This window comes from Nitrosopumilus sp. S6 (assembly GCF_054515815.1).
Window position 1 is genome coordinate 1 of sequence record NZ_JBTNRI010000002.1, and the last position, 56,551, is coordinate 56,551.

Here is a 56,551-nt window from a genome sequence, read left to right on the forward strand (position 1 = left end):
GTTCGGGAGCTAAATCAAGTTCATCTAATTCAATATTTGATACAGTAGGTAAATCTCCCAGAAAATCTAATTCCACTTTATTTCCATCAATTCGTAAAAATGGTTCACCCCCAATTGAAAAAGTCTGAATTGGTTTCCCCTTTTTCCAAGAGTTTTTGCCACTGTAAATTGTGATGTAAGAAATCCCATTTTTGATGTCAGAAGAGATAGTTAATCGATCAACTGGGATTCCTTTTGTTATTCCCTTGTCTGTATCCTGATGTCTTATGGCAACAGAAATCAGATGTTTAGTATCATAACTGACTTCGGAGATAAGATAGTCAGCCCATTTATCCATTATAAAAAATAATGATTAATTTCTAGTAAATAAGCGAGTCTAAATCTAAAGATTCAAGGATTATGCTGGAGAAATAAGATTATAATTGGTTTTAGAGAACCATGTTCAAATGGAAATTTCTATAGAACCATGGAAGAAACTGATAATTCACGAAGTAATTGAGTACAAATTTGATGATTGGGTAAAGCAAATAGCATTTAGTACTAGATCTTCAGGAGGTGCAATTCCCACAATGCAATGGACAAATGGTATTGTTTTCTCACCAGCAAATTTTCCAACAACAAATGCTACAGTTGAAGAACAATTGAAAGGAATTTTACATTGGTCATCAGTATCATTTGCAATAAAAGAAAAATTTGAAAAACAAATAGTCAAAGAAAATGCTACAATAAATCTAGTAGATGTAAGTGTGAACGAGATTTTCAAAGAACTATCATTTAGTTTGAAAGCACAATCAAAATTTACAAATTCAGAATCTGGCAATGGTCAATGAGTATTGAAAAAACTATTGATGATTGTAAAATTTATCTAAAACAGATAAAACAATACGAACCTGATCCTTTTTACGTAAATCATTATTTTTCTAAATTCATAGATTCTGTAAACAGAACAATAGATGGTATTTTTATTGAGGCAAATAGAGATTTTGGATTATTCATAAAAGAAAAAATTTCATATGCTAAATTTCTTGAAAAAGCAAAATCAAAAAATGATTTGCAAGCAATAAAATTTTCAGAATGGTATATAGACAAATTCAATCAAGAACACAAAAGTAGAATTCCAAAAGCAATAAAAAAAATATGTGAATTAAAAAACAAACAGAACACGTTACCTGAAATAAAAATCATGATAAGAGCACAGGAGAGATATGAAAATGACATTAACCAACAAATCATGGTTGGTTTAAGTAATGAAAAATTACGCTCAAAAGAGGAATTACAAATTGAAATTAATCGACAATTACCAGTGTTTTTAGAAGTAATCAATCACAAAAGAACCACAAATAATGAGCCTAGGGTGAATGAAGATCAAATAACTGCATCAGCATTTATCGACATTGAAGATATTTTTGCAATTGAAATTGCCTATGCATCAGAGATTTACATTCCAGTATTGATAAGATTGGTTGAAGAATCAAGGGGAAAAATTAAAGAATTAACTTCTTGGAATTAGATTAATCTGAAAATCCAAATACAGCATGTTCATTTTTTATTTTAATTATTGGAAAATATGAAAAACCATGATCAATGGTATCAGAGAATTCAGGGTTTTTTCCTTGATTACCATGATATTTTAAGAAATTTTTTGTTGGTTCAGAATCCAATTCTACATAATTGAAATTATAATACACTTCATCCATTTCTAGGGAGGTAATGTAACCAAGTACCCAAGATTTTTTTCTAGGCAAAGCAAACAATGTTAAATTTTGTTCATCTGGAAATTCAGGATCATACGTTAATCTGGCTAAACTACCAAGATCTTTTACTTGTATTGGATGAAACTGATCTGAGATAATTTTTTCATTTTCAGGCAATGGAGAGATTTCTGATTCCATATGAATGACAGGTGCATAATGGGAAATATTTTGTGTGGATTCTACAATATCACAAATTTCTTTTCCACCATTTACTTGATATGAAATGTATCGGCCGGATTTTTTCAAAGGAATATAGAAAATCAATAAGGTATTAGCAAGAATCAAACTGCTAGATACAACTCGTTCTCCATTAAATTCCTGAGAATAGACTCGTTGTGGATATTCTCTAAATGCACAAGCATATCTAGCTAAATCATCAAAACTAGATAATTCTACAAAACACTCATTCTGATATTGAGACATAAAAAATTTAGAATAAAGGATGTTTTTATTCTTTCAAAATTTATTTTGATTTTGGCCACATTGAGCCCCAGGTTTCAGTGAATTTTTTCATCATTTCACCATATGCATTCATCTGTTCTAATCCAGATGAACTAAGACTCTTTTGCCAATTTTCAACAAATTGTTTGAAAGTAGACATGTTACTATCATTGAGAGCTTTTTGCCAGTTCTCACTGAATTCTTTAAAAGAATTCATTCCAGCATCAGTCATTGCTTTTTGCCAATTTTCTCCAAATAATTTCATGGTTTCATTACTAGATTCAACAGTAGCTTTTTCCCAAACTTCATTGAATTTAGATTGCATGTCATTACTGGCATTTTGAATCTGCTCAAAAAGTGATTTCCAATTTTCAAGAGATTTGGTATATTCTTGCCACAATGAATCCCATTCATTATTTTTTTCTTGGTCAGACATTAACTAAAGATAGAGTTCGTTATTCTTAAAGGGATCCCTAAAAATCACAAAATTATTTTTGCCGATTTTTTAATCTTTTTTCCATTCTGATTTTTCCTTCTTCAAATTTGGTTCTGTCTTCATCAGTTTTTAAAGAAAGTTTTGGAACATGCATAGGTTTGCCATTTTTATCCAGTGCAACAAATGTTACAAAAGCAGTTCCAGTTACAGTTCTAATTCCAGTAACAATATCTTCAGCTTCTGCCCTAACTTCGATTTCCATAGAAGAGTTATGAACATAATTGATACGAGCATTTAATGATAGGACATTTCCAACAAAAACAGGTTTTAGGAAATTAACACTATCCATAGATACAGTAACAGCATTTGATTGAGAATGTCTTTGAGCAACGATTCCAGCAACCATATCAATATGTTTTAAAATTTCACCACCAAACACATTTCCAGCCGGATTTGCATCAGATGGAAACATTCTAACTATTACTTCAGCATGGGATTCAGCAGGACTCTTTTCTTTAACATTCGATTCAGATGACATTTTATCTAAAATAATTCTAATTTATCCAAATTTAATTTAATCAGTTGATTATGATTATTTGAAATATTTTTCGAGTTTAATTTTATCAATTTTTGGGATTTTTGCCAATTCAAATCCTTCAGGACGTTTTGAAAGTGATCTAGTCGCATCAATACCCATTTTTGCGGTTTGCAATTTCTTTTGATTACTTGATGGATCAAGGCTGGAACCGCGCACATTTTTTAAAATTACAAGATCTTTATCTGCCTGAAATCTTGTTGCCATAGCATATTCTACTGCCTCAGCATCATTAGGATCAATATCCTCATCTACCACTGTAACTTGTTTTAGTGAACGGTGTGATTCGAATGTTTTTTTGATTATTTTTTTTGCATCAGAATCACTTTTCTTCTTTATTTGGACTACTGCATGCAACCAATTACATCCACCATTTGTCATTGATACTTGTTGTGTTTGTTTGAATGCTTTTTTCAAATCACCATTTAATTTTGATTCAATTGGCATTCCCATCAATAATCTATGTTCTGAATAACCAGACAAAACATCATGGAAAATGGGGGTATTTCTAAAATACATATTTTCAAGTTCAAAAACAGGTTGGGATCTTTTATGATCATATGTCTGAAGCATTTCTACCATCCACTCAGGATGAGTTTTATCTTGAAGAATTTTTCCTTCCATAACTATTTCTGAACCAGAAGGAACATTCAATCCAGTAAATGGAAGTTTTGTTAAAGTTAATTTTCCACCCAACAATGAATTTGCAATATCAATCTCATCTTTGCCCCATTGTGCTTGATATGCTCCTGCAATAGAAATGGCAGGATGAACGCCTACAGTTATTGCAATTTTTAGATCTTCACCATGGTCTTTTGCATTAACAAAACATCGATGTAAATGACGTCCTTCAACCATTCGTATTGAAAAATGAGTTTCATCAATTGGCATCATTCTATGAAAAGATGAATTTTGTTTTCCAGTTTCAGGATTCTTAACGTATGCAATTGAAGAGGTGATAAAAGGACCGGATTCTTTTTCAAAATGAGTAACAATAGGCATAGAAAAGAGGTTTTTTGACTTGTTTTCTTGAAATTTTCCTGAGGAGATGATTTTAGGGGCTTTTGCCTTTTTTATGGCAGAAATGATCTTTTCATGAATATTATTTTCAGTTCCACCAACTGCAAGAGCAAATCTTTTTCGAGTTCCAACCAAATTGGAAACTAAATGAAAATTACTTTCTTTGATGTTTTCAAATAATACGGCATGTGAACCGTCAACTTTTGCAGTGATTCCTGCTATCTCATATTTTGTAGAAACTTTTGTTTTTATAATTTTGAGTTCTTTATTTTTCTTAATTTTTGAAATATAATTTCTTAAATCACTCATTCTCAATCATCTCCATAATCTCAGACATTAAGTGTTTTGCAGTATTGGGATCTAATTCTTTTTGAATAAATGCAGAAACTAATGCAATGCCCCTCATTCTGGTACTGATTCGTTCAGCAACAAGTTTGAGAAAAAGAGATTCAGATCTAGATGGAATAATAGTGGTGGTGACAGGAGTAGGTCCAGTTGCCATTGAAGCTACCATGGAGCCAATTTTATTGGATCCTTCAGCTACAGAAATAAAATAACCATTATCAAATTTTTGAATAGATAAAGAAAAGTTACGGCCCTCCAAATTTACCAATTTTTGGAAAAATCCATTTGGAGAGTTCAATAAGCTATGAACAAGTCTTATGCTTTTATTGCTATTGATTCATTTTCTTGGGAAGCATCAACTAGGTTAGGATTCTTCTTGCAATTTTTTTCGTGTTTGTCTGGATAGACAAATAATTTCTCACAATGTTTGCATGGAGTTTTTTCCTTAGACTTTGTTTTTGCTTTTGCAGTTTTTGCTTTAGATTTTGCTTTTACTGCAATTTCCTCAACTTCTGGTTGAACCTCTGCAATTGATTTTGCTTCAATAGAATCAGCCTCAACTCTTGCTCGCAATTTGGCTTTGTATTTCAAATTACGTGGTTTAGTTCTTAATCTATAGCCACAGCAGGGACACCATAGTCCTTCCCATTTGATGAATATTTCACAAATTTGACATCGACGTTGTCCAGAAGCATATCTTCCGGTTCCAACAGGCTTTTGAGCCTTGTATCTTACACAAATTCCTTTACAAGTCATCTTGGTAGTATTTTATAGAATTCATAAGTATATAAGGATGGATCGGTGAAATATTGGAAAAAAGTCATAAAAAGTTGTAATAATTATAAGTAATTTTACGATCACAATAATTTGTTTCAACGAAAAACAAGAAATCTTCAATAAATATGTATAGCTTGTTTGAAATTCGTTTTTCTTGAAAAAATAATATCTATCAATATAGTTGTTTGACAAAAAATTTCATTTTTTCTTTAAAAAAATACAGAAAATAGAAGAAATTCATACAGTATGAACTGAAGAAACAGAAGATTTATTCCTAAAATATGAAAAATTAACCCGTCAGAGATAGTGGTAATATAGAATGTCTATGTCCATCTCTTTGAGAGATATATTTTGCAGACAGCATATCTCGTTTTCCTCTCTGATTAAAATTCTTAATTTTCATACTGGTCTTTCTTTCATCAACAAATTCCAATTCAAAAGATGAACAAAATTTGAGGTTTAACATAGTAACAATCTGTTTTGCAATCCCCATATTCCCATTTCCAATTTTTACAATTTTTCTTTTCGCTCTAAGACCTCCAAGAACTCGGATAATATGAACAACTAATTTTTCAACAGACGAATGGAATGAACTCTCAATCTCTTTTCCATAATAAAATACAGACAAGCCAGTTCTTTCACCAGGATCAATTCCTAAAATTAGATCATTTTCTTCAAAATTGAGATTTAGTTTTTGCATCATGATTCCACGGATGACAGTTGGAGGATGTTCAAAAATGTCTTCGTGAAGTATTGGCATTTCACATGTTTTTGGAGATTCTTGACGAGTGGTTAGAATAAGATGGCCTGGATAGTTTTGAATTTCCTCAGGTAAAATTGAATCAAATGATAGTTTCAGGGCTTTTAGATATGTGGAAAATCTATAGTATGGTTTACCATAGGAAGTAGCAATTCCGATACGAGAGTTAAGTAAGGGATCGATATTTGACAAAACAGAATATAGAATTTAGGATTTTGCCTTCAAAACAGTTGACACGACATGTTTCACTGCTTCATCAAAATTAGCATCAATTTTTGATTGAATTTCAGATAATTTAGCCTCACCTTCTTGAGCAATTTTTGCAGATTCAGCAGTTGCCTTTTCTTTTGAAGCATTTATGATAACTTCTGCTTCTTTTGTGGCCATTTCTCTAGTTTTTTCCATAAGAGAATCTATTTCATTTTGGGCCTTTACTGAAAGTTGTTTTTTCATATCTCCGACTTTACTGTTTAAGGAGTCAATATCATCTTCTAAGACATTTAGAGATTTGATGATTCCAGTGACTTTAGATTCAGCCATACTCATTACACTCGAATTTCGATAAATCCATTACTTAAATCATTCATTTTTAGAGGTTTTTTAGGCGTAAAAGAAGGATCATCCAGTGGTTAGCAATAAAATGGCTCGAGCAAGATCGCCTTTTGCTTCTTCCAATGCACTTTTGGCTTTTTCCTCATCAACACCTGCTTGTTGGCTAACAAGTTGAATATCCTCTTCAGAGAAAATTGGAACCTCTAGTTCTCTTTCCTCGTAACTGTCAGCTGTAACAGTGAAAATAGAATTATCTTTAGCTTTCATTTCGGTAACAGATGGTTTTGAAATAATGATCTCTTTTTTATCGGTCTTTATGGTAACTTCTTGAACATTGGATAATTCATTCATGTCCAATCCCATCTTATCCATCATTCTTCGCATTTCGCGATTGCCTCCTCGCATCATAGTTCTTTTTCCTCTTTACGACTTTTTAAACTATCTCTAACTTTTATGGCTACTCCCCTATCAAAATCAGAAATCATCTCATAGGACAAAACAGCCCTACCTACTGCAATGACTTTATTTTTGAACAGAATTGGAGTGTCAGCTGAGATTCTAACATTTTTTCCACATTTTACAACATGTTTACAAAACACTGATCTTCCCTCTTGAACAAAAGGGGCAGCATCTTTGTTTATCTCTACACAATTTTCTTTGAATGTTTTACTCTTCAATAGTATTTGAGCAAAATAAGGACTAATTGCCAAACCACCATCGATTCTTAATGTACACAGTAGTTTTCCTTTATGCATAACTGTTCTAATTCTGCCAGTTTTCCTTGAGAAGGTCATTTCAATATCTTTTGGAAGATGTTTTGAGGTACCATTCCCAAATAGAGAGTCAATAGAAGACTGGAGTTTTAGAATATGATCCATATCCAGACTTGATATCTTCTAAATATTAGTTCAATGATAACATATGGTAAAATCAAAAAACTATATAGAATGAGATTTTTCATGTAGTTTATGGAAGAAAGAGAAGAAACAAGAAAAATCCAGTTTACAGGCAAATCATCGTATATAGTTTCATTACCAAAACAATGGATTATAGATTTAGGATTAAAACAAGGTGATCAAATTAGAATGGTTAGAAAAGGCTCATCAACCTTAGAGCTTTTTCCTCCAAAATTTGAATCACGTAATCAGAAAAAAGAAGAAGCAATAATTGAAATTAATTCTGAAGAAAAAGCATCTTCTATTGTAAGGAAATTAATTTCACTTTATTTCTTGGGTTTCAAAACAATTAATGTAAAACCAAAAGATGGGAGATTAAGTCCCATTCAAAGAAACACCGTAAAAGAAGCAGTTAAGCGAATGTTGATGGGCTCTGAAATAATTTCAGACTCTAGTAGTGGAATCACAGTACAAGTTCTAGTAAATTTGTTGGAGTTATCAGTTGATGGGGCATTCAAGAGAATGATTCACTTGGCAAAATCAATGTCCAGTGATGCCTTACTTGCTGTCAAAGAAAATAATTTAGATTTGGCACAAGAGGTAATCAACACAGATGACGAAGTAGATAGATTTGGATTTTATATTATTCGTCAGTTAAAGATAGCAATCCAAAATGAACACATGCTAAAAGAGATGGGCTTTAGAAATCCAAGAAATTGCCTGGGGTACAGATTGGTAGTAAAAAACATAGAAAGAACAGGTGATCATGCAGCATTCATTGCCAAAGATCTTTTGGAATTTAAGAAAACAGTGAAAAAGGAAATTTTGCAAAAATTACAAGACATGAATGAATTCTGTTTATCTGCATTAGATGACGCATGTCTATCTTTATTCAAGGAAGATTACGCACAGGCTGAAGAAACTATTGAGAAAACCAACGATATTGCAAAATTTGAGAAAAAGGTTAGAGAAGCCTCAAAATCACTAAAAGATGATGAAGAGATCTACAGAGTAAGAAGGATGACAGAAAACATTAGAAGAATTTCTGAATATGCCAGCGATATTGCAGAAATAGTCCTAAATATGAACATAGAAAAAACAATCAAAAAAACGGCATAGATTTCAAAACAGTTAGAATCTTTAACTCGCATTATAGTAAAAACATGGAATCAAAATGAAATCAGCAATTTTAATCACGTATGATAAGGAAGATGTGATTAGTGAGGCAAAGGGACTTTGTGATGCAGCAGGTCTTCAAGTAGTTCATACAATGAAACAGAAATTCTTGAAAAAACCAAAGTATGGCATAAGTGGTGGAATTTTAGAAAATCTTGAAGAGATTGCAGAAAAGATTAGACCAGATGTCATAGTTTTTGATGAGGTTTTAAAACCAAGTCAGAATTATAATTTGGCATCAGTATTACATAGAGAAATTTTAGATAGAGAAGCATTAATTCTTGAAATTTTTGAAAGTCGAGCATCAAGTGCAGAATCAAAATTACAAGTGAAACTAGCTCAACTAAGATATGAAATGGCTAGAGCAAAAGAAAAAGTTCGACTATCAAGTATGGGAGAACAACCAGGATTTATGGGAATAGGAAAATTCGAGGTTGATGTTTACTATAATGACATCAAACACAGAATGAGTACAGTTAGATCAAAATTAGAAAAAGCTGGAAAACAAAGAGAACTTCACAGACAGGGAAGAAAAAGAATGGGATTCAAAACAATCTCACTTGCAGGATACACTTCAGCTGGAAAAACTACCTTGTTTAACAAGATGACAGGAGAAACAAAAGATCAGAGCAGTGAGTTATTCACTACACTTTCTACTACTACAAGGAGAGTTACGATTAATCAAGAGCCATTTTTGATTTCAGATACAGTAGGTTTTATCAGTAAATTACCTGCATACATGATTGACGCATTCAAATCAACTTTAGAAGAATTAGGTCACACGGATATCATTATTGTGGTAATAGATATCAGTGATTCTATTTTTGAATTAAAAAAGAAATTTTCGAGTTGCATGAGAACACTTAGCGAGTTAGGAGTTGAAAAAGATAGAATGGTATATGCACTAAATAAATCAGATTTGTTAGAAAATAGTGAAATTGAAGAAAAAATAGAGACATTAAATTTAGTAGACAATAAAAAATGGATTCCAGTTTCTGCAAAAACAGGAAAAAATGTAAAACAACTCAAAGAATTGATAAAAGATATTTTGGAAAGCTACAATTCAAACAAATTTGAAAAAAATTTAGGAGTTGAAAAGGCATTTGATAATTGAAGTAGTACGTATTGGACAAAGACTAGTTAGAGATGACCGAGTTACGACTCATGTAGCGTTAGTTTCAAGAGCATTTGGTGCAGAAACAATTTTCATGACAGAAATCAATCCAGAGATAAAAGATACGTTAGGAAAAATTAATCAAACATGGGGAGGCAATTTTACAGTTGAATTTATAGAAAATTGGAAACCAATTGTTAAAAAAAAGAAAGAGGATGGTTTCAAAATAGTACATCTTTCAATGTATGGTGAAAAAATTAATGATGTTCAAGAGACGATTCGAAAAGAAGAAAAATTGCTAATCGTTGTTGGTGCTGAAAAAGTTCCTAGAGAAATTTATGAATTGGCAGATTACAATGTAGGAATAGGCAGTCAACCTCATTCTGAGATAAGTGCTCTTGCCATACTCTTAGATCGTATTCAAGAAGGTCAGCAATTTGAAAAAGAATTTGTAGATGCAAAGAGGAAGATCATACCCACAAAAACAGGCAAAAATGTGCAGGTAAAAGAAACAAGGGATTAATAATAGAAAATCAGGAGAAATTAGAGTTGGTAGACAAGTACGAAGATCCTTTTGTTAGAATTGCTTCAATGATTGGGGGAGACGAATATCTCAAAGTAGCTCGTTCATTGTTAAAAGCAGAAGATGCAACTGATGAAGAAATTGCCAGTTCTACAGGACTTAGAATCAATATGGTAAGAAAAGTACTGTATGATCTTTTTGGAAAATCTCTCATTACAGGAATCAGAGTAAAAGATGAAAGAAAAGGATGGTTTGTCTACAGATGGAGAACTAGAAGAGAAGAAGTAGAGCATTTCATTGAAAATCAAAAAAAGAAAATTGAAGAACGACTGCAACAAAGACTAGACTATGAAAATGCATCAGACTTTTACCATTGTGGAAATGAAGACTGTCCAAGAGTAACATTTGAGGATGCTCTTGAAGGAATGTTCAAGTGTCCTTCATGTGGAAATGTCCTTAATCTAAAAAAGAATGATAAATCAAAAAAGGCATATCAAAAGAAAATTGATGAAATCAAAAAAGATATGCAACAAATTTTCTAATTAAATTATCAACAATACTGGATTTTAGGTTACTAGAATAAATAAGAGAGACAGTTTTGAAATATCCTGAGTCAGATTACTACAGTAAATCCTGCAACAGGTGAAGATATCACTACATTTTCAACGATGGATAGAGATCAGGTATTTGAATTAGTTAGAAAAGCAAAAAGAGCATTTCCTGAATGGAAAAAAGATTATGAAAAACGCAGAAGTTACATTTACAATTTAGTTGAACATTTAAAGAAAAACAAAACAGAGTTAGCAAAAATTGCAACTAGTGAAATGGGGAAGGCATTAAAAGAATCAATTAGTGAAATTGAAAAATGTGCTTGGGCTTTAGAATTTTATGCAGACCACGGAGATAGTTTCCTTAGTGATGAAGTTCTAAATACAGATGCAAGAAAGAGTTTTCTTACATTTGAACCACTAGGAGTAATTGGTTCTATCATGCCATGGAACTTTCCATATTGGCAAGCTCTAAGATTTGCAGCTCCTTGTTTGATGGCAGGAAATGTGATTGTTATGAAACCGTCTAGAATCACTATGCAATCAGGAATTGAAATTGAAAAAGCATTTGCAGATGCAGGAATACCTGAAGGAGTATTCTCAACAGTAGTTGGAAGTGTAGATTCTGCAAATCATCTCATTGATTCAGAAGTTAATGCTGTTACATTTACTGGAAGTACAAATGCAGGAGCAAAAGTTGGTGAGAGAGCTGCTATGAATCTAAAAAAATGTGTTTTAGAATTAGGAGGAAGTGATCCTTTCATTGTTTTAGATGATGCCATTATAGAGAAAGCAGCTGAAGGTGCAGTAAAGGGTAGATTTATCAACTGTGGACAAAGTTGTGTAGCCTCAAAAAGATTCTTTGTAGGCAAGAATATTGCTAAAGACTTTATTGAATTATTCATCAAAAAAGCATCTCAACTCAAAGTTGGAGATCCAATGTCAATTGATACAGATGTTGGTCCATTATCAAGCAAGGGTGGATTAGAAACAATTTCAGGAATTGTTGAGGATGCAAAGGCAAAAGGTGCCGAAGTATTGCTAGGAGGAGAAGAGATAGATGGAAAAGGGTATTTCTACAAACCAACAATTCTAACAAATATCACACCAGACATGAGAATTGCAAAAGAAGAAACATTTGGACCAGTAGCACCAATAACAATTGTTGAAAATGAAAGTGAAGCTATCAAGATGGCAAATGATAGTGAATTTGGATTAGGAGCAAGTATTTGGACACAAGATCTTGCTAAAGCAGACAAAATGTCAAGAAGAATCGAATCAGGAATTGTTAGTGTAAACAATGTGGTAATTTCAGATCCAAGAATTCCTTTTGGTGGAATAAAACACAGTGGATTTGGAAGAGAATTATCAAGATATGGAATGCTAGAATTTGTAAATCTAAAATCAGTCAGATTCTATGATAATCTAACACATCATCATTACGTAGAATAGTTTTTCACAGTTGAAATTATGAGTATCCTTTAAGTATAATTTTAGCGTATTATACAGCGACGAGGATACTCGATGACGCGTATTGTTGAGTGAAGATCAAAGAGATCTTGGGAACGCCTTGAGCTTTGAGGTACATTCAGAGTTCATGATTCCTCTGGGACAAAGTCCTCGTCAAATTCTTCATCATCTTCTTCATCGTCACACTCTTCTAATTCTACATGTGTTGGAGTTCCATCATCTCCAAAGAAAATCTCAATACAGATATCAGTAGATAAAGTGGATACTAAAGTTTCGGCCAATTCTTTTGGGAAGTTTCCTAATCTACTAGGATCAGCAGAATATCGATATTCAGTGACAACATCATCATGATAGAAATCTAATTCAATGTCCCCATTTGCAAATTTTCGTACGGCAACTACTTGACCAAATTTACTGTCAGTCAAGCCTAATTTCCTTGTTCAGCAACATCGCGGGTGAGATTTTCAGCAAGATCTTCATAATGTTGTCTAGTCTTTCCTAAATCCTTGAGTTTTGCAGCTTCAATTTCATTTAATTCTCCATCAACCTTCTGTGCAACATACTGCAATCGAGCTTCTGCCATCATAAACAATCGATTATTTTCTTTCCAAAGATGCTCTGTGATATGTTCTACGTATTGTTTCATATCAGAAATTAATTTTGCAGAATTACCTGAAGAAAGATATTCTTTTGCAGAAGATTCCATGCTTGCTGCAATCTCTCTAGAACGTTCATGATCTATCAACATCATTGCAATAGGACCCATGTTTTTTGGCAATCCAGCTTGTTCTAATGCAGGAAACAAAGAATTTTCTTCTTTACTGTGATGGCAAACATCTGTAAAGTTTTTTGAAAAATCAATAACAGGAAGTAAAATTGATTCAGGAATTTTTTTATTTTCATTTAATAATTGGATAGTTGCATCCATTGCTTTGACAACTTTTTCAATTAATTCATGATCACGTCTTAATGATGCAGTTGACATGATGAATTTGCATTATTTCCAGTATCTATATCTTATTTTTTAAAATAATTAAAAGATAGAAAGTGTTAACGGTTTATCGTTAACAAGTGGGTCTAACGATTAGAAAGGCTTTTTGATTTTACAAATGCCCAAATCTTTTTAGTCATTTCACTTGGGGCAATTGGTTTTTTACCAAATATTTGTTCAGCGGTTTCTTTACGTCCTGCAAAACTAATAGCATATCCACCAAATGCTGGTTTCTTTGCTTTTGATTTAGTAGATTTCTTTTTTGGTGCAGCCTTCTTTTTTGGTGCAGCCTTCTTTTTTGGTGCAGCCTTCTTTTTTGTGGTAGATTTTCTTTTAGTTGTTTTCTTTTTTACTGCCAATTTCTTGTAGTTGTATTCGAAATAAAGTATAAGAACTTAGAGCTTTTCATAATGTAAAACTAGATGATTTTTGAGCCTCTTAACTGATTTGAGTCTAAGATTTGGGGAATTAGAAATCTTGCTAAACCCAACACCATGCAGATAAGAAATTGCATCTTCACCACCAATTAAGAATGGAGACAGAGTTATTATCATCTCATCAAAAAGTTCTTGGTTAACAAATTCCCAATTTACGGTTCCACCACCTTCAACTAAGATTGTCTTGATTTTCTTTTTTGAGAGTTTTTTTAATAATAATTTTAGATTAACAGAATCATTACCAACACTGATTATCTCAATAGGGAATTTCCTAAGTTTTTCAAGATTTGTTTTAGTAATTTTTTTTGATACTGCAATTATAGTTGGAATTTTATCACTAGATTGTAGAATTTTTGATTTTTGAGAAATGATTCCTTTAGAGTCTAAAATAATTCTAATAGGATTTTTTCCTTTAACATGACGAACAGTTAGAAGTGGATCATCACGTGACACAGTGTTTTTTCCAACAAGAATTGCATCTACATTTGAACGTAATTTATGAAGTCTTTGGATGTCTTCTTTTGATGAAAGTTTAGAATCATTTACTTTGGTTGCAATTTTACCATCAATAGATATTGCTCCACTTAGAATAACACGGGGTCTAGATTTTTCCATGAACAATTTTACCTCCAATCATTACTGCTTGTATTGCAGACTCTGATGCTCTATGAACAATTGATGCATAAGGTTCGTGCATTGGTTCTAAATCCAAGGCATGTTTATTGAGAAATATACAGTCAGCAATTTTTTTTGTCTCAATAACACCAATGTCTTTTTTCAATATTCTTCCAGCATTTACTGTAGCCATTTTTAGAATTTCTTTAGGATTGATTCTTTTCTTATGAATGCCCATTGTGACTTTCCATAGATAATCCATCTCTCTGAACATATCTGGGGAGTTTATCATAACATTGTCTGTGCCTAATGCAAGCGTGCAACCAGCTTTTTGCATTAGTGTAATGTCTGGAATTCCTTCAGCTAATGAGGAGTTGGCTCTTGGACAAATAACAATTCCTCTGACTTTTTTTGCTGCTGCATGAAGATCACTATTTGATGCATGAGTCATATGAACAAGAAAATGAGGTTTCATAGATAGTGCACGAATTGTTTCAGATTTTCCAGTCATTCTTTTAGATCTTGAAACACTTTGTTTTGTTTCAGAAGCGTGAATAGCTCTAATCTTTGACGTTTTTGAATAGTGATTCAAAACAGAATTGCTATTCTCATTTGCACCACTAACCCCAATACCATCACATTTTTTGAGAATTGCAGGTAATTCCTGAGCTTTTTCTTTAGGAATGGATAGATTTTTTTTGATTTCTGTAGAATTTTGGTAAAAATCTAATCTACCTAAGATGATTGATCGTATAGGAACTTCAGATAATGTTTTTTTTAATAAAATAACACCATCTAGCCCTCCTTCTCTAAAATCAACAAAAGTGGTAATTCCTTTTCGAAGCATAGAGTGACAAGTGTTTTTCATAAAATTAGATAGATTCTCAGGAGGAGTGTTTTTTAGAATTTTTGATTTTGCACCAAAAACAGGATGTATTTTTTTATCTACTGAACTATCCAAAGTAACGTCTTTTCCAATAGAATCACCTATGTGAGTATGTGCATTGATAAATCCAGGGATTAGTAAGAGGCCTTCACAGTCAATCGAATCTTCTGTACTGCTTGGTTTAATGTTAGGTTGAATACGTTTGAATTTTCCATTTTGGATTTGAACATTTGTTTTTGTGATGAACTCTAATTCTTTTCCTAAAAGAAGGCTAATGTTTTTGATTAACATGATAATTCATAAACTTCAGGTTTTTCTTTTCCTGAATCTCGAATTTCACGAATTGTATCAAGGGATTTTGTGGCCAATTTTACAGCATCCCTACATGTACTAGCATTACCTATACCACAATTCAAAGAAATATTATCATCATTTTTAATCATATTAATGAAATCCTGTACAGAATTTTTTCCATCATTACTTGCAACTACCATAAAGTTATCTCCCCCCATAAAAAATGCCAGTGAATTTTTTTCCAAAAAGTATTTTGACATCTTAGAGTATAATTGAAAAATTATTGAAGAGATTTCATATGGGGAATTTGTTGTTCTTCGTGATGTTAAATCATCAACATCCAAATGCATGATAGTAACTTTAGAGTCAGATGACTCGTTAACAAAACCAAAAATATTGTGTTCTTTATTTAGAACAATTTTGTTTTTCTTTCCTTCATATGCTTTCAAATTTGCTTCAAATGGAGATTCAGCAAAACCAATTGAAATTGTTAAATGTACTTCAAATGATTTTTCAAGTGTTTTTTGAATTTCAATGTGATCTTCTAAACCAATACCATTAGAAACAACAAAAAATTCATCAGATCTGTTAAGAAAAACAAGGCAGTTTTTTTCAGAAAATAATTTTTGTACTTGCTTGTACAAAGATGCCTGAAGCATTTGGAGTTCATGTTCTCGGTCACTTCCCAAAGTCAAAGTCCAGGGACCATAACCTGTTATTTTCAAAATACTTAGTTGAATCATTTTTGAATCCTTTTTAGTTCTGATGAAATTTTTACTACAGCCTCTACAGCACGCTCAGCTACAGGCCTAATTCTAGCATGAGCATGTCTTTCCTGCATTCCAGGACCAGATATTCCAAGAGATACAGGTTTTTGATATTTTATGGATAAATCAGTAAGTGCTTGAGCAGCAGCATGAGAAATTACTTCATCGTGTTTAGTTTGTCCCTTGATAATTGCCCCCAAAGTAACTACAGCATCAACATCATTTTTTTGTAATAATGAATCAACTACTATGGGCATATCATATGCACCAGGAACAGAACACGTATAGGTTATTTTTAATTTTAGGTAATCAGCTTTTTCTTGTGCAACTGAGAGCATCCTAGATGTCACTTCCTCATTAAATTCCGAAACTACTATAGCAATATTCAAAATTAATGCACCTTGGCGTATTCTAATAGTTCTTTTCCATCAATCAATGGAATTCCATTTTGTTTTGCAAATTTTTCTGCTTTATCAACAGATAATGCAGTGTATGTTTCAGCATCCATCATTTCACATATTGCAGTTACAGGAGTCAAACCTGCAATTTGTGCAAGATAAACAGACATTTCTGTATGTCCCTGACGTGCTGCTAACAAACCTTTTGATGCAATTAGTAAAGGAACATGTCCTGGAGTTTTAAAAGAGGATGCAAACTTTTTTTGTTTATTTTCAACATTGTAAATATTTGCCATTTCACGTATTGTTAATGATCGGTCATTATCAGTAATTCCTGTATAAGTTTGATAATGATTTACAGATAATGAAAATGTTGGATGATCCCCATAAGGAGCTAATCCCATAATCATCTCTTTGTTAGAGATTGCAGAATCGGACAAAATTTCATGCATGTATTTTAGTTCAAGTGAATTTGCAAATTGATTATCTATTGCAATACAAAGTAATCCACCAGCATGTTGACGCATTCTTGCAACATGTTCAGGAGTTACAAATTCTGCTGCCACCACCATATCAATTTCATTTTCTCGTCCAGCAGAGTCAAACAAGAGTACAAACTCGCCTCTTTTCAGAGATTGTAATGCGGTTTCAAGTGACATAAACAAAAAAATCTTCAAACGGATTATAAAGTTTACTCAAAAATTGGTAATTACCAATAAAGTGGTAGATTATTAGGTTTATTTTAGAATGTATTTTCCAAGAATGTCAGTTTCAATATTAACTTTGTCGCCTACTTTTTTTGTTTGAAAATTTGTAACTTCAATTGTATGAGGAATTAATGAAACTGATGCAAGATTTTTTTTGATATCAGTTACGGTTAAACTGATTCCGTCAATGGCAATAGAACCTTTTTTGACTACATATTTTGCTAGTTTTGTAGGTACTTCAAACCAAACTTGGACTTCTTTAGGTTTTTTTAGAATTTTTTTAATTGTTCCTACACCATCCACATGTCCTAAAACAAAATGACCTTCCAATCGATCTCCTGCCTTTAAACTTCGTTCAATGTTTACAATTCCTCCAACTTCAAGATTTCCAAGGTCTGTTTTCTTTGTAGTTTCTTCAATCATTTCAAAAAGACAATTAGATTTTGTGAGTTTTGTTGCAGTAAGACAAACACCATTTAGTGCAACACTTTGTCCAATTTTCAATCCTTTTGCATGTTTTCCCAAGTTTACAGTCATTTGTACTGCACTACGATTTTTTGTGTTTTTAGAAATTTTTTCAACTTTACCTATTCCTTCTACAATTCCTGTAAACATCAAAATCACGTACAAATTCACGTATAAAATGATTTAGTTAATTTTCATTTAAGATTACTTTGAATCCATTTGTTCAAACTCATTTTCACAAACTTGGTGAAAGAGAGAGCATTTGTTTTCTTTTGCGGCTAGTTTAATTTTTTCCATGTCTTTGTTAAGAATTCCCTGGGCTGCCAAAAATGCGTTATCACTATCACCTAATTTTTCAAACAATCTAGATTTAGCAAGTGGAATTTCTTTGAGACTAGAATCAACTAATTGTGCCTTATCGTAAAATTCTATTGCAATTTCATAATTACCTAAATGACTATGAGATATAGCTTTATTCATCAAGGCTGTAACATCGTTTGGATCTATTGCCAATGATTTTTCATAATATTCAAGTGCTTCTTTATGTTGATTCAATTCATTTAATGACAACCCCATACTATTCAATGCCCAAGAGTCATTAGGATTAGAAGAAAGAATTTCTTCACATAATTTTAGAACTTCTTGATATTGATTCAAACTTTCTAGTGCATAAATTTTATTTTTTAATGCATATGTATCAGATTTTTTTATTTCAAGAACTTTATCACAATAAGATATAGCTTCCTGATATTTTTTCAGATAAATCAGAGACAAGCAAATGTTTTGAAGTGCTACCATGTCATTAGGAATTTTTTCAAGTAATCCCTTGCAATAGTTATACAGCTCTTCGTATTTTCCTGCATTAAACAGTCTGGTTATGACATTGCTAGGATCTAGGAGATTAACCATTTCTAATAATTAGATAGATTTCATTATCTTTAATCTATTCTGAAAAAAATGAAAATTCCCAGTTATTTTAAGACTTTACGAATGGTTTCGTTTAGTACTTTAGAATAACTGTAGGAGGCTTGTTCTTGTTGAATTAATTTTGCTTGACGAAGTCGAAGTTTCTTATCGATATCATCATCAATCATTATGGTTACTCGTTTTGCCATATCATAAAGTATGATAGTTGCAATATAAGACTATATGAAACCTCCCAAAAATGGGAATTACTCATTTATGCTAGAGACAATATGTTCAATATTGAAGGGTTTTTGAACTACAGATACATTGAGTTTTTTCAATTTTTCTTCAGTTTCTGAGCTAGTATCAGCAGTAACTGCAATTATACGTGCTTTGGGTTGAATATCTTGTATTTTCTTGATTGCGTAAAATCCAGAACCATTAGGCATGTTAAGATCGATTAAAGTAACATCAGGTTTCAATTTTTTATACAATTTAACGGCAGTAACACCATCAAATCCATTTCCTACAACATTGATTCCTTTTTCTTCAAGAAATTCAGAAAATAATCGAACAGTATCCTCATCATCATCAATGATAATAACAGATTTGCTCATAAATTCATAAAGTTAATGAGTTCTTTATATTTTACATCTTTAGATACCATATATGGCTGGATTAGACAGATTAATTTCAACATCATTACGTACTAAGATTAAGAAAAAAATTGATGTAGATACACTAAAAAAAATTGAACGTGAATTATTTTTAGAACACGGAATGTCAATCAAGCTTTCAATGGAACATTTTCAAATATTATTAAAAACTATTAAAAAAAATTCTGATTTAGACATTTATGACTTTGAAGATCAATGCCTAAAAGAAATTATTCAGGTAAAAAAAATAAAACAAAACTATCATCTAACCATTCTTGATTCAAAATTAGTTCATTTTATTTTAGATATATTTGGAGATAATGAAACCAGGAAATTGATTATGTCAATTTTAAAAAGCGAGCACACGATACCAGAAATTCTAAGAGAATCAAGTGTACCTAAAACGTCAGGTTATAGAAAAATAGAAAACCTTCTAATCAATGGATTTTTCATTGAGACAGGAAAAGTACTAAGTGAAAGTAAAAAAATATCAAAAATTCAATGTATTTTTCAAGAAATTTTGATAGATGCTAAAAAAGAAAATCTCATAGTCAGTGGAATCGTGCCTAAAAAAATATTTGAGAAAAGCACAACAATGAAATCTATAATCAAAAAGTTAGAATGAACTATTTTACAAGTTCAAGTAGTGCTTTTGCTTGTTTGAAATGAACTTCATCAATCATCTTTCCTTCAATAGTAGTAGCACCTTTTCCTTTCGTTGTTGATTCAAGGTAAGTTTTGCAAACTTTTTCTGCCCATTCAATTTCACTTTTGTTTGGATGAAATAATTTGTGAGTTACAGAAATATGATCTGGATGAATAATGCTTTTTCCTGAATAACCTAAACTTTTTCCAACTTTGCAATCTTTTTCTAATCCCTTTGAATCTTTGAGATCTTGCCAGATAGCATCTATTGCAGCTACACCTGCAGCATGTGCATCAATAGGAATCTTTCTTCGAGAATATTTTGCACCTTCAGAATCTTTAGTATATTCTACACCAATATCATTTAGAAGATCAAATACACCAAAAACTACTGCAACCACTCTTTTGCTGCTAGAGGCAATTTGATAGGTGTTAACAACACCCTCTGCAGATTCAATTGAAGGAATCAGTTGTATTGGTTTTAGTTTTCGTGTTTTCTCAAGACCTGAGATTATTTTTTCGATTTTTTTTAGTTCTTTGGCATTGTTTACTTTGGGAATAACAATTCCATCAATACCCTTTTGAACAATTTCTTTAAGATCAGCAGGAATTTTACCAGATAAAGGAGAATTGGTACGAACAAAGATTGAAGATTCATATGATTTTCGAGATTTGAGAGCAGCCTTGATTAGCTTTCTGGCATTTGTTTTTTCATTGTCTGGTACAGAATCCTCTAAATCAAAGCATACAATGTCAGCCTGAAGCTTTTTTGCTTTTTCCAAAAATCTAGGATTATTTCCAGGAACAAAAATGAGACTTCTGAAGAGCTGAGTCATTAAATGACTAAGCGCCTTCAGGCTTCATTAAGATTTTGCCAAAGAATTTACCCTCTAACATTTTTGTGTGAGCCTCTGCGGCTTGCTCAAATGTGTAGACAGAGTCAACAATGGATTTTAGTTTTCCTTGACCCATCCAGTAAAGACCTTGATCTAGTTCAGCTTTTGTTCCTTGTGTTGAACCTAAGACATTGATTCCTTTGAAGAAGATGTGTCTAAGATCTATTTGTGCGTCGTAACCTGTTGTAGCACCACATGAAACAAGAGTTGCACCATACTTGAGTAAGGTTAGTTGCTTGTTGAAGTGGGTTTGACCAATGTGATCAAATGCAATATCAATTCCAGGTGCTTCACCCTTTGATTTTGAAATTTCTTTTGAAATTTTAAAGACTTCTTTTTGCCAATCGTCTTTTCTGTGGTCTACTGCATGATCTGCTCCAAGTTCTAGACATTTATCTAATTTGTCTGGACTTGCAGTTGCAATTACATCACAGTTGTATAATTTTGCAATTTGAATTGCAAAGCTTCCAACACCAGAACCACCACCCATTACGAGTACTGTCTGTCCTGGAGTAATGTTAGCTCTACCAACTAACATGTGCCATGAAGTTAGAAGAGTCATTGAAGCTGCTGCTGCATCTTCATATGAAACACTATCAGGAATTTTTGAAACATTGACTTCTGGTAAATGAATTTGTTCAGAGTATGCGCCCCATAGTGGTCCAGTTTGGAAACCCCAAACTTGTCTTCGGGTACAGTCGAATTCTCTTCCATCAGTACATGCTTTACAAACTCTGCATGCCAAGTTTGAGTGAGAGACAACTCTGTCGCCTACTTTGAAATTTTGTACATCTTCGCCTACTGCGATAACATCTCCAGCTACATCAGAACCTGAAACATGTGGAAGAGGAACTGCTACTGGAACTCCTCTCATTCCCCAAATATCATTATAATTTAGGGCAGATGCTTTATTGGTAAAAATTACCTCATCTGGTTTTGGTTTTGGTTCGTCTATATCCTGGACTTTAAGGATCTTAGCGTAATTATCATCTGGTGCATATTCATTGTATACAACGGCTTTCATGAAATAATCGGCTGCTTACCCATAATTATATTTTATCTGTGATCAGACACGATTGAACTTAAAATCACGTTTTGGTTGTTGTGTAGAAAGTAAAATTTGCTTTAATTGATCGTCTGTGATTTGACCAGGAATTTTTCCTTGAGTTGCCATTCCGATCAGATATTGTTCAACAAGATCGGCTAATTCTGGTTTTACCATTTTGATATTGTTTAATCTCATTCTTGCTTCAGGAACTAGAATCTGTTTTAGAATCTGTTCTTTTTGTGCAGCTTGTTCATGATTTGTATGATCTTGAGGTAAATCGTCTGATTCAGGAAAACTCATTTTGAATCTAACTGTAAACTTTCAATTTAGGATTTTCAACAATCATTTCTTTTAGAATTTCTGTTGCTAATCTGTCAAGTTTTTGCATACCTTGTTTAGAAATTACACGTCCTTTTTTCTCAACTTTTTCTAAATAACCTAATTTTTCTAATCCATGAATGGCATTTCTAATAATTGCACCGCCGGCATCTTTGTGATGAGCTGCGCCATAACCATAGGGTTTACCACCACCATAATCTTTTCTTAATTCGTTAATTCCAATTGGGCCATTAAGGTAAATTTTTCTCATAATTGAAGCGCATCTAGTATGCCACCAATCGCGGTTTTGTGGTGGTTTGTCAGCATGAGCCCCAGTTTTTACAAATGGAATCCAAGAAGGAGCTGGAATATCTTCATTTTTTAGAATATCAGCTAGTTTTCCTATCAATACATCTGCTGGTACATCGTATACCTTTGCCATGAAGACAAAAAATCGAGAATCGTCTTATAAATCATTGAGATGTTATGTCTAGTTGCCAAACATATTTCAGCGTGAAAATCTCAGATCGCTGATTTTATCAAATGATGAAAAATTGAAATTTAAGTTTTTTTGAAATCATAAATTCATGTGTGGTTTGGAGTAATTTTAAAAAATTACATACTAGATAAGATATAATTTTTTTTAGAACTGTAGCTAGCAATGAGAAACTGCGTTTTTAAAAGACGAAGGGGAATTAGTGCAGTACTTACAACTGTAATTATTTTGGTTGCATCTGTCGTATTAGGTGCTGGCTCTGGTTTGTATGGAACCAGTTTATTTCAGACTGCAGCACAACAAGACAACATATCAGTCTCAGGAAAGAATTTGTGGGTAAATGCTACAGATTCCACAGGTGATGCGTGGGGAGCAGCAGGAGTCAGAAACAATGGTGAAAAAATTGTTTCAATAGATACCATTCAAGTTAGAGGTGTGACAGTACCATTATCAAATTGGTATTTTGATAAGGATCAAACCAGAGTATCTGTAACAAACTTCCAGAGCACATATGTACATGAAGGTACAGGCGGTACTGGAACTTTAATGAGAGATACTGTTGATGCTGGTGGTTCTGTTACAACATCATGTACATCTCCAGATGGGACAACACTGGAAATTGACATAGATGATGCAGGTACACTACCAACACTATGTCTTGAACAAGCTGCAGCTCCAGTTGCACTCAATCCGGGTGATAGAATGATTATCTACTTCCAAATACCAGAGGGAAAAATAACTCCTATTGATGCAGGTGCTTCAGCAAGTTTAAACATATTTGCAGGTAAAACAGGTGCACCTCTTAGTATAACGATCCAAAATCCATAGTAAGATGATAGTCTAAAAGATCATCTCAATTATTTAAGATAAGAGTAATAATTAGTAGAGATTCAAATTCTATTGAGTAATTATTTTACGATAAATATGGCCACACAGGTAACAAGAAATCCTAATTGATTTGACAGATGTTCTACCTAAACGGATTCTAGAATTCACTCCAGGTGCAATGAATGATTTGCATTTTTTGCAAAAAACCATCCTAAGCTCATATGGCATTCGAATTTTATGTCTAGTACTAATTCTTCTGGCAAGAAGAGCTTGGCGTTGAGAAAGTTCAGGATCGGTTTTTGCATTACTAATTGCGTTTTTTATTAGAATTTGCATTCTTTCCATTGCAAGTTTTCTTACTGCAGGTTTCACAATAATTTCTAAAGTCACACCTAAAAATTACTTCTTATTAGAATCAAAAATATGCAGTCAGCGGGATTCGAACCCGCGTCACAGGGTTGGAAACCCCGAATACTAACCAGGCTATACTATGACTGCAACAAAATGCAAATTTTGGCGCCTACATAAAAATGGTTTTTTCGTACTCATAGAGCATTCTAGCAACTACAGTATGACCTTCAAAGGATTCATCACCAACAGAATACATTTGAGTAAATTGTTTTTCAATAGAGTCTGAAAAATGTCCCTTTTGGAATCCACCAAATACAAGGCAATAATCATCATTGATCTCTCCTGCAATTTTTTCATATGAATTTTGAGTGCCTTTGGTAGAAAATCCAATTGTTTTTGACGGGTTTATTTCATCAATTAGTTCTGAAAATGTTTTGTTTTTGATTTCAAGTAATGTGTTATCATTTGATGTTATCTTTTTTTCATCATACAATTTTTCAATCAAACCTGCAAATCTATGATAAGATTTTGGTACATGGACATTCTGACCAAAGTAGATCACTTTATCATCAATCGTATGTACATAGAGTTTAATTTTGTTTTTCAAATAAAGTGGAATGGTTGTAGCTTCAAGTATTGAAAAGTGTACAAGGTCAGGTCTTCCTCTCTTTAACTCATTGTTGATTCCTTTCATTGCTGCAAAGTGCCATGAGTTATCTAATAGAATTTCAGATGAAAATTTTCCTAGTTTTCTTGCATGTGAAATTACTGAGGGATGATGTTTTAATTCAGATGGAACAAGTTCTAATGCAGATTCTGCTAAAACTATAGAAATCATTTTAGTTTGTCATTTGGATTTGATTCTTAAATTCATTCCAACCTGATTTTGGATTACCATTCTCATCAAACAATCCTGCATTGCAGACATAATGATTTAATCTCTCAATTACATGTTCACTACTACCAAAACCTGATCCTCCTATCGAAAGCTTGTCTTCTCCAATCTCTGGTGCTTCAAATGTACAAGTTCCCTCAGGCTTGTCATTTTGCCTATACCATGTGAAAAACTCTAATTCTGATTCATTTTCTTCATAAAATTCAAATGATTTTTCTAAAAATTCAGTCTGAGATTCTTCACTTCCACCTACAAAGTCAGATGTACTCCAACTAATCTCAAAAATTGCAGCCTTTCTATCTCCTGCCAAATCAATAATCTGTTCTAGTTCTTCTTTTGCTTGTTGGGGTGTTTTTACCATATCGCCGACTGTATCAACTGGTGAATAAGTGAATGCAACAAAATCCCCAACGTCCAAATCAGTTACAATATATCTCAAGTTCTTATTCAAAACTTGGTGTAATGCAAATGCATTTCCAATTTTTACATCAGGATGTTTTTCTTTAATTCCATCATAGATTCCGGTGAAAAGTTCTTTGTAAACAGGAATGTTTTGTTCATAGTATCTGAATTGTGATTCTGTTTCTCCTGCAAGAATTACAGTATCAATAATATGATATCGTGATAAAATTGCATCAAGGACATTGATTACTCTGTCTTCTCCAAGCGATTGAAGTGGTGGGTTTCCAATCCAATTTGGAAATGGTCCTAACGTTTCTCCATTAATTATTGAAAAGTAGAGTGTAACTTTGAGATTATTTTTTTGATTAAAGCTCATCAAAGCATCAGAATATTGCCAATTGTATTCACCACGTTCTGGTTCAACTAAATTCCAAAAGAGATAGACATTACTTCTTCCAATTCCAGATTCAGATGCAGTAGCATAGATTTCATCTAGTTCTTGTAATGTTACAGATTGATTTGGAGAATTTATCACTAGACCAATTTTCTCATTATTCTTTTGAGGAATAACTTCAGAACTAGGAATACCAATAACACCAGCTGCAATTGCTATGACTACGGCCACGCCTATAGCCACGCCTAGAATTTTCTTATCCATACGAACTCAAAAAGAAAAGAAAGTAAAAAAGTTGTGATTCGGGTGTTTATCCAGAAGTACAACCACTATATCCACATTCAATGCAGATACTACAACCTTCTACAAATACAAGGTTGTTTTTACATGTTGGACATAAACGATCTTCTGAGACCTCTTCATGTTGAATTGGTTCAGCTTTGATTTCCTCATCATGTACTTTTAATGCAAGTGCTGCATTAACTTGTGATTTGATGTATGGATTTGTAATATGTTTTGTAACGTATTCTGTTACGTGTTCACTTGGTGTAACATCAAATGTTTTTTGTGCATTTTCACTTGTCATGTGAAGGACTTGTTTGTGTCTAGAGCCATCACGGTAAACTGTGATACCTTTAAGACCAATTTCATGTGCTAGCAGATATGCAGATTTTACATCTTCTGCAGTTACATCATATGGCATGTTGATTGTTTTTGCAATTGCATTACCAATCCAGTCTTGCCACACACCTTGAGCCATCAAGTGATCAGCCCAGTGAATATCCATTGCAGTTACAAAGACATCTTGCATCCATTGAGGAATTTCTTCAATTCCTTTCAATGAACCATAGTTGTCTGCAATCTTTGCAAGAATTTCATCTGTGTATAGATTATTTTCTTTTAGGACTTGTTCGACAATTTTGTTTGTGTAGAAGAATCTTCCTACAGTAACTCTCTTTTCAAATACCAATGCAAATGCAGGTTCCATTCCGTTTGAACAGTCTGCAATCATTGACAGGGTACCTGTTGGGGCTACTGTTGTTGTTAGGACGTTTCTTATTCCATATTGTTTTATTTTTTCAATTAATGCATCCCATTCATAGGAGTGAGATTCTTTTGGCTTTTCATAATAGCCTGCAACTGGAATCTTTCCTTCAGGATACTCGGTCTTGGAACATAGTGGGAATTCACCACGAGACTTTGCAAGGGCTACACTTTCTTCCATGGAATAGTATGTTAGGGCTTCAGATAGTTTGGATTGTAATTCATATCCCTCTTTAGAGTTGTATGGGATTCTTAGTTTGTACAAGAGATCTGCTACTCCCATTACACCCAATCCAATTCTTCGAGATTCTTTTGATGCTACATTGATCTCTGGAACTGGATATGTATTAACATCAATGATGTTATCAAGGAATCTAGTAGTCTTTCTGATTGTCTCTTCATATCTTTGCCAATCAAATTCATAGTTTCCATCTGCTTGTCTCTTTACGAGATTTACTAAATTGATAGAACCTAGATTGCAAGATTCGTATGGGTAAAGACTTTGTTCACCACATGGATTTGTTGCACGTAATGGTGCTTGTCTTGCTTTTGCAAATACATTGTATTTGTTAATTTGATCAAAGAAGATCAAACCAGGTTCTGCACTTTTCCATGCAGATAGTGCAATCAAGTCAATTAACTGATGTGCATTGATTTCTTTAACTGGTTTTTTGTCACGAGGACTACGTAAAACATAGTTACCATCGCTAGTGTTTACAAGTGCATGCCAAAAGTCTTCCCAAACACCAACACTAACGTTAAAGTTTTCTAAAACACCAGGTTCTGTTTTATTTGTGATGAATTTTTCAACATCTGGATGCCATGCTTCAATAATACCCATGTTTGCACCACGTCTCTTTCCTCCTTGTTTAACGACCTCAGTCACAGTGTTAATGATGTTCATGAAGGACACTGGACCTGATGCAACACCTGATGTTGATGCTACAATGTCACCTTCTTCACGAAGATCAGAGTAGTTGATTCCAACTCCACCGCCAGACTTGAAGATTAATGCTGCATCAGAAGTTGATTTCATGATTTCTTCCATGCCATCATTCATTCCAAGTACAAAGCATGCAGAAAGCTGACCTAGTCTTCCACCTGCATTCATCATTGTTGGGGAGTTTGGCAAAAAGTCTTGTGCAACCATCAGATCAAAGTATTCTGTGATTTTGTCTGCATAGCTATCTAGTTTCTTTGCTGCAAGCAGTGTCAAAAGTTCTTTGAAGCTTACTTTCATCTGACCCTTGTTTGCAAGTGTTACGTAATGGTTGATGAGTGATCTAAAGTGCCATTTGTTGAAGAAATAGTCTCCAACTTTGAATTTGTAATCAAAGGCATCTAGTTTTTCAAGATAAGATTGTGCTTCTTCTACATCTTGTTTTGTATTTCCAGATTTGTCAAAGATTTGTGAATCATACATTAGATCACCAATTCCGACGAGGATTGCAACTCTCTCAAACATTTGAGTTGGAGATTCAATAATCTCATTTTTTCCATTTCTGAAAAGATATCTTGATGCTAAGACTCTAAGACAGTTCAAGTCAAACTTTTTGGAAACTGGATCAAGGGCCTTTAGATTTAGGACCTTCATTTTTTCGTCTCTGAGTTTTCTTCTCTCATGACGATAGACAATGTAGGCTTTTGCAATATCGCTATTACCACTGTCAATTAAAGTGGACTCTACAATATCCTGAATATCTTCAACTGTAGGTGTTCTAGTACTGGTGAATCCTTGTTCCACTAATTTGTTAACAACATTATCTGCTAACTGATCGGCTAGGCCACGGTCGGCTTTAGAGGTGGCAGCCAATGCCCTGAATATGGCATTTGAAATTTTATCCTTATTGAAAGCCGTTACTGCGCCACTGCGCTTGCGGATCTCATTGATAGTATTTTCTATTTGTGAATTATCCATTATAATCTCCCCGTAGAGGGTTATGATCAATGCGGGTATAAATGATTTGTCAGTTTTTGTCTAAAAGTTCGGTTCAATAAAATTGACAACACTACTATGAACTTCATAACGGCATAACTTTCGCAATAGACGATGATCGCGAGGTCTGAAACAGATCAAAAAGTTTTCAAAAATGATCGTAACTAGTTTTTCAATTATGAATTTCAGACAACATATGGAGACTTGCACTTTGGACACTTGTCTTCAAATGGTTCATCTTTGAAACCACACTCACCACAGATTGCAATCTCTTGAACTGGTTTGAAGGAGGTTGTAAGGTCTGCTGTCTTCTCTATGGCTTTTTTGATTTCTGCAGGCTTTGCATCTTTACTGATTTTTAGCGTAACAAACAAGCCTCCGTTTAGCAACTTTGCAAGTTTGTTACATTCAGAGATTGGTTCACTCTTAGCAGTATAATCAGCAACCTCAGAGGCTTCAATAGTAATTCCTTCAGAGTAGGAATCGCCTTCCATAGAGTTTAAGGAGGAATTCTTGCCGTATTTCTCACCATCAAGGGCTGCAAATCGGGTGGAACTCACAGTCTCAGTCATACAAATAGCCACAGGATCGCCTAATTCTTTGCCTTTTTTGGCTCCAACGTCTACTGCAGTCTCAATTACCTTGTGGAGGATTTCGCGTCCTTCCTTATTGTCCTGGAATCCAAGGATGTTAAAGACTGCCTCTTTGAGGCCTACCAAATTAACTACAAGAGAAACATTACTTTTTTGCATATATTGGGTATTTTTGGCCAAAATTGGATTCAAGCCACGTCGGGTCAAGTCGGATATGTCTTTCTTTCTTAATGCCATTGAAGACAAAGCTGGTTTCATCAATAATGCCAATCTTGCTCTAAAGTAAGTTTCATCTTTGTTTGACTCAAATGCTAATCTTGGAAGATTGATTGATACTGATTGAAGCATAATAGATAGTGGTCCAGAGTTCTTAGCTGATCCATTAGTAACACCATAACTTGATGTTTGTCCTTTAGCAAACATTACTTTTCCACCAAGGGAAATTATTTCTGCTGCAGCTTCTGAAACATCTGTGATCTTTCCTTTTTCATTGTCTATGATTAAACCAATTTTTGGAATTGGTGTAAGCATTGTATAATTTTTGTATGCATTAATAATTGAATTAATTATTTTTGTATCAGAACCTAGCTGTAGTCTAATTGAAACGTTAGTACTTGATTTATTGTATTTAGAAGTTGTAGATGCAGTTGCAAATGCTGTAGTTAATTTTTGTTCTAGTTCTGGAAGGGACTTTGAATGTTTTGAGAACAGAGAAACTAATCCATCAAGTACAATTTCTTGTGAAGCTTCTTTTGAAAGAAGAGAAATTACAACAGACAATGCACTTGTAACTTCATCTAGGTTTTTTGATGCAGGAATTCTTGAAACATCAAGATATTTTCCGCCAAGATCAATTCCATCTTCGATTAATTCTTTAACATTAACAAATATTGTATCAGGTATCATTGACCATATTCCAGGATTTGCAATGTGTAGATCACCTGAGAGATGAGAATCAGCTACATCTTTTGGTAAGATGTTTGTAAGAAGGTGTTCAGCAAAAACTCTTTGTCCTGTTTTAAACAAGAGACCCTCAGCGCCATTGCCTACATTATCTAAGTTAGTAATCATCTCTTGAACATCATATACAGGCAAGCCTAGGCGTGCAAGCTTGTTGCGGTATTCCTCATGACCGTGCTCAAGTAGTACAGAATTTACCATTTCTCGGATAAGTGAGCCTGTAAGATAGGTAGTTTGATACTTGTAAATTCTATTTTCAACTTCTTCAGTAATTTTTTGTGCTAATTCAAGTGGGAGACTGCCCTCACGCACCAGAGATTGAATAATTTTATGAGAATTAAATTCCTCAATTGATTCGTGTGATGTTCTAACATACATCTTTCCACTTTCAATGATTGATCTTTCTTCAATTTGTCTTGCTAAGCTTAAAACTAATTTTCCAAGATTTGTAATTGTGTAACGTCTTTCAGATTTGTTTAGTGCAACAAGTGATTGTCTAAGTAATTTTCTCAAGTGGTATGCAAATTTTCCACTCTCTTTTTTTGATTTGAATCCAGCTAGGGATTTTAATTCAGAGTAAGTTAGAGGGCCTTTTGAATTTAGGATTCTCAAAATATCAATTCTGTTAGGACTTGCCATTACAGAGAATATCATTCTGACGCGTTTTGATGTAGATTGTAGAATTCCACCGCGTTTTGGTGAATCTGAATCATCATCATCCAAGTCAGCATCTAGATCATCATCAACATCTGCATCTAGGTCAGCATCTAGATCTAATTCTAATTCCTCATCACTCATTTTCATGTTTATTCCTAAAAAAAAGCAGTAATTAAGACTTATGACAGTATGAATTTTGAATGGTTTTGATCATTTTTCTAAATGCATAGAAAGATTTTTGATCCAATTTTTAAAAATTGTAAAAAAAGATCAAATAGTAGAGATCATTTTTCTTGAACATCTAATGAAAACTCAGATGTAGAGAGTTTTTGCCCACATGACGGACATTTTCCACTATAAGGATTCATTACATCTTTTAGTGATTTTAACATCTTCATGTTTGTGATCTTTTCACCACATTTTCCACAAGTTACTTCTACTGACATGAAGATGATCAGTATGCAAAATAATTAAAAATCGATTTTGATTTTTTTTAATAATTCAAGCAAATATTTTTACTGCTTTTCGATGATAATTCCTCTTTCATCAAAACCAGTGATTTTTGCTGGAGTTCCAACTGGTAGATCAGCAGGGGTAGCAATTCCTGCCATAAATCCTGAAATTCTCAAATCAGAATTATCAAGTTTGAGCACAACAAAGGCATATGGGGTGTATTTCTCAAAGCCTGCAGGAGCCACGGTAATTATGGTATATGTGGCAATTTTTCCAACACCTTCCAAAAGTACGTCTTCAAATCCCTTACTGCCACATTCTCTACAGAAATATGCTGTAGACAAATGAAGATATCCACAGTCAGTACATTTGTGAGTTAGAAGTTTGCCGTTTTTGGCGTGTTCAATTACTTGTTCTTCAACTGACATTTTACACACTCTGGAAAACATGAACAGCACAACTTGCACCAGTTGCACCAAAGTTATGAGTTAAACCAATCTTTGCATCTTTAACAGTTCTTGCACCAGCATTTCCAGTTAATTGATCATACACTTCAACAACTTGTCCTACACCAGTAGCTCCAATTGGATGTCCTTTTGATTTAAGACCACCTGATGGATTAATAGATATATCAGAATTTAATGATGTTCTACCTTCACGTACAGCTTCAACACCTTTTCCTTTCTCAAAGAATCCCAAGTCTTCAGTGTCAACAACTTCTGCAATTGTAAAACAGTCATGTACTTCTGCAAAGTCTACATCTTTTGCAGTAATACCTGCCATCTTGTATGCATCAGCTGCTGCAAGTTTTGTACTTGGAATTGTTGTCATGTGATCACGTCCTTGCAATGCAGCAGGAGAACCTCCACGACCTGAACCAATACATTCAACATAATCACCACCATGTTCTTTTGCAAACTTTTCAGAACACAAAATTACAGAACTTGCTCCATCTGAGAATGGACAGCAATCATAAAGTTTTAGTGGACTTGCAACTACTGCAGAGTTCATTACATCATCAATAGTAATTTTTTTCTGCATGTGAGCTTTTGGATTTAGTACACCGTTATCATGATTCTTTACTGCAACTCTTGCAAAGTCTTCTTCAGTTGTGTTAAACTCTGTCATGTAAGCTCTTGCCATTGATGCAAACAATCCTGGAAATGATGCACCAGCTTGACCTTCATAGAAAAAGTCTGAACAATATGCAAAGTAAGTTGTCGTCCATTCAGTTCCAGTGTGAGTTACTTTTTCAACACCAGTAACTAAAAGACAATCATAAAATCCGGCTGCAACGTTGGCATATGCCTCTCTAAATGATACAGAGCCACTTCCACATGCAGACTCTATTGTTAATGATGGTTTATCTGGAATTCCTAATCTACTCATCAAGACAGGACCAATGTGTACCTGCTTGTCTGCAACTCCAAATACGTTTGAGATATAGGATGCTTTGATATCTTTAGGTGAAATTCCGGCACTCTCTATGGCTGCAACTGATGCCTGAGTAGTAATATCAGCAATACTATCTGCTAATTTTCCATACTTGGTGCTTCCTGCGCCAAGAACACAAACCTTTTCCACAAATGTCACTGACCCAGTTCCCTATAAAAATCGTTTTAGTAAATTCAACATAGAACATGCCAACAAAGAAACTTCAAACCATACAGATCAAAAAGACCGTTGTAAGACATTCAGTTAAAACTACAAAGTCAAAGACAAACATCTTCAAAAAAGAAATTGTCCAATATTTAGATAGTAATGGGTATCTGTCTTGGTCATCAAAAGACAAAAAATACATGATTCTTGGAACAAACTCTCCAAAAAATGGGTTGGTCTCATGCCCTCAATGTAAAGTGGGGGAACTGATGGTGATTCGTTCAAGAACAACAAGAAAACGATTCATGGGTTGTTCTAACTTTTATGGTGGATGCAAAGCTTCATCACCATTACTACAAAAGGCAAAACTTAGAGCAACAAAGAGTCCTTGTGATGTTTGTAAATGGCCAATGGTAATTTTTCGTTATTCACGAAAACAAAAATGGACTAAACAATGCTCTAACTTTAATTGTAAAAGTAGAGTCAAGCCTTCAAAGTAGGATAAACATCTGTTCTTCTGTTCTTTAGTAATGGTAAGACTTTGCGTGTTTGTTTTACTTTATTCAAATCAATATTGACATATCCTATTCCTTGTTTCTTTTTCATATCAAGTAAAATTTTTCCATATGGATCAACGACTAGACTTCTTCCACAGTAAATGTTACCAACTTGATCAGGTGCAATGACATAACAACCATTTTCAATTGCACGTGTCTTGTTAATTGTAATCCAATGTTCTTCTTTCATGTTACCTTTTACCCAAGCTGATGGTGCAACTAGTATTTCAGAACCTGCAGCTGCAAGTGAGCGTGACATTTCTGGAAAACGCAAGTCATAACATATCATCATTCCAACTTTTCCCAGAGTTGTCTTTACAGGCTTTGCAATTTTAGAGCCTGATGCCATCTTGTCTGATTCTCTAAAACCTAACGCATCATAGAGATGAATTTTTCTATACATAGAGATTACTTTACCAGATTTGTCAATTACAAACGAAGTATCATAGACTCTATCTTTTTTTCTACTTTTTTCATAAAATGAACCTATAACTTGGATATGATTTTCTTTGGCAGTCTTTGCAATAGTTTTTACAAAGTTTCCAGTAATGGTTTCAGCCATAGATGCAAGTTGCTTTGGTGTTTGGGAAGAATTTGTATAAAACATCATAAATTCTGGAAATGCACATAGCGTTGCATTTTTAGAAGCTGCCTTTTCAATGTATGAAATAATTTTCTTTAGATTAGTTTCTTTGTTTGTTGATGCTTTGAATTGTACAACTGCAGCTTTCATTGCAAATCAATAATCAAATGACAATAAAAGGATAAACTAATGGTACAATCGCAAAATGTACCATTTTCTTCTTATGCAAAGTTGTTCTAATAGAATCATACCGACCATAGTGTGTATGTCATACCTGCGACTGGCAGGAATTATCCAGTCAAAGTTTTTTTAAAAAATAATTAAAGTTGGTTTCCAGCCAAAAACCAATTTTCTTTTGGATTGTCTTCAAAAACAACAATAACGTGGTTTTCTTTTGTTTTTAGAATATCCACTGCTGATTTTGTGATTGCTTTTGCGTATTCGTCTTTTTGTTCCTGAGTTCTTCCAGGATACATTGACACTGTAATCAATGGCATGAAAACACAAACTAGAGTCAGGAATTTATGCTTTCAATAGTCTGGTCGGTATCCGTATCGAGTACCATAAGTGTATTCAGAACTGTGTGTCTTTTTGTAGAGATATCCTGTTGCAAATCCAATTACAAATCCTCCAATGTGTGCCATGTATGCAACACCACCACCTGCAACACCAAAGCCACCTATGAAAAATGGTAATAGATTCTGAAAGACTAACCAAAATGGTAAGAACCATTTTGCTTGAATGTGCATCATTCTCCAGAAAAATCCTAACATGAGAAATGTTGTAATTCGAACTCTTGGGAACATTGCCAAATATGCACCAAGTATACCAGATATGGCTCCAGATGCACCAACTGCAGGAATAGAACTTGTAGGATCAATTACAATGTGAGCTAGACCTGCACCAACTCCCCATGCAAGATAAATTAAAAGAAATTTTGCTTTGCCAAACTTTAGTTCAATGTTGTCACCGAAGATCCACAAAAACAACATGTTACCACCCAAGTGCATTAAACCACCATGCATGAACATTGAACTAAATAATGAAAAGTATGGAGTGTCAGGACAAGCAATTCCTGGTTGAATCATTGATGAAAAACCAGTAATACAGCTAGGAACTGCACCCCATTCAAAAAACATGAATGCAGCATTTTGGTTTGAAAACTCCCAAAATTGACCAGTGATAGCTACTTCATAGAGAAAGATTACAACATTTAGTATGATTAATCCAATTGTAATTTTTGGTTTGAATCCTGGTGGATGAGGGTTTTCATCTCTTAATGGTAGCATTAGTTATTTAGCTTGAATGAAATTTGTATAATAAGATTTTTCAATTAAATTATGAATTATTTGTCAAATGTTTTAGCTAAATTACAATTATCTTTCGCTGAACAAGATTTTCAATTATACTTAGAAATTGATCATCTGAAATTTTTTCTTCATACCACCAACTTGCAGGGATTTTTACCCAATCAGGAATTTTCCATTGGGATTCTGGAACTACCTCACGTGTTGGGACAAATACAATTTGTTTCTCAAAAAGAAAATCTATTCCTTCAAGAAATTCTGAATCTGTAATTTGTTGAGTTGTCCACCAATCAGCATTTTGTTTTATCCACACAGGAACTATAGGAAGTTCTGGAGGCAATCCTTTTTCAAAGCCTGAAATTTTCAAAATTCCTTGAGACTGAGGCTCAACTGTAAATGCAACATGCCAAAATCCCATATCATCTATGCTTTGAATAAATTCTATAGGTTCATCATTAAGTGTAACAGAGAACTTTTCATTCCCAGAAATTGGAGAGAATTCAAAATTAGCATAAGTCTCCAAGGGGTAACTATTGTATCCTTTAATTGTCATTGTTGTACCAGATTCATCAAACTTTGCAGCTGAGTACCATGCACCTGAATCGTATCTAAAATCAAAATCACCACCATTCTTCTTTGCAGTTACAGGAATTACAGTGGTGTCAACTGGTGCAAAACAACTATAGTAAAAAATATCCTCAGTTATTGATGGATCAGGATACATTGTAAAGTCTAGAATTTCTCCAGGTTCAATTTTTTCAATGTATTCAATATTTTGTGCAATATCTAAGACATTTTCATATCCATGAACAACTGCAAAAATTTTTGGAAAATGTATTGTTTCGTTTCCAGTGTTTTGTATTCTTCCAGAAATATGACCATCATCATGTTTGATTAGTGTCTTATCATAAATTATTTGGATTGGAACTTCACGAGTAATTGTTTTTTCATATGTTAATTCAGGATTAATGAGGACTGGAATGTTTGATTTTACTTCAGGGAATTTTATCTTAAATGGAATTTCTGTTCCAGCAGCTAGAGGAACATGTTGAATTGTGTTTGCAATTGTTTTTGAATTATCATTTACAGAAACAGTAATTGTTGGAACCACTGCAAAAGTATTTTCATTTTTTACATTTCCTACTACAGTATAGATTCCATTAGAATCAAAATATCCTAGATATTCATGTAATGGAACAAATACATCTGCAAAAGAATATTGTGTAAAAAATAAGGATAAAACTAAAAATGTAAATAACAACAATGAGAATTTTGAAATTACATACATTCCTAAATCATCTCAATTAGACACGAATAATTCCTTTCTGAATCAAAAATTCTAATCCCTGAACAAATGTTTGATCATCTATCTGTCCTGCAGCCCACCAAGATGCGTTATTTCTAATCCATGAGGGAATTTCTTTAGAATCTGAATCTTCTTGTTGTGTTGGAGGAATTACAATGATGTTATTTTTAATTAGATATTCAATTCCTTGAACAAAAGTATTATCATCAATTTGTTCTTCAGACCACCATAATGCGTTGTTTCTAATCCAATCAGGAATTGTGATTTCTTTTTGAGATGTTATTCTATCAATAACAATTGGAATAGTTGTTCTAGCAAGATCATTATTATCCAAATTATAAAAATTCAGATGAGCAATTCCTGAAACATCTTGTGGAATCATAAACTCTGCTACATTATGTTCTTCTCTTGAATCAGTACTAACTCCACTTTGTTGATAAATTACTTTGTTGTTTTGAGTAACAGAGAAGTCATAATTTGTTGAAACAGGTTTGTTTTTTAAGAAAACATCAGTTACATCAAAGATTATTTTTGCATTTGAACCAGATTTGAGATTTTCTGGTTCCCAAGACACAAGAATTCTAAATTGTCCATTTTCAGTAACTGAACTCAAATGAGGATAGTCTCTGTCTGGTTTAATTACAAAATTCATACCATTATCATTTGCACCATTTTCAAGAATATTGACTAATTCTTTTTGGTAAATAATGAAATGAACAATACGTCCATCAGAAAAGAAATCATCTATTGTAGTCACATCATCAGATAATTGAACTCCATTAACAAACATGGTAAATCCAGACACAAGTAAATCACCAAAGGTTTTTGGAATAACTAGTTCTTCATGTACAACTGATGTTTGATTGATATTCGTATAACTCCATTCAAAAGGCATAGAGTAGCTAATTTCTTTTGAATTAGGGTCATATTCAAAGTTAGAAATTTCGTCATAATAGGTGACTACATGAATATTCTGGTCTCCAAAATTTGGATCAACAAAATCATGTCTAGATGTTTGAGCAATTGAAATTCCTGCATTGAATATCAATGGTTCTTCAAGTGTTTTTGAATAGCCATCAGCAGTGAGTATACTAATATCAAATTTGTATAATCCACCTTCACTGAGCTTTGGACCCTTTACATGGATTAGTCTACTATCTAATCCCAACAAGGAACCAAAGACATTGCTTCCACTTTCTTCCTCAATAATAATAGAATCAGTTTCTTCAGAAACAAAATTGAATACTAGAAAACCATTATCTGCTTTGAATTCTTGTTCAAAAAGAAATTGGCTTCCTTTTTCAGCTTTTATGTGAAAAGTGACATCACGTAAAGTGATTTTAGAATCAAAATCAATCAGTGAAATAGAAATTTGTTGATCATCATCTGTTTCAGGATCACTTTGAGATGAAGAAACCTCAACAGTTACTTGTTTTCCATTAAGATCTACAGGAGGAAATGTTTCACTTCCCACACCATGACCAAATGCACTGTCAAATGCAAATACAAACAACAATGGTAGTAAAAATAGCAGAAACAGATTTTTCAAATTATGTCCACTTGTTTGGATCTTTTTTACGAATTTCTTTTCCGTCAATTGTAACTGAGTCTTTTTCTTCAAAGATAGTATGCCATTTACCATTACTTGGGAAAATTTTGTTCATTTCTTCAACTTTATCATTGGTTGGAGGTTGGTTCATCAAAGCTCCCCATCTCATGTTAGGAATTTTTGGCATGATATCATTGATGTCTTTCATTACACTATCACTTGACTGAATTTATTTAAAAACCTATGATTGAACTTTCATGATTCCTTCTTTAATCAAGAATTGAATTCCTTGAATGAAAGAATCATCATCAATAGCACCTTCTGCCCACCATCCTGCATTGTTCTTTATCCATGCTGGAATTTCATTAGAACCAATACCTTGACCTTGAGAGGTTGGAGGAATTTTCAGAATATCTTCTTTAATCAAATATTGAATTCCTTGTACAAAGGAACCATCATCTATTTGTCCATCAGCCCACCATTCTGCGTTGTTCTTAATCCATGCAGGTATTGCTGCAGGTGGTTGTGTTTCTAGTCCTGGTGTAGTCTTTCCTAAGCTAGGTCCAAGTTCGATAATTCCTGAACCAATTCCAGCATAGGTTTCATCATAAGCTAAGCCGGTACCTAAAGCTCTAACATCAATTCTATAAACTCCTTGAGATGGAACATAGATTTTCTTTATGTCTATTCCCTCAGTGGCTATGATTCCTGGCATTTGAGGATTATCACCTGCAAATGTCTCTAGCACTTTATCATTTTTATCAATAAATGATACAACATATCTCATGTCTCGAATAAGATCTCTGTTTTCATCAAAGAAAGTAATCTCAAAAGGAATTTCATCGCCTGCACCATAATTTCCATCCCATGAGATGTTAACAGTTGTTGGGACAGGTTCATAGTTTGTTGTATCTACAAGATAAAATTCAGTTGATTGTTTTTCTACTGCACTAAGTGGTACCAGTTTCAAATCCATTTTTGGGTTGTCATAATTGGATTCACCTAATGTTTCGTTAATTCTTTGTAATTCTTGGTTAGTAATTAGAAAATGAACAATGTTGGTATCATCATATGAATATGGATCATTTAGTAATGCTCTTTGATCAATCTCTACACCATTGACATATCCTTTGAACTGTTTACCTTCTGCATATGGTGTAAATGTTTTTGGTACTCTAACTTCTTCATGGACTACCTGAACTAAATCAACATACTCTGGAGTCCAATCAAACGGCATGTCAAATGAAATAGAATTATCTGATTGATCAAATTTGAAATTATCAACCTTGTCATAGTATGTTTTGACAACAACAGGAATGTCTGCATTAGCAGTTTGGATCAGAAAGTTTTGATCTTGTGCAACACTAACAAAAGTTTCATAGCTTAGTAAATTTGCCAATACGGTTCTAGGACTAGTAGCAGCTTCAATATCTACCCGAATTTGATACAATCCACCTTCTAAGAAGATTGGCCCTGTGATTCCAGGTCTTGCACACATATCCAAGTTATTGTCATTACATTCCGTACCATAGACAAACAGAGCACCAGGGGCACTAACATGTTCTGAACCATAATAAACAGTACATTGATGTAAATTATCTTTATTACAATCAGCTTTTGGCGTAAGTTTTACATCTAATCTTCCATCTAAGTCATAAAACAAATTTCTAGCTAAAAGTTCACCACTATGCCATACTTCTACTCTATAGGTTACTTTGTCAAGATTAGTATCAGTCAAAGTATCAAAGAAACGAATTTGCATATTTGCATTATCAATTTCACCAACAGTAATATCAGATGGACTTAGTTGTGTACTAACAGTTACCTCCATACCACCAAAGGATATTGGTTCTGCTTGATCTCCACCAAGACCATGTCCAAAGACATCAGGGATTATTGCAGGTATTGTAAAAATTCCAATAATTGTAATGAATAATGCAAACTTGTTATACAATAATCAAATTATGTTAATTCCATATTTAAAGCTGGCATAGCATTTCTATGCGTGATTTTTTTTAAGAAAATAGAGTACGATTTTTATTTATCATTTTTTAAAAATATAATATGAAATTTCTTTTTGCTTTACTTCTTGTTCCACTTTTAATGGTTCCAGCATTTGCTGAAACTCAAACATTACCTACAGACAAAAACACTTTGGATGTAAAATTAACATATGATGCAATTGAACCTGGTGTTCAAACTAAGATTAACATAGATTTTATCAATCCACAAACTCAAAAAGTTCAGGAACATATTGACTATACAGTAGCTGTTTCAAAAGATGGTGAGACTGTATTTGGCCCAATTCCACTCACACACACTTCACTTGGTTCTGTTAAAATTCCAATAGAGTTCAATCTTGGTGAAGGAGTATATTCAATGGACTTTGAAGTTGAAGGAATCTTATTCCAACCAATTCCAAGAGAAACAGTATCTTTTGATATTCAAGTAGGTGAAGCAAATGCACAACCAATCACACCACCAGAAGATGAGAAACCAGATGGAGAAAGTGGTGGTTGTCTTATTGCAACCGCAACATTTGGCTCAGAACTAGCACCACAAGTACAACAACTAAGAGAGCTTAGAGACAATACAGTTCTAAAAACAAATTCAGGAATTGCGTTTATGACAACTTTTAATCAATTCTATTATTCATTCTCACCTGCAGTTGCAGACTTTGAAAGAGAACAACCATTTTTCAAGGAAGTTATGAAAGTAACACTAACTCCGATGTTATCATCATTATCATTGCTAAATCATGTAGATATTGATTCAGAGCAAGAAATGTTGGGTTATGGTATCTCCGTAGTACTACTAAATCTTGGAATGTATGTCGGGATTCCTGTATTTGGAATTCTAAAGTTGTACCAATTTAGAAAAAACTAGATTCTATATCTGAAAATTCCAGTGAGGTTTTTATGTATCCGACTAAGTAAACTGTTTAATGAAGACTATAGCAATTTGCTCTCTCTTCGTATTATTTGCTATGGTAGCTGGATTAGTTGCAACAACACCAGCTGCATATGCAGATCATCCAGAAGTCACAATCGTACCAGCAGATGGTTCTGGTGCACCAGGTTGTGAAGAAACTGCAGACGGATGTTACCTTCCAACTACTGCAACAGTAGCTGTTGGAGGTACTGTAATCATGTCAAACACTGACACTGCAGCACACACATACACTTCAGGAACCCCAGATGACGGACCAGATGGTATCTTTGATACTAGTTTGTTAATGGCTGGAGGTTCATTTGAATGGAGTCCAACTGAAGCAGGTGAATATCCTTACTTCTGTATGGTACATCCTTGGATGCAAGGTACGATAATAGCAGAAGCGGAAGGAGCTAGTGACGATGGCGGTGAATTAATGGTTTCAATTGCAGATTCACAAGTAATGGGTGGAACACAAATTGAACTTACATTCAGCGAATTACACGTCAACTATGACATTACTGCAACACAAGGTGGTGAAGTAGTTCTAAAAGAAACTGGACAACATGCAATGGAGTCAACAGCAACTCATCAAATTGATGCACTTGGTTCTGATGATAATCCAATTGATGTAGAAATAGTTTCTCTAGGAATTGGACCACCAGGTGCTGAAGCAGACTGGACTGGACCAACAGGTACAGTTGCAACTGCTAAAGTTGTTCCAGAATTTGGTACAATTGTAATGATGGTACTAACTGTTGCAATCATAAGTATTGTAGCAGTAACTGCAAAATCTAGAGTAATTCCAAGATTTTAGGAATCCTCTTTTTCTATTTTCTTTTTACTAAAGCAATTATCGCTAAGATTATAGCTGCTCCTGCAATTGATAATGCAAATATTGCAAAGTCATATGCAGCTCCACCATCTGATGTTACTTCAGTTTCACCAGACTTTAGTTTAGAAACGTCTTGTTGTAATGATGAAACTGCAGTCTTTAAAGAAGCTACATCAGCAGCTCCTTCACCTTTTGCTGGAGGAAAATCTAGGACAGCAGTTGGCTCTACATCTTCAATTGGGATTTTAATATCAACAGGAACCCCTCTGATTTCTCCTTTGAGTTCTATCATGTATGTTCCAGTTTTAGTAGGGATAACTGGTGAGAAATAATATCCAGGTCGAGGGTCAGAATTGACATCAATTTTCTTTGTTGCACCGCCAAACATAGCAGTCACATCAACATTTTTGAAAGCACTTGTAACGCCTGTAAATGCACCTTCTTTTTCTCCACGTTCAATAACTTTTAGCATGAAATCATTTCTAATTCCAACAACAGGAGGTTCAATTACCCAACCTGCTTCAATTTCATATTGCTCAACATGGACAGTAGTATGGGCAAATGATGGAGCAATCATTCCTATTGAGAACAATAAACCAATAATACCAAAAACTGCGATTTTCACTGCTATCATTTCATAATTACACGTTATTATCTTTACGTGAATTGGTACAAAGTTCGAATTCATAAAAACTGTTTAAATTATGAATAATGATCTGAAGAGTAAATGCAAAAGTTTCTGATTGCCTTATTGATGATATCATTTATTTCAATTCCATTTGCAGCAGCACATCCATTTACTGAAGAAACTATTCCAAGTTTAACATCTAATGCTCCTGCTGGAACAACAGAAGTTATTGTATATTTTTCAGAACCAATTGACATTAACTTTAGTGAGCTCAAAGTATTTGATACAAATGGAAATCAGATAGACAATAAAGATACAGCATATTATGAAGGAGAACTATCTCTTATCATTACAACACCGCCATTAGAAGACGGAGTTTATACTGTATCAACCAAAGTTCTATCCAAAGTAGACGGACATCTTGTTCCAGATGCATTCTTGTTTGCTGTAGGGGATGTTGTAATTGATCCTTCTTTATTAGATGTTGAAAGATCATCAGAGCTTGTATTCTTACCTGAAGCAGGTGCAAGATTTCCAGGACTAGTAGGTCAAACAATTGTTTTAGGAGCAGTTATTGCATCTCTCATAATTTGGGGAACCCAAAACAAACAGCTAATTAGAGAAGAATTAGACAAGATTGGAAACTTCCATCATGGAAAATTTATGTCAATTACAGGAATTGGACTTGTTTTAATTTTCATCTCAAATATTTTGATGATTGCAGTACAAAGCGTAAGACTAGGAGTTTCCCCACTTGATGCAATTCAAACAGATTTTGGAATAACATGGATTATGAGAATGAGCATTACAATAATTCTACTAGGTATTTGGTTTGGCCTTGACAGAAGCAAATCCCTATCAAAAAAGAATCAAATTCCAATGTTAGGAGTAATACTTGCATTAATTGCAACTTCAAGTTTGATTGGACACGGAGCTGCTAGTGGTCACACCCCAGCATTGATACTTGATTATATTCACAACTTAGTTTCAGGGGTTTGGATAGGTGGAATTATCTACTTTGCATTTATTTTACTTCCAACATTTTCTCAATTAAAAGAATCTCAACGAGAAAAGATGAGTCTGTTGATGATTCCTCGATTCTCAATTGCATTTATCATCGCAATAGGAGTTGTAATAATCACAGGTCCAACGTTAATGTGGTTCCTAGAAAGCGATATTGGATTGATTACTGAATCAGTTTATGGTCAATTAATCATTCTAAAGATTTCCATTGCAGCAGTAATGATTGCATTTGGAGGATTTTTCCAATTCAGGTTACAAAAGAATGCTGAGAAAAATCTTCAATCAGGAAAAATTTCTGTTCATAAAAAATTAAAAAAATCACTCAAAGTAGATGTGGTGTTAGGAATCCTACTCTTAGGAGTTGTTTCACTAATCATTAATGGAACATTACCTGCAGGTGAAATTCAAAAAATTGATGCACAAGAGTTTGTTTATGGTTTTAAAACACTAGAGTTTACCGAAAATGCAAAATTTGACATTGACATTTCACCATTTTCAAGTGGTTCAAACACAATTCTAGTAAAGGTTAGTGACTTTGAAGGAAACCCGCTTTATGACTCAAACCAGCTTAAAGTCAAGGTATCAAATCCATCAAAGAACATCTCGCCAATACAAGTTCCAATGAAGATTGTAAAACAAGACGAGAATAGACCAATAGAGTTCCAAGGAGAATTAACATTTGGGTTTTCAGGAGAATGGCTAGTCGAAGTTGAGGCGCAAAGAACTGAAAATGCAAATGAATCAAAGCTTTTGAAGTTACTAGTAAAGCCAAAACTAACAGATATCCAGACACAAATTATCGAATACGAACTACCAGAAGAATCAAAACCACTCTTCCCATTATATGATGGACGAGATTCACTTTGGATAAGCGATGCATCAGCTCCACGTTTGTGGGAATTTTCACTTGAAACTCAAGAATTTATGTCATATTCATTTGATGGAATAACTACCACGTTTCTAACGCAAGACAGAGATGGTAAAATTTGGTTTGTAGATACACCTAGAAACCAAATTGGATTCATAGATCCTCAAACAAAGGAGATCACAACAAAAACAATTCCAAAACTTGATCCTGTTATTTCAGATAATACTCCGCTTTTCATAAAAGCAGACTTTGATGGGAACATTTGGGTTACAGTTGTCAACAAAGACAGAATTGTAAAATACATACCAGAGAAGGATGAATTTGAAGAAATTGTTCTTCCAGGAAAAGAGAACTTGCCATTTGCTTTAGAACTTGATGAAGATGGAAATGTGTGGTTTACAACAACAGGCACAGGCAACATCGGATACATTGATCCAAAAGATAATCATATTACTCAATTTTCAAATGATCCTCCATTACAAGCACCTGAAGCATTACTCTTTGATGATGATGGAAATATTTGGATTGCAGAGCACGCAGGCTTGGCAATTACTAGATTTAACCCAGTTTTAGAGACATTTGAAAGAATTTCCGTGCCTAATGATGAAGCATTACCATTTGGAATGACATTTGATAGATATGGAAATGTGTGGTTTGCTCAACATACGATAGATAGTATCGGAGTGTATGATCCTGACAATAATAATTTGATGGAGATTCCAGTACCTTCTGAAACATCTTTTGTGCAATTCATGACATCAGATGGAGACAACAATGTTTGGTTTGTAGAACAACAAGCAAGTAAAATAGGTACAATAAAGATGACAGAGATTCCAGTTATTTCATCACAGATTCAGTCATCAGAAAAAGTTGAATTAAAGTATACAGAACTTGCATCACCACTAATTGCATTAGGAATTATTGCTGCATCTTTGTTTTATGTGAAGAACATTCATGATAAAAGAAGATTAAATGATTTGATTAATTCTTAGAAAGTAATCCAGCAGATTTTATTCCCATAGTACCTGCAAGTAACCCAATTGAAATTAGAACAATTGTTCCAGCAGGAGTAATATCAAAAACATATGAGACTAGAATTCCTGTAACTACCGAAAAAATTGAAAAACTCATAGAAATAATTGCAGTTTGTTTGAATCCTTTTCCATACATTATTGCTGAAACATTTGGAATTACAAACAGAGCTGAAATTAGTAAAACACCAACAAGTTGAATTGAAGTGACAACGGTAATTCCTGCCATAAAGACTATCAGATAATTTATTTTCTCTACAGGAATTCCGCTAACTTTAGCTTGTTCTTCATTAAATGTTGAATAAAGAAGCTGCCTATACAACACCAATATCACAATTAGAATTGCACCAGTAAGTGCAAGTACCAAAACTGTATCATCAACACTAACAAGCAGAATACTGCCAAAGAGAAAACTGAAGATATCAATAGTAAATCCACCAGATAATCCGATAATTACGAGCCCAACTGCTATGCCTGAAGACAAGAGCACTGCAATTGATGCATCACCAGAGATATTGAATCGGTCTTTTATTCTTGTAATAATTAATGCACTAAGAATAGAAACACCATAAGCTGTCCATAATGGATAAACTCCTGCCAAAAGACCTAATGCAATTCCACCAAAAGATGAATGTGCAATTGCATCACCAAACAAAGAATATCGTCTAAGAACTAAAAATAATCCTACAACTGAACAAAGAATTGCTATAGCAATTCCAGAAATTAATGCTCTATGCATAAAACTATAGGCTAGAATTTCAAAAGACATGATTAATGATGATGCATATGCTCCTGCATCGATGCTTCAGAATATTGTTTGACAAGTTCGTCATCAGAAAAGAATTTTTCAGACTCACCATGGAAAAATAAAGTTCTATTCAAACAAGCAACATGGTTAGCCAGTTGATTTACTGCATCCAAGTCATGAGAAGACCAAATAATGGTAATCTTTTGTTTAGAATTTAGTTCACGTAAGATACTATAGAATAATTCTATACTTTGTTGATCAATTCCAGTTACAGGTTCATCTAAAATCAAAATTTTAGGATTATGTATCAAAGCCTTTGCAATAAAGACTCGTTGTAATTGTCCTCCAGACAATTCCCCTATTCTTCTATTACGAAGTTCATGTATCCACAACTGTTGTAAAATTTCATTAATTTTGTTTTCATCAGATTCATTCCTTAATCCCATTCTAACAACATCACTAACAGTGGCAGGAAAGTTTTTTTCAAAGATTGGTTTTTGAGGTACGTAACCAATTTCTCTAAGATGGTTTTTGGAATTTTTAATATCTTTACCAAAAAATTTGATTTCTCCTTTGTATTTTGTATTGAGTCCGAGCATGCAATCAAAAAGAGTGGATTTTCCAGCACCATTTGGTCCAATTATGCCTAGAAAATCACCTTGATTAACCACAAAACTAACGTCATCAAGGGCTTTTACATCTGGATACTGAACTGAAAGATTACTAATCTCAACTGCTTTCAACACAAGGCCTCCTGCAGATTTTCAAGATTTTGTTTCATTTTGGAAATGTATGTTCCTTCAGATGCAACTTCTAATGGAGACAATACCAAAACTTTGCCACCGATTTCATGTGCAATGGTTTCAGAAGTTCTGGTATCAACTGTTTCTTCACTAAAAATTATTTTGATATCATGTTCTTTGGCAGTTGAAATTACATTTTCTAATGTTTTTGCAGTAGCTTCCCCATGTGAATCAGTTGAAGAAATGATTGTATGTTGATGCAAATTATATTCATCAGCAAAATAGGAAAAAGCATCATGAAATGCAATAAAATCAGAACTACAATTAGACAAATCATTTCGAATTTGAGAATCTAATAAATCCAGTTCTTGAATGTATGATTCTGCATTGGATTGATAGTATTGTTGATTTTCTGGATCATGGTTTGAAAACGCATCTGCAATATTTTGAACCTGAATTTTTGCATAAACTGGATTTAACCAAATATGAGGATCTCCTGATTCATGACCATGTTCATCTGCATGGTCATCTTCCTCAAATTCTTTTACTAAAATTCCATTACTTGTATCAACTATAATCCCTTGATAGTTATTCTCTTCAAGTTTCTCAACCCAGTTTTCAAAACCAATTCCATTAATAATTATCATATCAGATGTTTGCATTTTTTGTACATCTTTTATCGTTGGTTCCCAATCATGAGGTTCAACTCCAACTGGAACAAGTAATATGGCATCAACTTTGTCCTGTCCTACATTTTGTGCAAATTCATGTAACGGATTAAATGATGAAATAACTTGTAGCTTTGAATTTTCAGAAGATGTTGAATTGATATTTGGGGCGGTTCCATAGACTGCAAGTGAGCTTAATGGAATCACTATGGCTATAGCAACTATCGCAAGTTTGGTTTGTCTGTTCACGTACAGTTCATCAAAATTTTATTAATAAATCTATAAAATCTTAATAATATTAATTGCTAAACTTATAAGATAATTAATAACATTAGGCATATGCCAATAGTCTCAATCTCCCTAAATGATGAGATTCTATCAGAATTAGACAAACTGCAATCAAGTATGGGATTCTCAGGTAGGTCTGAGGCAATTAGAGCAGGAATTAGAGCATTTGTTTCAGAAGAAAAACAAAAATCAGATTTGTCTGGCAACATTCATGCAATTCTTTTGGTGGTACACAACGATGAATTTGATCATGTTGTTTCAGGGATAACTCATAACTTTGAGGATCTAATTACAACACATCTTCACAGTAAAATTGACAAAGAAAAATGTATGGAGCTTTTTGTAATAGATGGGGATGCAGAAAAAGTTTCTACCATGACAAAAGATTTTCAGATAAACAAAAACATGGATACTGTTAGACTTGTTGCAATCTAAATGAATTTTTTCTTGTAACAAAGATTACAGATGTAATAGAAATTATCAATACAAGTAATGCAATAGTACCAAATTCAGGTGCAACAACCATTCCAAATTCAGTTTCTTGTCCTGTGTTTCGTATGTTTTCAAATTTAATTATTGTAGGTCCTGTCTGGTCTTCAGCAAACGTATATTTTTCAAATTCACCACCAACTTGTGCTACTCCAGATACACGATGTATTTCTTGTCCATTTTGAATAATTACAAATGTGTAATCAGAGTTTCTTAATGGTTCATTTGTTCTTGCATCTCTAATAGTAAAAACAAAATTTGTGTCAACTCCTGGTTCAAGATCTGCAGGATCCCATGACAAATTAACTTTGAACTCTTCACTTTTTGTATAAGCTTCTAATGGAAAGGCAGTTTTTTCACTAGTAGATAAAGTGAATAAAATATTATCAGGTAATGGTTCGTCTGATTTCTTCATTTCATTTTTCAAAAATCTAAGATGATCTTGCAACAAAACAAAATGAACTATTCTTTCATGATCTTCTGTATAATCATCAACTGAAACTGAAGATTTGAATAATTCAATTCCATTTGCATATCCAGAATAACTAGGAGCTAAAAATTCAACAAAATCTTTTGGAAAATGTACTTCTTCATGTATAACTGAGACATGAGACATGCTACTCTCACCCCAGTCAAAAGGCATCTCAAAAGTTACTTTTTTTGCTACAGGATCATATTGAAAATTTGAAATTTTATCAAAATAGGACTTCATTTTAAATTCTACGTCATTTCCTTCAGCATCTTTTTGAGGATGAGAGCTAGTTTCTACAATACTCAAATCAGCACGATATACACCTGAGTCTTCTATGATGTTGGTGGGCTCATCAATGGTTCTAACTTCAATTTCAAAAGTGTACAGTCCACCTGAATCAAAAACAGGACCAGCAATCTCAATTGGAGATGATTCAGTTCCATGATATGCTCCCAAAAGAGAGTCTTGTTCTCCACTAATTACAAAATTTTCATATCCTTGTTGTGATGAAATCTTTATTGGTAAAACACCATTTTCTGTGAAAAAATAATTTCTAAAAATCATCTCATTGCTATGGAATAATCCAATGAGAAATGTAACATTTTTTGCAGGTTCGTCTGTTTCTTTATCAGTTGCAGTAATTGTAATTTGTTCTTGTTCGTTTTCAAAGTACATTGGCATCTCTACTGAAATTGAGATTTCTTTTCCAGCAACATTTACTGATGATATGGTATCAATTCCCAATCCATGGCCATATACACTACTTGCTGGAAACAACAAACAGGCTGCTAATGCCAATATTGAAAACTTTGTAATCGACATCATCTCAAATCTTACTTGGGGCTATTTTACTGTGAGTAATTCTTCAACTTTTTGAATTAATTCAGCCATTGTTGTAGCCTCCAAGATTGGTTGTAGATCATTAGGATCTTTTGCTCCAAGTGCCGAAAGGGAATAGATGTAATCAATTGTAGGAGTATCAGTTGTAAGATAGTATTGTTCTAAAACATGATGTAAAGAATGTGGTTCAACTACTTGGGGTAATGCTTGTTTGATAATTTTCTTTTTCCATAATTCAACAAGATTTTGCCATGTCTCTATAGAAAGGTCCTCATCAATTTCAGGAATCAATTCAACTTCAGCTTGAATGTACATTTTTGCTTCAGTTCCAATTTTTTCATGTATCTCAGAGATTTGTTGATGACCCTCAACTGAAAGTGGGTCATAGTTTTCAGGCTGGGGAATTGAAGGAGGAATAATTTTTTTAATTTTAAATGAATTTCTTCCTAATGTCTCAATGTGAAGTTGCAGTCCATCCATTTCAACGTCTTCACATTTTGTAATTTTTGCAATAGTACCAACTGTCTTTGGAGAATTCCAACCATTAACTGAATTTGTTTCATCAATTAGACAAACACCAAATTGACCATCTCCAAGCATACAATCATCAACTAACTGCTTGTAACGTGGCTCAAAGATTCTCAAAGGAAGTTCTTGTCTAGGAAACAATACCAAGTCTAGTGGAAAAATTGGAATTACTTTAGTTTCTGCCAATAACCATTGTTGAAACGTCTCTAGATATATGGAATACGGATTCTAAAAGCCGTTTTCGTTTAATGTCAAGCCCAATAATGCAGCACGAGTATATTTTCCATATTCAGCTTGCTCAAAGTATTTTGCATTTTTAGTTTTATCAATGTCAGTTGAGATTTCATCAATTCTTGGAAGTGGATGTAAAATTATGCTATCGTCTTTCATTTGTTTGAGCAAATCCAATCCCACAACATAGCTGCCCTTTACTTTGAGATATTCTTCTTCATCAGGGAATCTCTCTTTTTGAATTCTTGTTACATAAAGAACATCCAAATCATCAATGTGTTCTTCAATGTTTGTAGATTCAGTATAGTCTAATCTCTGTTTGATTTCATAAGTTGAATCAGATCTAATTCTTAGTGATTCTGGAGAAATTAAACGAACATCAACATCATAATTTCCCAATCCATACAACAAAGAGTAAACTGTTCTGCCATACTTTAGATCACCAACAATTCCAATCTTTAGTCCATCAATCTTTTTCTTTTCTTTTTTAATTGTAAACAAATCTTGAATTGCTTGGGTTGGATGCTCTTCAGTTCCACTACCAGCATTGATTACAGGTTTGTCTGAAACTTCAGCTGCAAATCTACTAGAGCCATCTAACGTATGTCGTAAAACTAGAACATCAGAATAAATCGACATTATTCTAACAGTATCAGCCAAACTTTCACCTTTCTGAGTTGATGAAGAATTTGTATCAGCAATTCCCAAAGAATTTCCCCCAATTGATGCCATTGCAGAATCAAAACTTAGACGGGTTCTAGTACTTGGTTCATAGAACAGATATGCCAATGTCATTCCCTTACAGATTTCTCTTCTATCTGAGGGATTCAATTGCATAATTTTATCAGTAGATGCAAAGATTTTTTCAAGTTGATCCTTCTCAAAGTCCTTAATTGAGATTATGTCTTTTTTGTAGAACTCGTTCATTCTCTCAATGATATATACAGGTGGGTATACAAAGTATTCTGATGGAACAGTCCGAACTTATGGTTCGACGAATTAAGGAAGGTACTGTAATTGACCATATTGATGAAGGTAAAGGTCTTCAGGTACTCAATGCTTTGAGAATAGATGGCAAAGATGGTAGTCTAATTACTATAGCCTTGAATGTCCCAAGTGGAAAATTTAAGAAAAAAGACATCATCAAAGTAGAAAACAAGTTTCTAAAAGACGATGATACCAACAAGATTGCAGTAATTGCACCCAAAGCTACTATCAACATGATCAAGGACTACAAATTAGTAGAAAAGAGAAGAGTGTCACTGCCAAATGAGATTGACAAAATATTTCGATGCTCAAATCCAGATTGCATTACAAACAGTACTGAGCACATAGAATCCATTATGGACGTAATTGACAAAGAAGGAACTGTTCTCAAATGCAGATATTGTGCAAGAGTGTTAGATGTAAACCAGCTAAAATATTATTAAAAAATTTTAAAAATTGAAAAATATGTTGTTTAGGACTATTGTCCTAAGATGATAAACATCATGACTATACCGTAGATTGCGATTGATTCGACCATACCTACGAAGATGAACACCTTAGATTGTAAAGCTGGGTTCTCACTAATGACTGCAAGACCTGCTGCACCTACTTGACCAAGACCAATACCAGCACCAAATGCTGCAAGACCGAATGCTAGACCAGCACCGAGAATTTTCAATGAGTCTGAACTTCCTGCTGCTCCTTCTTCTGCAGCATAAGCAAGACTAGTAGATCCTGAAATAGAAATTACAGCTGCTGCCATAAGTAACAAGACTATAGTTTTCATGGATGATGTGCCTCCTCAAAGTCCATATTTAAATCATGGTGAGATTGGATCATATTTTTTCTAGTGCTTTCTTTTTGAAAGAGTTGAGATCATCTTTTACAGATTTTGTAAAATTTTCATACTCGCTTTCTAGTGATCGTTTAGAATCTTCAATTATTTTTTTGATTTCTTCTTTTCCCATTATTATCTACTCTCCATCTTTGCCTTGACTTTTTTTAACTTTGCGAATTCTTCTCTTTCTCTTTCCTCAAGAGTGGCGATGATAAATCTCACTTTTTGTTGATATTGAGGAATAATGACATTTTCAAGGGCATTAAGTAATTTCTGAGTTTTCTCTAATGCTTTTGCAAGACTAAAGATTGAATTTTCATATTCTGCTGCTTTACAAATTTTTGGCAAAAGTTCTTTGATCTGTTTTGCTGCTCTATCAATTGAAGAGTTTGTATCAGCAAAGCCATATGGCATTGATTTTGTATCTTTTTCAGTTACAGATAATGCAGGAATTTTTACATCAACAACTCTTCTGACATTAACTTCTACTTCCATAACAGAAGGAGTAGATTCAGCAACAGAGTCTACAGTTGAAGAACCTAATGCCAAATATGCTTCGTTAACAGAACTGTAGATGTCTTGGAGTGGTTCCCATATTCCACCTCTTGCTTTAGAGGCTTCTTCAATCATCTCTTCAATGTTTTTTAGAAGGACTTTACGCTTATCATCTAGAATTTTCTGTACCATTACGGCTACTTGACTAGATTTTTTGTATTTGAAAAGTTCAATTTTTGTAGCAGCAACATTTTGTCCAAATGACATTTTGCTACTCTTCCTTGTAATACTGGTCTACGTACTTATCTTTGATTTTTGTAATTTCGTTCTTTGGTAGTTTAGATACAATCTTCCACAAGACACCTAATGTTTCTTCAATGGTTCTATTCTCATCAGTTGCTTGTGTAAGGAATTCATTTTCAAAGACATCACCTACATCCATGTATTTCAAGTCAATTTCAGTAAGTCCTGCTTTACCTACAATTCCTGCAAGTGCTCTAACTTCTTGTGCTCTAGAGTATGCATCATAAACCTGATTTGAAATTTCACCATGATCTGCTCTGGTACTTCCTTCACCAATACCATCTTTCATCAGTCTTGAGAGACTCATCAAGATGTTTACTGGTGGGTAAACTCCTTGTCTGAACAAATCTCTACCAAGTACAATTTGTCCTTCTGTAATGTAACCAGTAAGGTCAGGAATTGGGTGAGTAATATCATCAGAAGGCATTGACAAGATTGGAACTTGTGTAACACTTCCTTTCTTTCCATTTAGTTTTCCTGCTCTTTCATAAATTGTTGAAAGGTCAGTGTAAAGATAACCAGGATAACCTTTTCTTCCAGGTACTTCCTCTCTTGCTGCACTAATCTCTCTGAGTGCTTCTGCATAGTTTGTCATATCAGTAAGAATTACCAAAACGTGCATTCCTAATTCAAATGCCAAATATTCAGCAACTGTTAATGCAACACGAGGAGTAATAATTCTCTCAATTGCAGGATCGTCTGCTGTGTTTAAGAAAAGAACACTTCTTTTTAGAGCACCAGATTCTTCAAGACTTCTTCTGAAATATTCTGCTTCACTGTATTGCACACCAATTGCTGCAAAGACTACAGCGAAATCATCTTGTGTACCAATTACACTTGCTTGTCTTGCGATTTGGGCTGCTAAGAGATTGTGTGACATACCAGAACCTGAAAAGATTGGAAGTTTCTGTCCTCTAACTAGAGTAATCATTCCATCAATAACAGATACACCAGTTTGAATGAAGTCTTTTGGATATTCACGTTGTTCTGGGTTCATTGGTTCACCGTTAATGTCAATAAATTTATCAGCAATAGGATCTGGTAGTCCGTCTTTTGGTCTACCTAAACCATCAAAGACTCTACCAAGTACTTCTCTGGAAACTGGCATTTCCATAACTTTACCTACAAACTTTGCATTTGTTGCGGCAATTGATAATCCAGTAGTTCCCTCAAAAACTTGGACGATTGCTTTACCGTTTCCAACTTCGAGAACTTTACCTAATCTTCTTTCACCATCTGTAGTTTCAATTTCAACTAATTCATCAAATGCTGCATTCTCAACGTCATCTACAATAACTAAAGGACCTTTGATTTCTGCAATCTTACTGTATTGGACTCCGCCTTCTGCTGTCAATTTGATACTTTCACTCCTGTAATTGATTTGAATTCTTCTTGCATGTCTTTTTCTAGTTGATCAAGTTTTGGCATCTCATCGTCTTTAACATCCATTCTTGCTTTGAGAAGTGAAGTAATACTTTTCATTGCACGAATGTCAGACAAAGGAGTTCCTTCCTTGATTGCTTGTTGACCTTTCTTGTAAAAGTCAACTAGTAATTTCATTAGTTTGTATTGTTTCTCTGGACTACAATAAGTGTCAACATCATCAAATGAGTTTTGTTGCAATAGACCAATCTTTACCATTCTTGCAACTTCAAGAATCAATTTTTCTTCATCTGGAAGTGCTTCAGGTCCTAAGAGTCTAACAATTTCTTTTAGTGTATCTTCTCTTTGTAAGACACCATAAACTTCACTTCTAAGACTTAGCCAATCTTCGCTGATGTTTTCTCCCCACCACTTTGCAATGTCTGCAAGATAACCAGAGTAGCTGTTCATCCAGTTAATTGATGGATAGTGTCTAGAGTATGCTAGCTTTGCATCCAAAGCCCAGAATGTTTTGATAAATCTCATGGTGTGAGTTGTAACTGGTTCTGTAAAGTCACCACCAGATGGTGAAACAGCACCAATCAAAGTTACAGAACCATCACGGTCTGGACTTCCTGCTGCTCTAACACGACCTGCTCTTTCATAAAATTCCGCTAATCTTGATGCAAGATATGATGGATAACCTTCTTCTGCAGGCATCTCTTCTAATCTACCACTCATTTCTCTGAGTGCTTCTGCCCATCTGCTTGTAGAATCTGCTACAAGTACAACGTCTTTACCCATATCTCTGTAATATTCTGCAATTGTTACACCAGTGTAGATACTTGCTTCTCTTGCTGCTACTGGCATGTTACTAGTATTTGCAACAAGTACAGTTCTATCCATAAGTGGTTTTCCACTACGTGGGTCTTTGAGATGTGGGAACTCGACAAGTACCTCTGTCATTTCATTTCCTCTCTCACCACAACCGATGTAAACTACAACTTGGGAATCTGCCCATTTTGCAATTTGGTGTAATGTAACTGTCTTTCCTGTTCCAAATGCTCCTGGAATTGAACCTGTTCCTCCTTTTGCAATTGGGAAGAATGTATCAATTACACGTTGTCCAGTAAGTAGTGGAACTGTTGGATCGTATCTGTTCTTGTATGGACGTGGCTTTCTTACAGGCCATCTGTGATACATTTTGAGTTCAACGTTTTGACCGTCACTCTCAGTTGTTGCCAATACAGTTTCTAAATCATAATCTCCTTCTGATACAATGTTTGCAATTTTTCCACCTTTGTGGTCTGGTGGAACCATAATAGAGTGTTCAATAAGATCAGTTTCTTGTACAGTTCCAATTACATTTCCTGCTGCAACTTCATCACCATTACTAACTGTTGGAACAAAGTGATACTTTTTGGTCATGTCAACTGGAGTAGTTGTAATACCTCTTCCGATAAAGGAACCAGAAGCTTCTGATAATGCTCTTAGTGGTCTTTGAATTCCATCATAAAGTTGTCCAATAATTCCAGGACCTAACAAAACACTAAGGGGGTTTCCAGTACCAACTACAGGTTCGCCTGGTTTTAATCCACTTGTTGATTCATAAACTTGGATAAATGCTACATCTCCTGTTAATCTAATTACTTCACCGACTAATTTTGAATCTCCAACAGTTACTGTTTCGTACATCTTTGCTTCAGACATACCATCGGCCCTAACTGCAGGACCACTTACCCAAACAATTCTACCTTGAGCTGCCATCTTATTCTCCTACCCCGAATTTGGATGCAATCTCTTTCCTTATTAAAGGCTTCAGACGTTCAATTCTTGCATCGATCGTATTATCAAATGTCATTGCACCATCTTTTGATTTTACAACAACGCCACCAAG

The 56,551-nt window shown here is 33.9% G+C and carries 70 protein-coding genes and 1 tRNA gene (1 of these 71 cut by a window edge); 15 read left to right on the forward strand and 56 right to left on the reverse strand.

Annotation, left to right across the window (positions count from 1 at the left end; all coding sequences use genetic code 11):
• A partial coding sequence (locus tag ACX12B_RS01310; RefSeq protein WP_459352265.1) for a hypothetical protein occupies positions 1–337 on the reverse strand: 337 nt, incomplete at its 3' end.
• 109 nt (positions 338–446) lie between these two features.
• Here ACX12B_RS01310 and ACX12B_RS01315 point away from each other — a divergent pair.
• Entirely contained in the window at positions 447–830 is a 384-nt protein-coding gene (locus ACX12B_RS01315) for a hypothetical protein (protein ID WP_459352266.1), read from the forward strand.
• A complete protein-coding gene (locus ACX12B_RS01320; RefSeq protein ID WP_459352267.1) occupies positions 827–1,510 on the forward strand; it encodes a hypothetical protein in 684 nt (227 codons plus the stop codon). Before ACX12B_RS01315 ends, ACX12B_RS01320 begins: the two co-directional genes overlap by 4 nt.
• Before the next feature lies 1 nt (position 1,511).
• On the opposite strand, the gene ACX12B_RS01325 is transcribed toward ACX12B_RS01320, so the two are convergent.
• From ACX12B_RS01325 to ACX12B_RS01370, 10 genes are all read right to left on the reverse strand, one after another.
• Positions 1,512–2,177 (reverse strand): hypothetical protein, encoded by a 666-nt coding sequence (locus tag ACX12B_RS01325; RefSeq protein WP_459352268.1) that lies wholly within the window; start codon positions 2,175–2,177, stop codon positions 1,512–1,514.
• Between the two features lie 40 nt (positions 2,178–2,217).
• Positions 2,218–2,631, reverse strand: a complete 414-nt coding sequence (locus ACX12B_RS01330; protein ID WP_459352269.1) for a hypothetical protein — start codon at positions 2,629–2,631, stop codon at positions 2,218–2,220.
• Positions 2,632–2,683: 52 nt separating this feature from the next.
• Positions 2,684–3,169: an acyl-CoA thioesterase gene (locus ACX12B_RS01335; RefSeq protein WP_459352270.1), complete on the reverse strand. Its 486-nt coding sequence runs from the start codon at positions 3,167–3,169 to the stop codon at positions 2,684–2,686.
• Between the two features lie 54 nt (positions 3,170–3,223).
• A complete protein-coding gene (locus tag ACX12B_RS01340; RefSeq protein ID WP_459352271.1) occupies positions 3,224–4,555 on the reverse strand; it encodes a UbiD family decarboxylase in 1,332 nt (443 codons plus the stop codon).
• Complete coding sequence (locus ACX12B_RS01345) at positions 4,548–4,889, reverse strand: proteasome assembly chaperone 4 (RefSeq protein ID WP_459352272.1); 342 nt, start codon at positions 4,887–4,889, stop codon at positions 4,548–4,550. Before ACX12B_RS01345 ends, ACX12B_RS01340 begins: the two co-directional genes overlap by 8 nt.
• Before the next feature lie 17 nt (positions 4,890–4,906).
• Positions 4,907–5,347 carry a hypothetical protein gene (locus tag ACX12B_RS01350; protein WP_459352273.1) on the reverse strand — a complete coding sequence of 147 codons (441 nt, stop codon included), beginning with the start codon at positions 5,345–5,347 and terminating at the stop codon, positions 4,907–4,909.
• A gap of 310 nt (positions 5,348–5,657) precedes the next feature.
• Complete coding sequence (locus ACX12B_RS01355; RefSeq protein WP_459352490.1) at positions 5,658–6,227, reverse strand: hypothetical protein; 570 nt, start codon at positions 6,225–6,227, stop codon at positions 5,658–5,660.
• 108 nt (positions 6,228–6,335) lie between these two features.
• Complete coding sequence (locus ACX12B_RS01360; protein ID WP_459352274.1) at positions 6,336–6,668, reverse strand: hypothetical protein; 333 nt, start codon at positions 6,666–6,668, stop codon at positions 6,336–6,338.
• Positions 6,669–6,746: 78 nt separating this feature from the next.
• Complete coding sequence (locus ACX12B_RS01365; RefSeq protein WP_141977350.1) at positions 6,747–7,088, reverse strand: nascent polypeptide-associated complex protein; 342 nt, start codon at positions 7,086–7,088, stop codon at positions 6,747–6,749.
• Complete coding sequence (locus tag ACX12B_RS01370) at positions 7,085–7,558, reverse strand: PUA domain-containing protein (RefSeq protein ID WP_459352275.1); 474 nt, start codon at positions 7,556–7,558, stop codon at positions 7,085–7,087. Before ACX12B_RS01370 ends, ACX12B_RS01365 begins: the two co-directional genes overlap by 4 nt.
• A gap of 90 nt (positions 7,559–7,648) precedes the next feature.
• On the opposite strand from ACX12B_RS01370, the gene ACX12B_RS01375 reads away from it, so the two are divergent.
• The 5 genes from ACX12B_RS01375 (at position 7,649) to ACX12B_RS01395 (ending at position 12,389) form a co-directional block, all read left to right on the forward strand.
• Positions 7,649–8,695 carry a PhoU domain-containing protein gene (locus ACX12B_RS01375; RefSeq protein ID WP_459352276.1) on the forward strand — a complete coding sequence of 349 codons (1,047 nt, stop codon included), beginning with the start codon at positions 7,649–7,651 and terminating at the stop codon, positions 8,693–8,695.
• Positions 8,696–8,750: 55 nt separating this feature from the next.
• Positions 8,751–9,866: a GTPase HflX gene (hflX, locus tag ACX12B_RS01380; protein WP_459352277.1), complete on the forward strand. Its 1,116-nt coding sequence runs from the start codon at positions 8,751–8,753 to the stop codon at positions 9,864–9,866.
• Positions 9,856–10,389 (forward strand): tRNA (cytidine(56)-2'-O)-methyltransferase, encoded by a 534-nt coding sequence (locus ACX12B_RS01385; RefSeq protein ID WP_459352278.1) that lies wholly within the window; start codon positions 9,856–9,858, stop codon positions 10,387–10,389. Before hflX ends, ACX12B_RS01385 begins: the two co-directional genes overlap by 11 nt.
• Positions 10,390–10,415: 26 nt before the next feature.
• Positions 10,416–10,931: a transcription factor gene (locus ACX12B_RS01390; protein WP_016939412.1), complete on the forward strand. Its 516-nt coding sequence runs from the start codon at positions 10,416–10,418 to the stop codon at positions 10,929–10,931.
• Between the two features lie 66 nt (positions 10,932–10,997).
• On the forward strand, positions 10,998–12,389 hold the full coding sequence (locus ACX12B_RS01395) for an NAD-dependent succinate-semialdehyde dehydrogenase (RefSeq protein WP_459352491.1): 1,392 nt from the start codon (positions 10,998–11,000) through the stop codon (positions 12,387–12,389).
• 143 nt (positions 12,390–12,532) lie between these two features.
• Here the strand turns inward: ACX12B_RS01395 and ACX12B_RS01400 are convergent, their stop codons facing one another.
• The 12 genes from ACX12B_RS01400 to ACX12B_RS01455 all read right to left on the reverse strand — a co-directional run bounded on the left by ACX12B_RS01400 (position 12,533) and on the right by ACX12B_RS01455 (position 19,490).
• Positions 12,533–12,832: a hypothetical protein gene (locus tag ACX12B_RS01400; RefSeq protein WP_459352279.1), complete on the reverse strand. Its 300-nt coding sequence runs from the start codon at positions 12,830–12,832 to the stop codon at positions 12,533–12,535.
• Positions 12,833–12,834: 2 nt separating this feature from the next.
• Positions 12,835–13,392, reverse strand: a complete 558-nt coding sequence (locus tag ACX12B_RS01405) for a hemerythrin domain-containing protein (RefSeq protein ID WP_459352280.1) — start codon at positions 13,390–13,392, stop codon at positions 12,835–12,837.
• Positions 13,393–13,484: 92 nt separating this feature from the next.
• Positions 13,485–13,757: an SWIB-MDM2 domain-containing protein gene (locus ACX12B_RS01410; RefSeq protein WP_459352281.1), complete on the reverse strand. Its 273-nt coding sequence runs from the start codon at positions 13,755–13,757 to the stop codon at positions 13,485–13,487.
• Between the two features lie 36 nt (positions 13,758–13,793).
• Positions 13,794–14,450, reverse strand: a complete 657-nt coding sequence (locus ACX12B_RS01415) for a 2,5-diamino-6-(ribosylamino)-4(3H)-pyrimidinone 5'-phosphate reductase (protein WP_459352282.1) — start codon at positions 14,448–14,450, stop codon at positions 13,794–13,796.
• Positions 14,437–15,627 carry an amidohydrolase family protein gene (locus tag ACX12B_RS01420; RefSeq protein WP_459352283.1) on the reverse strand — a complete coding sequence of 397 codons (1,191 nt, stop codon included), beginning with the start codon at positions 15,625–15,627 and terminating at the stop codon, positions 14,437–14,439. Before ACX12B_RS01420 ends, ACX12B_RS01415 begins: the two co-directional genes overlap by 14 nt.
• Positions 15,621–16,373, reverse strand: coding sequence for a GTP cyclohydrolase IIa (locus ACX12B_RS01425; RefSeq protein WP_459352284.1), 753 nt, complete (start codon positions 16,371–16,373; stop codon positions 15,621–15,623). The genes ACX12B_RS01420 and ACX12B_RS01425 overlap by 7 nt, the downstream gene beginning before the upstream one ends.
• Positions 16,370–16,786, reverse strand: coding sequence for a 6,7-dimethyl-8-ribityllumazine synthase (ribH, locus tag ACX12B_RS01430; RefSeq protein WP_459352285.1), 417 nt, complete (start codon positions 16,784–16,786; stop codon positions 16,370–16,372). The genes ACX12B_RS01425 and ribH overlap by 4 nt, the downstream gene beginning before the upstream one ends.
• A gap of 2 nt (positions 16,787–16,788) precedes the next feature.
• On the reverse strand, positions 16,789–17,454 hold the full coding sequence (gene ribB / locus ACX12B_RS01435; RefSeq protein WP_459352286.1) for a 3,4-dihydroxy-2-butanone-4-phosphate synthase: 666 nt from the start codon (positions 17,452–17,454) through the stop codon (positions 16,789–16,791).
• 78 nt (positions 17,455–17,532) lie between these two features.
• Positions 17,533–18,117, reverse strand: coding sequence for a riboflavin synthase (locus ACX12B_RS01440; protein ID WP_459352492.1), 585 nt, complete (start codon positions 18,115–18,117; stop codon positions 17,533–17,535).
• Between the two features lie 54 nt (positions 18,118–18,171).
• Positions 18,172–18,876 carry a tetratricopeptide repeat protein gene (locus tag ACX12B_RS01445; RefSeq protein ID WP_459352287.1) on the reverse strand — a complete coding sequence of 235 codons (705 nt, stop codon included), beginning with the start codon at positions 18,874–18,876 and terminating at the stop codon, positions 18,172–18,174.
• 62 nt (positions 18,877–18,938) lie between these two features.
• On the reverse strand, positions 18,939–19,082 hold the full coding sequence (locus ACX12B_RS01450; RefSeq protein WP_428325912.1) for a hypothetical protein: 144 nt from the start codon (positions 19,080–19,082) through the stop codon (positions 18,939–18,941).
• A 57-nt stretch (positions 19,083–19,139) separates the two neighbouring features.
• The gene (locus tag ACX12B_RS01455; protein WP_459352288.1) at positions 19,140–19,490 is read right to left on the reverse strand and encodes a response regulator; all 351 of its coding nucleotides are present in this window, start codon (positions 19,488–19,490) and stop codon (positions 19,140–19,142) included.
• Between the two features lie 52 nt (positions 19,491–19,542).
• Here ACX12B_RS01455 and ACX12B_RS01460 point away from each other — a divergent pair, with 52 nt between their 5' ends.
• Complete coding sequence (locus ACX12B_RS01460) at positions 19,543–20,154, forward strand: transcriptional regulator (RefSeq protein ID WP_459352289.1); 612 nt, start codon at positions 19,543–19,545, stop codon at positions 20,152–20,154.
• Between the two features lies 1 nt (position 20,155).
• On the opposite strand, the gene ACX12B_RS01465 is transcribed toward ACX12B_RS01460, so the two are convergent.
• From ACX12B_RS01465 to ACX12B_RS01480, 4 genes are read right to left on the reverse strand one after another with little or no spacing between them, the layout of a single operon-like run.
• On the reverse strand, positions 20,156–21,010 hold the full coding sequence (locus ACX12B_RS01465) for an HpcH/HpaI aldolase/citrate lyase family protein (protein WP_459352290.1): 855 nt from the start codon (positions 21,008–21,010) through the stop codon (positions 20,156–20,158).
• A gap of 7 nt (positions 21,011–21,017) precedes the next feature.
• Complete coding sequence (locus ACX12B_RS01470) at positions 21,018–22,094, reverse strand: zinc-binding dehydrogenase (RefSeq protein ID WP_459352291.1); 1,077 nt, start codon at positions 22,092–22,094, stop codon at positions 21,018–21,020.
• A gap of 42 nt (positions 22,095–22,136) precedes the next feature.
• Complete coding sequence (locus ACX12B_RS01475; protein WP_459352292.1) at positions 22,137–22,418, reverse strand: DNA-binding protein; 282 nt, start codon at positions 22,416–22,418, stop codon at positions 22,137–22,139.
• Between the two features lie 7 nt (positions 22,419–22,425).
• A complete protein-coding gene (locus ACX12B_RS01480; protein ID WP_459352293.1) occupies positions 22,426–22,878 on the reverse strand; it encodes a 30S ribosomal protein S19e in 453 nt (150 codons plus the stop codon).
• 219 nt (positions 22,879–23,097) lie between these two features.
• Here ACX12B_RS01480 and ACX12B_RS01485 point away from each other — a divergent pair, with 219 nt between their 5' ends.
• Positions 23,098–23,760, forward strand: a complete 663-nt coding sequence (locus ACX12B_RS01485; RefSeq protein WP_459352294.1) for a hypothetical protein — start codon at positions 23,098–23,100, stop codon at positions 23,758–23,760.
• A gap of 69 nt (positions 23,761–23,829) precedes the next feature.
• On the opposite strand, the gene ACX12B_RS01490 is transcribed toward ACX12B_RS01485, so the two are convergent.
• From ACX12B_RS01490 to ACX12B_RS01530, 9 genes are all read right to left on the reverse strand, one after another.
• Positions 23,830–24,096, reverse strand: coding sequence for a ribonuclease P protein component 4 (locus ACX12B_RS01490; protein ID WP_459352493.1), 267 nt, complete (start codon positions 24,094–24,096; stop codon positions 23,830–23,832).
• Between the two features lie 88 nt (positions 24,097–24,184).
• A tRNA-Gly gene (locus tag ACX12B_RS01495) sits at positions 24,185–24,258 on the reverse strand.
• 22 nt (positions 24,259–24,280) lie between these two features.
• Complete coding sequence (locus ACX12B_RS01500) at positions 24,281–24,949, reverse strand: ribosome biogenesis protein (RefSeq protein ID WP_459352295.1); 669 nt, start codon at positions 24,947–24,949, stop codon at positions 24,281–24,283.
• 1 nt (position 24,950) lies between these two features.
• Positions 24,951–26,066, reverse strand: a complete 1,116-nt coding sequence (locus tag ACX12B_RS01505; RefSeq protein WP_459352296.1) for a hypothetical protein — start codon at positions 26,064–26,066, stop codon at positions 24,951–24,953.
• A 46-nt stretch (positions 26,067–26,112) separates the two neighbouring features.
• Entirely contained in the window at positions 26,113–28,764 is a 2,652-nt protein-coding gene (locus ACX12B_RS01510) for an adenosylcobalamin-dependent ribonucleoside-diphosphate reductase (protein ID WP_459352297.1), read from the reverse strand.
• A 203-nt stretch (positions 28,765–28,967) separates the two neighbouring features.
• Positions 28,968–31,139: an anaerobic ribonucleoside-triphosphate reductase gene (gene nrdD, locus ACX12B_RS01515; RefSeq protein WP_459352298.1), complete on the reverse strand. Its 2,172-nt coding sequence runs from the start codon at positions 31,137–31,139 to the stop codon at positions 28,968–28,970.
• 137 nt (positions 31,140–31,276) lie between these two features.
• Positions 31,277–31,438 (reverse strand): hypothetical protein, encoded by a 162-nt coding sequence (locus ACX12B_RS01520; protein WP_182126295.1) that lies wholly within the window; start codon positions 31,436–31,438, stop codon positions 31,277–31,279.
• A 69-nt stretch (positions 31,439–31,507) separates the two neighbouring features.
• A complete protein-coding gene (locus ACX12B_RS01525; RefSeq protein ID WP_459352299.1) occupies positions 31,508–31,873 on the reverse strand; it encodes a Zn-ribbon domain-containing OB-fold protein in 366 nt (121 codons plus the stop codon).
• A 1-nt stretch (position 31,874) separates the two neighbouring features.
• Positions 31,875–33,038, reverse strand: a complete 1,164-nt coding sequence (locus tag ACX12B_RS01530; protein ID WP_459352300.1) for a thiolase domain-containing protein — start codon at positions 33,036–33,038, stop codon at positions 31,875–31,877.
• A 47-nt stretch (positions 33,039–33,085) separates the two neighbouring features.
• Between ACX12B_RS01530 and ACX12B_RS01535 the strand changes: the two genes are divergently transcribed.
• Entirely contained in the window at positions 33,086–33,544 is a 459-nt protein-coding gene (locus ACX12B_RS01535) for a DNA topoisomerase (RefSeq protein WP_459352301.1), read from the forward strand.
• Here ACX12B_RS01535 and ACX12B_RS01540 read toward each other — a convergent pair.
• The 7 genes from ACX12B_RS01540 to ACX12B_RS01570 all read right to left on the reverse strand — a co-directional run bounded on the left by ACX12B_RS01540 (position 33,528) and on the right by ACX12B_RS01570 (position 40,300).
• Entirely contained in the window at positions 33,528–34,334 is an 807-nt protein-coding gene (locus ACX12B_RS01540) for a carbon-nitrogen hydrolase family protein (protein ID WP_459352302.1), read from the reverse strand. The genes ACX12B_RS01535 and ACX12B_RS01540 overlap by 17 nt on opposite strands.
• A 170-nt stretch (positions 34,335–34,504) precedes the next feature.
• Positions 34,505–34,681: a tautomerase family protein gene (locus ACX12B_RS01545; protein WP_297441393.1), complete on the reverse strand. Its 177-nt coding sequence runs from the start codon at positions 34,679–34,681 to the stop codon at positions 34,505–34,507.
• 33 nt (positions 34,682–34,714) lie between these two features.
• Positions 34,715–35,473, reverse strand: a complete 759-nt coding sequence (locus tag ACX12B_RS01550) for a rhomboid family intramembrane serine protease (protein ID WP_459352303.1) — start codon at positions 35,471–35,473, stop codon at positions 34,715–34,717.
• Between the two features lie 76 nt (positions 35,474–35,549).
• The gene (locus tag ACX12B_RS01555; RefSeq protein WP_459352304.1) at positions 35,550–36,779 is read right to left on the reverse strand and encodes a peptidase; all 1,230 of its coding nucleotides are present in this window, start codon (positions 36,777–36,779) and stop codon (positions 35,550–35,552) included.
• A 16-nt stretch (positions 36,780–36,795) separates the two neighbouring features.
• The gene (locus tag ACX12B_RS01560; protein ID WP_459352305.1) at positions 36,796–38,439 is read right to left on the reverse strand and encodes a peptidase; all 1,644 of its coding nucleotides are present in this window, start codon (positions 38,437–38,439) and stop codon (positions 36,796–36,798) included.
• Positions 38,348–38,554 carry a hypothetical protein gene (locus ACX12B_RS01565; protein WP_459352306.1) on the reverse strand — a complete coding sequence of 69 codons (207 nt, stop codon included), beginning with the start codon at positions 38,552–38,554 and terminating at the stop codon, positions 38,348–38,350. Before ACX12B_RS01565 ends, ACX12B_RS01560 begins: the two co-directional genes overlap by 92 nt.
• Before the next feature lie 33 nt (positions 38,555–38,587).
• Positions 38,588–40,300 carry a peptidase gene (locus ACX12B_RS01570; protein WP_459352307.1) on the reverse strand — a complete coding sequence of 571 codons (1,713 nt, stop codon included), beginning with the start codon at positions 40,298–40,300 and terminating at the stop codon, positions 38,588–38,590.
• A gap of 110 nt (positions 40,301–40,410) precedes the next feature.
• On the opposite strand from ACX12B_RS01570, the gene ACX12B_RS01575 reads away from it, so the two are divergent.
• Together ACX12B_RS01575 and ACX12B_RS01580 are read left to right on the forward strand one after the other, a co-directional pair.
• Complete coding sequence (locus ACX12B_RS01575) at positions 40,411–41,232, forward strand: CFI-box-CTERM domain-containing protein (RefSeq protein ID WP_459352308.1); 822 nt, start codon at positions 40,411–40,413, stop codon at positions 41,230–41,232.
• Between the two features lie 58 nt (positions 41,233–41,290).
• On the forward strand, positions 41,291–42,094 hold the full coding sequence (locus ACX12B_RS01580; protein WP_459352309.1) for a PEFG-CTERM sorting domain-containing protein: 804 nt from the start codon (positions 41,291–41,293) through the stop codon (positions 42,092–42,094).
• 13 nt (positions 42,095–42,107) lie between these two features.
• On the opposite strand, the gene ACX12B_RS01585 is transcribed toward ACX12B_RS01580, so the two are convergent.
• Positions 42,108–42,746, reverse strand: coding sequence for a hypothetical protein (locus tag ACX12B_RS01585; RefSeq protein ID WP_459352310.1), 639 nt, complete (start codon positions 42,744–42,746; stop codon positions 42,108–42,110).
• A gap of 93 nt (positions 42,747–42,839) precedes the next feature.
• On the opposite strand from ACX12B_RS01585, the gene ACX12B_RS01590 reads away from it, so the two are divergent.
• On the forward strand, positions 42,840–45,623 hold the full coding sequence (locus ACX12B_RS01590; RefSeq protein ID WP_459352311.1) for a copper resistance CopC/CopD family protein: 2,784 nt from the start codon (positions 42,840–42,842) through the stop codon (positions 45,621–45,623).
• Here the strand turns inward: ACX12B_RS01590 and ACX12B_RS01595 are convergent.
• Genes ACX12B_RS01595 through ACX12B_RS01605 form a run of 3 tightly spaced genes read right to left on the reverse strand, consistent with a single transcriptional unit; the run spans position 45,613 to position 48,070 of the window.
• The gene (locus ACX12B_RS01595) at positions 45,613–46,401 is read right to left on the reverse strand and encodes a metal ABC transporter permease (protein ID WP_459352494.1); all 789 of its coding nucleotides are present in this window, start codon (positions 46,399–46,401) and stop codon (positions 45,613–45,615) included. The two genes, ACX12B_RS01590 and ACX12B_RS01595, sit on opposite strands and share 11 nt — an antisense overlap.
• 32 nt (positions 46,402–46,433) lie before the next feature.
• Positions 46,434–47,156, reverse strand: coding sequence for a metal ABC transporter ATP-binding protein (locus ACX12B_RS01600; protein WP_459352312.1), 723 nt, complete (start codon positions 47,154–47,156; stop codon positions 46,434–46,436).
• Positions 47,150–48,070: a metal ABC transporter substrate-binding protein gene (locus ACX12B_RS01605; RefSeq protein WP_459352313.1), complete on the reverse strand. Its 921-nt coding sequence runs from the start codon at positions 48,068–48,070 to the stop codon at positions 47,150–47,152. The genes ACX12B_RS01600 and ACX12B_RS01605 overlap by 7 nt, the downstream gene beginning before the upstream one ends.
• Before the next feature lie 90 nt (positions 48,071–48,160).
• Between ACX12B_RS01605 and ACX12B_RS01610 the strand changes: the two genes are divergently transcribed.
• Complete coding sequence (locus ACX12B_RS01610; protein ID WP_014964020.1) at positions 48,161–48,544, forward strand: CopG family ribbon-helix-helix protein; 384 nt, start codon at positions 48,161–48,163, stop codon at positions 48,542–48,544.
• On the opposite strand, the gene ACX12B_RS01615 is transcribed toward ACX12B_RS01610, so the two are convergent.
• From ACX12B_RS01615 to pyrB, 3 genes are read right to left on the reverse strand one after another with little or no spacing between them, the layout of a single operon-like run.
• Positions 48,525–49,895, reverse strand: coding sequence for a PEFG-CTERM sorting domain-containing protein (locus ACX12B_RS01615; RefSeq protein WP_459352314.1), 1,371 nt, complete (start codon positions 49,893–49,895; stop codon positions 48,525–48,527). The genes ACX12B_RS01610 and ACX12B_RS01615 overlap by 20 nt on opposite strands.
• An 18-nt stretch (positions 49,896–49,913) precedes the next feature.
• Positions 49,914–50,624 carry an LON peptidase substrate-binding domain-containing protein gene (locus tag ACX12B_RS01620; RefSeq protein ID WP_459352315.1) on the reverse strand — a complete coding sequence of 237 codons (711 nt, stop codon included), beginning with the start codon at positions 50,622–50,624 and terminating at the stop codon, positions 49,914–49,916.
• Between the two features lie 42 nt (positions 50,625–50,666).
• The gene (gene pyrB / locus ACX12B_RS01625) at positions 50,667–51,596 is read right to left on the reverse strand and encodes an aspartate carbamoyltransferase (protein ID WP_459352316.1); all 930 of its coding nucleotides are present in this window, start codon (positions 51,594–51,596) and stop codon (positions 50,667–50,669) included.
• Positions 51,597–51,637: 41 nt separating this feature from the next.
• Here pyrB and pyrI point away from each other — a divergent pair, with 41 nt between their 5' ends.
• Positions 51,638–52,099 (forward strand): aspartate carbamoyltransferase regulatory subunit, encoded by a 462-nt coding sequence (gene pyrI, locus ACX12B_RS01630; RefSeq protein WP_459352317.1) that lies wholly within the window; start codon positions 51,638–51,640, stop codon positions 52,097–52,099.
• 35 nt (positions 52,100–52,134) lie between these two features.
• Here pyrI and ACX12B_RS01635 read toward each other — a convergent pair whose 3' ends face one another.
• The 6 genes in view from ACX12B_RS01635 to ACX12B_RS01660 are tightly spaced (at most 49 nt apart) and all read right to left on the reverse strand, a layout consistent with a single transcriptional unit that may run on beyond the window.
• Positions 52,135–52,443, reverse strand: coding sequence for an ATP synthase subunit C (locus tag ACX12B_RS01635; protein WP_459352318.1), 309 nt, complete (start codon positions 52,441–52,443; stop codon positions 52,135–52,137).
• A 49-nt stretch (positions 52,444–52,492) separates the two neighbouring features.
• Positions 52,493–52,624, reverse strand: coding sequence for a hypothetical protein (locus tag ACX12B_RS01640; RefSeq protein WP_459352319.1), 132 nt, complete (start codon positions 52,622–52,624; stop codon positions 52,493–52,495).
• A gap of 2 nt (positions 52,625–52,626) precedes the next feature.
• Positions 52,627–53,256, reverse strand: a complete 630-nt coding sequence (locus ACX12B_RS01645) for a V-type ATP synthase subunit D (protein ID WP_459352320.1) — start codon at positions 53,254–53,256, stop codon at positions 52,627–52,629.
• A gap of 4 nt (positions 53,257–53,260) precedes the next feature.
• The gene (locus ACX12B_RS01650) at positions 53,261–54,646 is read right to left on the reverse strand and encodes a V-type ATP synthase subunit B (RefSeq protein ID WP_459352321.1); all 1,386 of its coding nucleotides are present in this window, start codon (positions 54,644–54,646) and stop codon (positions 53,261–53,263) included.
• Positions 54,643–56,421 (reverse strand): V-type ATP synthase subunit A, encoded by a 1,779-nt coding sequence (locus ACX12B_RS01655; RefSeq protein WP_459352322.1) that lies wholly within the window; start codon positions 56,419–56,421, stop codon positions 54,643–54,645. The genes ACX12B_RS01650 and ACX12B_RS01655 overlap by 4 nt, the downstream gene beginning before the upstream one ends.
• Position 56,422: 1 nt before the next feature.
• Positions 56,423–56,551 carry the 3' end of a V-type ATP synthase subunit E gene (locus ACX12B_RS01660; protein WP_459352323.1) on the reverse strand. The gene runs 468 nt beyond the window's last position, so 129 of the gene's 597 nt are visible here — the last part of the coding sequence; its start codon lies beyond the right edge, outside the window; its stop codon occupies positions 56,423–56,425.

Coding starts and splice junctions, on each gene's coding strand:
- ACX12B_RS01415 (WP_459352282.1), bottom strand. CDS start 14,450: ATGGAAAAATCTAGACCCCGTGTTATTCTAAGTGGAGCAATATCTATT.
- ACX12B_RS01655 (WP_459352322.1), bottom strand. CDS start 56,421: ATGGCAGCTCAAGGTAGAATTGTTTGGGTAAGTGGTCCTGCAGTTAGG.
- ACX12B_RS01615 (WP_459352314.1), bottom strand. CDS start 49,895: ATGATGTCGATTACAAAGTTTTCAATATTGGCATTAGCAGCCTGTTTG.
- ACX12B_RS01445 (WP_459352287.1), bottom strand. CDS start 18,876: ATGGTTAATCTCCTAGATCCTAGCAATGTCATAACCAGACTGTTTAAT.
- ACX12B_RS01510 (WP_459352297.1), bottom strand. CDS start 28,764: ATGGATAATTCACAAATAGAAAATACTATCAATGAGATCCGCAAGCGC.
- ACX12B_RS01375 (WP_459352276.1), top strand. CDS start 7,649: ATGGAAGAAAGAGAAGAAACAAGAAAAATCCAGTTTACAGGCAAATCA.
- ACX12B_RS01565 (WP_459352306.1), bottom strand. CDS start 38,554: ATGAAAGACATCAATGATATCATGCCAAAAATTCCTAACATGAGATGG.
- ACX12B_RS01465 (WP_459352290.1), bottom strand. CDS start 21,010: ATGACTCAGCTCTTCAGAAGTCTCATTTTTGTTCCTGGAAATAATCCT.
- ACX12B_RS01580 (WP_459352309.1), top strand. CDS start 41,291: ATGAAGACTATAGCAATTTGCTCTCTCTTCGTATTATTTGCTATGGTA.
- ACX12B_RS01360 (WP_459352274.1), bottom strand. CDS start 6,668: ATGGCTGAATCTAAAGTCACTGGAATCATCAAATCTCTAAATGTCTTA.
- ACX12B_RS01470 (WP_459352291.1), bottom strand. CDS start 22,094: ATGAAAGCCGTTGTATACAATGAATATGCACCAGATGATAATTACGCT.
- ACX12B_RS01490 (WP_459352493.1), bottom strand. CDS start 24,096: ATGCAAATTCTAATAAAAAACGCAATTAGTAATGCAAAAACCGATCCT.
- hflX (WP_459352277.1), top strand. CDS start 8,751: ATGAAATCAGCAATTTTAATCACGTATGATAAGGAAGATGTGATTAGT.
- ACX12B_RS01475 (WP_459352292.1), bottom strand. CDS start 22,418: ATGAGTTTTCCTGAATCAGACGATTTACCTCAAGATCATACAAATCAT.
- pyrI (WP_459352317.1), top strand. CDS start 51,638: ATGGAACAGTCCGAACTTATGGTTCGACGAATTAAGGAAGGTACTGTA.
- ACX12B_RS01520 (WP_182126295.1), bottom strand. CDS start 31,438: ATGTCAGTAGAAGTAACTTGTGGAAAATGTGGTGAAAAGATCACAAAC.
- ACX12B_RS01535 (WP_459352301.1), top strand. CDS start 33,086: ATGCCAACAAAGAAACTTCAAACCATACAGATCAAAAAGACCGTTGTA.
- ACX12B_RS01500 (WP_459352295.1), bottom strand. CDS start 24,949: ATGATTTCTATAGTTTTAGCAGAATCTGCATTAGAACTTGTTCCATCT.
- ACX12B_RS01460 (WP_459352289.1), top strand. CDS start 19,543: ATGGCTGGATTAGACAGATTAATTTCAACATCATTACGTACTAAGATT.
- ACX12B_RS01440 (WP_459352492.1), bottom strand. CDS start 18,117: ATGTTTACAGGAATTGTAGAAGGAATAGGTAAAGTTGAAAAAATTTCT.
- ACX12B_RS01525 (WP_459352299.1), bottom strand. CDS start 31,873: ATGTCAGTTGAAGAACAAGTAATTGAACACGCCAAAAACGGCAAACTT.
- ACX12B_RS01340 (WP_459352271.1), bottom strand. CDS start 4,555: ATGAGTGATTTAAGAAATTATATTTCAAAAATTAAGAAAAATAAAGAA.
- ACX12B_RS01480 (WP_459352293.1), bottom strand. CDS start 22,878: ATGGCAAAGGTATACGATGTACCAGCAGATGTATTGATAGGAAAACTA.
- ACX12B_RS01550 (WP_459352303.1), bottom strand. CDS start 35,473: ATGCTACCATTAAGAGATGAAAACCCTCATCCACCAGGATTCAAACCA.
- ACX12B_RS01590 (WP_459352311.1), top strand. CDS start 42,840: ATGCAAAAGTTTCTGATTGCCTTATTGATGATATCATTTATTTCAATT.
- ribB (WP_459352286.1), bottom strand. CDS start 17,454: ATGTCACTTGAAACCGCATTACAATCTCTGAAAAGAGGCGAGTTTGTA.
- ACX12B_RS01635 (WP_459352318.1), bottom strand. CDS start 52,443: ATGAAAACTATAGTCTTGTTACTTATGGCAGCAGCTGTAATTTCTATT.
- ACX12B_RS01325 (WP_459352268.1), bottom strand. CDS start 2,177: ATGTCTCAATATCAGAATGAGTGTTTTGTAGAATTATCTAGTTTTGAT.
- ACX12B_RS01370 (WP_459352275.1), bottom strand. CDS start 7,558: ATGGATCATATTCTAAAACTCCAGTCTTCTATTGACTCTCTATTTGGG.
- ACX12B_RS01585 (WP_459352310.1), bottom strand. CDS start 42,746: ATGATAGCAGTGAAAATCGCAGTTTTTGGTATTATTGGTTTATTGTTC.
- ACX12B_RS01485 (WP_459352294.1), top strand. CDS start 23,098: ATGAGAAACTGCGTTTTTAAAAGACGAAGGGGAATTAGTGCAGTACTT.
- ACX12B_RS01405 (WP_459352280.1), bottom strand. CDS start 13,392: ATGTCAACTGCATCATTAAGACGTGATCATGAATTAATTGAAAAAGTT.
- ACX12B_RS01455 (WP_459352288.1), bottom strand. CDS start 19,490: ATGAGCAAATCTGTTATTATCATTGATGATGATGAGGATACTGTTCGA.
- ACX12B_RS01365 (WP_141977350.1), bottom strand. CDS start 7,088: ATGATGCGAGGAGGCAATCGCGAAATGCGAAGAATGATGGATAAGATG.
- pyrB (WP_459352316.1), bottom strand. CDS start 51,596: ATGAACGAGTTCTACAAAAAAGACATAATCTCAATTAAGGACTTTGAG.
- nrdD (WP_459352298.1), bottom strand. CDS start 31,139: ATGAAAATGAGTGATGAGGAATTAGAATTAGATCTAGATGCTGACCTA.
- ACX12B_RS01425 (WP_459352284.1), bottom strand. CDS start 16,373: ATGATTCAACTAAGTATTTTGAAAATAACAGGTTATGGTCCCTGGACT.
- ACX12B_RS01450 (WP_428325912.1), bottom strand. CDS start 19,082: ATGGCAAAACGAGTAACCATAATGATTGATGATGATATCGATAAGAAA.
- ACX12B_RS01640 (WP_459352319.1), bottom strand. CDS start 52,624: ATGGGAAAAGAAGAAATCAAAAAAATAATTGAAGATTCTAAACGATCA.
- ACX12B_RS01315 (WP_459352266.1), top strand. CDS start 447: ATGGAAATTTCTATAGAACCATGGAAGAAACTGATAATTCACGAAGTA.
- ACX12B_RS01595 (WP_459352494.1), bottom strand. CDS start 46,401: ATGCATAGAGCATTAATTTCTGGAATTGCTATAGCAATTCTTTGTTCA.
- ACX12B_RS01610 (WP_014964020.1), top strand. CDS start 48,161: ATGCCAATAGTCTCAATCTCCCTAAATGATGAGATTCTATCAGAATTA.
- ACX12B_RS01645 (WP_459352320.1), bottom strand. CDS start 53,256: ATGTCATTTGGACAAAATGTTGCTGCTACAAAAATTGAACTTTTCAAA.
- ACX12B_RS01560 (WP_459352305.1), bottom strand. CDS start 38,439: ATGGTAAATGGCATACTATCTTTGAAGAAAAAGACTCAGTTACAATTG.
- ACX12B_RS01505 (WP_459352296.1), bottom strand. CDS start 26,066: ATGGATAAGAAAATTCTAGGCGTGGCTATAGGCGTGGCCGTAGTCATA.
- ACX12B_RS01540 (WP_459352302.1), bottom strand. CDS start 34,334: ATGAAAGCTGCAGTTGTACAATTCAAAGCATCAACAAACAAAGAAACT.
- ACX12B_RS01335 (WP_459352270.1), bottom strand. CDS start 3,169: ATGTCATCTGAATCGAATGTTAAAGAAAAGAGTCCTGCTGAATCCCAT.
- ACX12B_RS01330 (WP_459352269.1), bottom strand. CDS start 2,631: ATGTCTGACCAAGAAAAAAATAATGAATGGGATTCATTGTGGCAAGAA.
- ACX12B_RS01545 (WP_297441393.1), bottom strand. CDS start 34,681: ATGCCATTGATTACAGTGTCAATGTATCCTGGAAGAACTCAGGAACAA.
- ACX12B_RS01350 (WP_459352273.1), bottom strand. CDS start 5,347: ATGACTTGTAAAGGAATTTGTGTAAGATACAAGGCTCAAAAGCCTGTT.
- ACX12B_RS01575 (WP_459352308.1), top strand. CDS start 40,411: ATGAAATTTCTTTTTGCTTTACTTCTTGTTCCACTTTTAATGGTTCCA.
- ACX12B_RS01420 (WP_459352283.1), bottom strand. CDS start 15,627: ATGTTAATCAAAAACATTAGCCTTCTTTTAGGAAAAGAATTAGAGTTC.
- ACX12B_RS01320 (WP_459352267.1), top strand. CDS start 827: ATGAGTATTGAAAAAACTATTGATGATTGTAAAATTTATCTAAAACAG.
- ACX12B_RS01555 (WP_459352304.1), bottom strand. CDS start 36,779: ATGTATGTAATTTCAAAATTCTCATTGTTGTTATTTACATTTTTAGTT.